We start from the raw sequence: 57,671 nt of genomic DNA, 5'->3' as shown, positions 1-57,671 counted from the left end.
CCCGCCTGGCACACCGACACACTCGCACCGCCGCCGCTGCACGAGCCGGGCGCAAGGCCGCGGTTCCCGGCCAAGGCCGTCGACGCCGCCGGAGGTGGCGAGGCCTTGGAACTCATCCGGCATCTCACCGCGATTCTCAACGTCCTCGGGGCCACCCCCGCCGCCGTGCTGCGTTCGGGCGCGCTCGGCGTGCGCGAGCTCCGCCGGATCGCCAAGCTGACCAAACTCGAGACCGGACGCGTGGCCCTGCTCATCGAGCTCGCCGGTTACCTCCGACTCATCGACGCCGGTTTTCCGGAACCGCCGCCGCCCGACGACACCGGCGAGCAGGCCTTCGCCCCGACGCAGACCGCCGACACCTGGCTCCACCAGCCGCGCGAACGTCAGTGGCTGGCCCTCGCGGATGCGTGGCTGCACATGCCCCGGCGCGCCTGGCAGGTCGGCGAACCCGACCGCGACGGCAACGCGATGGCCACGCTGTCCTCCGAGCTGCACGACTCCTACGCGCCCATCCAGCGTCAGCTGATCCTCTCGACGCTCGCGCAGGCCGACGCGGCCGTCGCGGTCACCCCCGATGCCGTCCTCGCGAGCCTGCACTGGCACCGCCCCCGCCTGATCCGTCGGTTCAGCCGTCAACTGGTTGCCGAGACACTGCGTGAGGCAAGGGAACTCGGACTCGTTGCGCACGACGCGCTGACCAGCGTCGGGCGCGCGTACACCGTCGAACCCGAACCGGACGCCGATCCCGCCGACGCCGACGCGGCGGTTCTCGCGGCCATGCGCGCAGCCCTGCCCGAGCCGGTGGACCACTTCCTGACCCAGGCGGACCTGACCCTCACCGTGCCCGGCCCGATGACCCCGGAGCTCGCCGAGCAGGTCGAACTGGTCGCCGACCTCGAATCCGGCGGCGCCGCTTCGGTGTACCGGATCACCCCGGAGACGGTGCGGCGCGCGCTCGACGCCGGGCGCTCGGCCAACGAGCTGCAGGAGATGTTCACCAGGCACTCGAGAACCCCTGTGCCGCAGTCGCTCACGTATCTCATCGAGGACGTGGCACGCAAGCACGGACAGCTGCGGGTGGGCGTCGCGTCGGCGTTCATCCGCTGCGAGGACCCGACGGTGCTGGCAGCGGTGATGCGCAGTCCGGCGGCCGAGGCCCTCGCACTGCGATCGCTCGCCCCGACCGTGGCGGTCTCGCCGTCCGACGTTCGCGACGTGATCGACCAACTGCGCGCCGCCGGCTTCGCCCCGGCGGGCGAGGACTCCACCGGGGCGCTCGTCGACCTGCGCGAGCGCGGCAGCCGCGTCGCGGTGTCGCGGGCCCGGCGCCAGGCGCAGCCGCGCCGCGGCACGCCGTCGGTTGAGCAGCTGCGCGCGGTGGTCACCCGAATCCGTTCCACCGATCGGGCAGCGGCGGCGACACCCGCGCGCAACCCTTCGTCGGCACCGGTCCGCGCCACCGGCGGCGGCGAGTCGTCGACCGCGCTGATCCAGCTCGCGTTGCGCGCCAACCGCCGCCTGCGCGTCGGATACGTCGACGCACAGGGCTCGGCGAGCCGCCACGTCGTGACGCCGAAGATCCTCGGCGCCGGCCAGCTCGTGGCGGTCGAGGACGGCACCGACACCGAGCAGCGGTTCTCGCTGCACCGGATCACGAGCGTGGAGCTGCTCGACGACTGAGTTCCGGCCCCGGACGAGACACCCTGTGACCCACGTCTCACTTTCTTGCTACGCTCGGCATCACTCGGCGTTGAGGAAAGTGGGCCGCGATGATCGGGTTGCACAGCTTCGGGACGTACCCCTCGTCTCCGCGAGGTCCGCTCGCAGAGGGACTCGGCGGCACCCGGCCATGACCAGCACACGCCACCTCACCGAGATCGCGGGCAACGGCGTCCCCGACACCTACCAGCACGACCTCGTCGCGCGCATCCGGCCGCGACGCCGTCGCCGCCACGTCCGCCGCGCCGCCGACCTGGTGACCGTCGTCGGCCCCACCCTGTCGGTCGCGAACGTCATCATGCAGCTGTCCAACCCGAAGGTCGGCCACGGAGTCCACGAGAGCCGCGTGCCGTCGGGCAACGCCATCAAGCGACCGATCAAGCGTGCCCGCACCACCGGCACCTATCTCGCCGTCGCGCTCATGGGCAGCGACGCCGACAGGGCCTACGTCCACGAACACGTCGGCCGCGTCCACGACCGGGTCTATTCCACCGAGACCAGCCCGGTGCGCTACAGCGCCAACGACTCGCGGCTGCAGCTGTGGGTCGCGGTGTGTCTGCTCAAGTACTTCATCGACCAGTACGAACTGCTGTACGGCCCGCTCACCGACACCGAGAAGCAGACGGTCCTCACCGAGGCGCACCCCCTCGGCACCGCGCTGAACGTGCCGCGCGAGAAGTGGCCCCGGACCTACGCCGAACTCCTCGTCTACTGGAACTCCCAGCTCGCCGAACTCCGCATCGACGAGCCGGTGCGCGAGGAGCTGCGCAGCCTGGCCGACCTGTCGTTCCTCGAGTTCCGCGCGGGTGTGGTCGGCACGATCGCGCACAAGACGCTCGGCGGCTTCCTCACCTACGCCGTCAACGCCGGCCTCCCACCGGAGTTCCGCAAGATGATGGGCTGGTCCTTCTCGGCCGCCGACGCCCGTCGCTACGAGGCGGTCCTCGCCGGGTTCCGCCTGGTGGACCCGCTGATGGCACCGATGCTGCGCGGCATCTTCCGGCTCAACATCCTCGATCTGCGGCTGCGCCGAAAGCTGGGAATCCCCGTCTTCTGAAGCGCCCCGGAACCAGACGCACGAGGGTCACGCGAATGCCAGATCGTCGCCGGGGCTCCTGTCCAGCGCGGCGTGCAGGGGCGGTTCTCAGCAGGTCGGCGGAGCCGTCGCTGACAACTGTCCCCCGCATCTGGACAATGGAGCGGGTGACCGATGGACCCCTGATCGTGCAATCCGACAAGACCCTGCTGCTCGAGGTCGACCACCCCGACGCGCAGGCGGCTCGTCAGGCGATCGCACCCTTCGCCGAACTCGAACGCGCCCCCGAGCACGTCCACACCTACCGGGTCACGCCGCTCGCGCTGTGGAACGCGCGCGCCGCCGGTCACGACGCCGAACAGGTCGTCGACGCGCTCGTCACCTATTCGCGGTACGCCGTGCCGCAGCCGCTGCTGATGGACGTCGTCGACACCATGGGCCGCTTCGGCCGGCTGCAACTGGTCAAGAGCCCCGTGCACGGCCTGACACTGGTCAGCCTCGACCGCGCGGTCCTCGAAGAGGTCATGCGCAACAAGAAGGTCGCCCCGATGCTGGGCGCGCGGATCGACGACGACACCGTCGTCGTGCACCCGTCGGAGCGCGGACGCCTCAAGCAGGTGCTGCTGAAGGTCGGGTGGCCGGCCGAGGACCTCGCGGGATACGTCGACGGCGAGGCGCACCCGATCACCCTCGAACAGACCGACTGGCATCTGCGCGACTACCAGGAGATGGCCGCCGACTCGTTCTGGGCCGGCGGTTCGGGTGTCGTCGTGCTGCCATGTGGTGCCGGCAAGACGATGGTGGGTGCCGCGGCGATGGCCAAGGCCCAGGCGACCACGCTCATCCTGGTGACCAACACCGTCGCCGGACGCCAGTGGAAGCGTGAACTCGTCGCCCGCACCTCGCTGACCGAGGAGGAGATCGGCGAGTACTCCGGCGAACGCAAGGAGATCCGCCCGGTCACGATCGCGACCTACCAGGTGATGACCCGCAAGTCGAAGGGGCAGTACAAGAACCTCGACCTGTTCGACTCGCGCGACTGGGGCCTGATCATCTACGACGAGGTGCACCTGCTGCCCGCGCCCGTGTTCCGCATGACCGCCGACCTGCAGTCGCGCCGCCGACTCGGACTCACCGCGACCCTCGTCCGCGAGGACGGCCGCGAGGGCGACGTCTTCTCCCTCATCGGCCCCAAGCGGTACGACGCCCCGTGGAAGGACATCGAGGCGCAGGGCTGGATCGCGCCCGCCGAGTGCATCGAGGTTCGCGTCACCCTCACCGACGAGGAGCGCCTGCAGTACGCGGTCGCCGAGCCGGAGGAGAAGTACAAGCTCTGCTCCACCGCGCACACCAAGGTCAACGTGGTCAAGGCGATCCTGGACAAGCACCAGCACCAGCAGACGCTGGTCATCGGCGCCTACATCGACCAGCTCGAGGAGCTCGGCCGCGAACTCGACTGCCCGGTCATCCAGGGATCGACCAAGAACAAGGAGCGCGAGGCGCTGTTCGACCGCTTCCGGTCGGGCGAGCTGCAGACCCTGGTGGTGTCGAAGGTCGCGAACTTCTCCATCGACCTGCCCGAGGCCTCGGTCGCCGTCCAGGTGTCGGGCACCTTCGGGTCACGCCAGGAGGAGGCCCAGCGTCTCGGACGTCTGCTGCGACCGAAACACGATGGCGGACAAGCCCACTTCTACTCGGTGGTGTCGCGCGACACCCTCGATGCCGACTACGCGGCCCACCGGCAGCGCTTCCTCGCCGAGCAGGGTTACGCCTACCGGATCACCGACGCCGACGACCTGCTGGGCCCGACGATCGGCGACACCGCGCCGACGGACCCGCCGGTCATCGACTGAGGGCCGCCTACACCTCGACCAGGCAGTATCCGATCGACACCGGTTGGTAGAACGTCCAGCGGGTCTCCCCCGCGCTGCACGAGACCGCCGACGTCGACCTGGTGTTCACCCGCGCCAGCACGGTCCGCGCCGCGGGCGCGCTGCTGCACGGAACCTCTCGGTAGTCCGCGAGCGACCCGCCCGTCAGCGGCACCTGGTAGCACAGGCCTTCGTAGAAATTCGGTGTGAGACAGAGCTTCTCACTGCTGCCGGGGAAGGTCAGCGTCGAATTCTGTTCGCTGGCGCAGGAAGCCGCGTTGTCGACCTTCGCCGCGGTGTAGAAGTTCAGCCCGGCCGACCCGCAGTCGACGCGCGAGGCCAGCACGGTCGTCGCCGAACCCGGCTGCATCGTGACGCTGATGCACTCACCGACGCTGACGGCGCCGGGACCGGTGACCGCCCTCGGCGAGGTGTCCGGGGTGCGGTCCGCCGGGTCCTGGGTCGTGGTGGTGGTCGCCGTCGTCGGATCGTCGCTGGTCGTCGTGCCCGGCGTCGAGCGGGCGGCGGCGCGGCCGGATTCGTCGGACACCGAGATCGCCACGAAGATCGCCACACCGGCGATCGCGAGGACCAGGACCAGCGCCAGCGCACCCAGCCCGATGAGCAGCCCCGAACTCTTCTTCTTCGGCGGCGGCACGTGAGCGCCCCCATACGGCGGCGGGTACCCGCCGGGTGGGGTGAGACCGGGTTGAGGTGAGTGGCCCGACGGGTATCCCGGCCCGGCGCCTCCGGGTTGTCCGGCGTACGGATTCGCCGGCCCGACGTTCTGGGCGACCGGGGCCGGGGCGCCGGACACCGCGGGGTGAGGCGGCTGCGACGGGCCGTGCCCGGGATTCACACCCGGGTACGCCTGGGCGTGACGGATCTGCGGTGCACCCGCCGGCTCGCCCGGGACCGGGGCGCCGGGACGCACGGTCGGGGTCTTCGACGGATTCGGGCCCGTCTGCAGATCCTGGACTTTTCGGGTCTTCGCCAGGTCCGGGGCGTTCAGCGCCCGCTCGAGCTCCTCGGCGAACTCCCGGCACGACCCGTAGCGACGTCCGGGTTCCTTGGCGAGTGCGCGTTCGAACACCGCGTCGACGGCCGGGGAGATCCCCGGCCGCAGGGTGGACGGGCGGGGCGGCATCTTCTGCAGGTGCTGGCCGATGATCGACGCCGTGCTCTCCCCCTGGAACGGCGGGCGGCCCGTGAGGAGCTCGAAGACGGTCGCGGCGAGCGCGTACTGGTCGGCGCGCGCGTCGACGGTCTCACCCAGCAACTGTTCCGGCGACGCATAGGCAACGGTGCCGACGAAGACATTGGTCGAGGTCAGGTGGCCGGCGTCCTGCTGCGACTTCGCGATGCCGAAGTCCGCCAGCAGCACGCGCGGCTCCGGCTCCCCGACTCCCTGGAGCAGGATGTTGGCCGGCTTGACGTCGCGGTGCAGCAGTCCGGTGGCGTGCGCCCGGTCCAGGGCGGCGCCGATCGCCCGGACGATCGCGATCACTGTTCCCGCGTCGAGACCATGGGGATTCTGGCGGAGCAGCTTGAGGGCGTCGATGCCGTCGATGTACTCCATCGCGATCCACAGGTGGCCGTCGTATTCGCCGGAGTTGAAGACCGTGACGATCGACGGGTGCACGACGCTGGAGGCGTGCTCGGCCTCCTTGACGAATCGCTGCCGGTACATGGGGTCGCAGCTGAGATTCGCCGGGAGCACCTTCAGCGCCTCGTCGCGCGGGAGATGCGGGTGTCGGGCCAGGTAGATCTCACCCATCCCGCCACGGCCGATGAGTCGGATGATCGTGTAACCGGCGAAGTGCTCGCCGGGGTTACGCGGCATCGCTCCTCCTCATCGGTCGTCGGGTCGCCTGTAGTCTTTCATCCCCTCGGCCCAAACGGCGAGGATGAGGTGACGTGGCGTCCGTCGACCGGACCACTCCCGTACACCACGCCTCGGGATCGCCCCAGGGCCTCGCGGCCGGGCACCTGCGGTCCGGGCGCCTCGCCCGTGATGTGCCACCCTGGTTCCATGTCCTCGGAGAGCCGGACCACGACCCGCCTGCGGCCGTTCATGACGACGATCTTCGCCGAGATGTCGGCGCTGGCCGTCGAACACGACGCCATCAACCTGGGCCAGGGGTTCCCCGACACCGACGGCCCGGAGTCGATGCTCGAGGCGGCCCGCCGCGCGATCACCGACGGCCACAACCAGTACCCGCCCGGGATCGGGGTGCCGGAGTTGCGACACGCGGTCGCACGTCACCAGCGCGAGCACTACGACCTCGACTACGACCCCGACCGGGAGGTCCTCGTCACGGTCGGCGCGACCGAGGCGATCGCCGGAGCCATCGTCGGCCTGATCGAACCCGGCGACGAGGTCATCATGATCGAGCCGTATTACGACTCGTATGCGGCGACGGTCGCGATGGCCGGCGGGGTCCGCCGCGTCGTGCCGCTGATCCCCGACGGCGACGGCTTCCGGCTCGACCGCGACCGCCTCGCCGATGCCTTCGGCCCCAAGAGCGCGGTGCTCATGCTGAACACCCCGCACAACCCGACCGGCACCGTCCTGTCCGACGACGATCTCGCCGAGATCGCCCGGCTCTGCCTCGAGTTCGACGTCATCGCGGTGACCGACGAGGTGTACGAGCATCTGCTGTTCGACGGTCGCACCCACACTCCCCTGGCGACGCTGCCGGGTATGCGGGAACGCACGCTGCGGATCTCGAGCGCGGCCAAGACGTTCAACTGCACCGGCTGGAAGGTCGGGTGGATCAGCGGCCCGCCCGAGCTGATCGCGGCGACCCGCACCGCCAAGCAGTACATGTCGTATGTGGGGTCGGGGCCGTTCCAGCCGGCGGTCGCACACGCCCTCGACAACGAGATGGGCTGGGTCCACCACTCGGCCGCCGCGCTGCAGTCCAAGCGCGACATGATCACCGCCGCCCTCCTCGACGCCGGTTTCGACGTGCACCGCAGCGAGGCAACCTATTTCGTGTGCGCCGACCCGCGACCGCTGGGCATCGACGACGGCATCGAGTTCTGCCGGTCGTTGCCCGGGCGCATCGGCGTCGCCGCGGTCCCGGTGAGCGTGTTCGCCGACGACAAGGCCCCCTGGAACCACATGGTGCGCTTCGCCTTCGCCAAGCGCGACGACGTCATCGCCGAGGCCGCCGAGCGGTTGCGGAGGCTGTAGACCTCACCGTAGCGCCGGCGCCACCTGCTGCTCGAAGAGCTCCAGGTCCTCGAGGTCGTGCGCGATGTTCGGGAAGTAGAAGATGCCGTAGGCCATCCCGGCGTCCTTCAGGGCGCGCAGGTTCGTGGCGACCTTTTCCGGGGTCCCGACCGCCGGCATCCCGCGGAAGGCGCCCATGGTTCCCGACGCCGCGTCGGCTCCGACGATCTTCGCGATCCGCGACTCGAGGTCGTCGAGTTTGCGCTCCACGTCGGCATCGGTCTCACCGAGGATCACGTTGTAGTTGGCCGACCTGACGATCGAATCGAAGTCGCGTCCGAGGTCGGCGCAATGCTGCTGCAGCACAGCCGATTTGTGGGCGAAGCGGGCGGGCGTGCCGTCGAAGTTGGTGTAGTCGGCGTACTTGGCGGCGATGCGCAGCGTCTTCTTCTCGCCGCCGCCGGCGATCCACAGCGGCAGCTTCCCGGCGGTCGGCTGCGGCCGGCAGATGGCGCCGTCGACGCTGTAGTGCTTGCCGGCGAAGGTGGCGCGGCCGGTCTCCCACGCCTGCCTCATGATCTGCACGCCTTCGTCGAGGCGGGCGAGACGCTCTCCGGCCGAAGGGAATCCGTAACCGTACGCGCGCCACTCGTGCTCGTACCAGCCGGCTCCGATGCCCATCTGGACCCGGCCGCCGGAGATGAGGTCGGCGGTGGCGGCGACCTTGGCGAGGTACATGGGGTTTCGATAGCTCATCGCGGTGCACATCTGGCCGATGTCGACGCGCCGGGTGGTCGCGGCGAACGCCGTCACCAGCGTCCAGGCCTCGTGGGTCGCCTCGTCGGTCGGCAGCGGCACGGTGTGGAAGTGGTCGTAGACCCAGATGGAGTCCCAGCCGCCGGATTCGGCGCGGTCGGCCAGCGACGACATCACCTCCCACTGGTCGGCGGGGTCGATGCCCACGAGATCGAGTCGCCAGCCCTGGGGGATGAAGAGTCCGAAACGCATGCGTCGAACCTACTCCGCGGCCCGTCGATCGCGTCGGCGTCGGACGTCGACGTCCGCAGAGTCCCGAGTTCGCATCCCAGGCGCTAGCTGCAGCTAGCGGACCGTCGCCTCGGAAGCCCCCACGTCGGATCACCCCAGCGGCCCCGAACTGCACTTTTGCCGAAATCGGCACAACTTACAAACAGTCCGGACTGTTTCTGTGTTACGCTGCTCACCGTGACCGAGCAAACCACCACCCCGCGTCGGCGCACCCAGGCCGAACGCACCGCCGCGACCCGGGCACAGGTTCTCGACGCGGCGATCGAGGCGTTGGTCGAGGTCGGATACGCCGGCACCACCACCCAGGAGGTCAACCGGCGGGCTGGCGTCTCGCGCGGCGCACTGCTCCATCACTTCCCCACCCGGGAGTCGTTGGTGGTCGCGGCCGTCGACCATCTCGTGGAGCGACGCCTCGCCGAGGTGCTGTCCCGGCCGCGCACCGGCGAGGAAGGCCTCGAGGTCCTCGTCGAGGCGTTCAGCGGGCCGCTGTTCGACGCCGCGCTCGAGCTGTGGGTCGCCGCCCGCACCGACGTCAACCTGCGCACGGCGATGATCCCCCTCGAGAAGAAGGTCTCCGATGCCCTGGCCGTCGGAGGCGCCGAACTGTTCGGCGACCGCTACACCCCCGAAGAACTCGAACTCTCCATCGAACTCGCCCGCGGACTCGCGGTGTCGCGCATCCTGCGCTCGCCCGAGGCCGACCGGGAATACATCGACCGCCTCCTGCCCATCTGGAAGGACCTGTTGAACCATGACTGACACCAGCACGCGAGCACTGCCCGAGCGCGTCGACGTCCTCGTCGTCGGCGTCGGATTCGGCGGCCTCGCCGCACTCCACCGCCTGCGCAAGGACCATCCGGAGCTGCGGGCCCTCGCCATCGAGCGCGCCGCCGGGGCCGGCGGCGTGTGGCGCGAGAACGACTACCCGGGCGCGGCATGCGACGTCCCGACGTCGCTGTACTCGCTGTCGTTCGCCCCGAACCCGAACTGGTCGCACACCTACGGGCGCCGCGGCGAGATCCACGAGTACCTTCGCTCGGTCGCCGCCGATTACGAGGATCAGATCCGCTACAACACCTCCCTGACCGCCGCCCGTTGGGACGGCGCCGCACAGGAGTGGGTCGTCGACACCACTAGCGGTCAGATCCGCACCCGGTTCCTGGTGGCCGCCCCCGGCGCTCTCTCGGAGCCGGGCGTCCCGGAGGTGCCCGGCATGGAGAAGTTCTCGGGCAAGGTCTTCCACTCCGCGCAGTGGGATCACAGCCACGACCTGCGCGGCCGCAAGGTCGCGATCATCGGCACCGGCGCGTCGGCGATCCAGATCGTGCCCGAGATCGTCGACACCGTCGACCAGCTCACCGTCTTCCAGCGCACCCCGGCGTGGGTCGTGCCCCGCATCGACCGCACCATCAGCCCGCTCGAGCGCGCGGTCTACCGCCGCGTCCCGGGCGTGCACCGCCTCGTCCGCAAGATGGTGTGGGCCTACCGCGAGTTCTACGTCGCGATGATGGCCCGCAACCCCAAGCTGCTCCCCATCGCGAAGACGGTCGCGCTGGCCCAGCTCCGCGTGCAGGTGAAGGACAAGGATCTGCGTCGTCGGCTCACCCCCGACTACCAGATCGGCTGCAAGCGGATGCTGCTGACCAACAAGTGGTTCCCGGCGCTGCAGCGCCCGAACGTCACCGTGACCGGCGCGCTGTCGCGGCTCACCGAGAACGGCGCGGTCGACGCCGACGGTCGTGAGCACGAGGTCGACACCGTCATCTTCGCCACCGGCTTCACCCCGACCGAGCCGCCCATCGCCAAGGCCGTGACCGGCCGCGACGGCCGCACCCTGGCCGAGACGTGGCAGGGTTCGCCGCGCGCGTACCGCGGCGTCGAGGTGCACGGCTTCCCCAACCTGTTCTTCCTGTACGGCCCCAACACCAACCTCGGCCACAGCTCGATCGTGCTGATGCTGGAGCCGCAGGCGTACTACATGTCGAAGACGATCGGCGAGCTCAAGCGCAACGGCCGCAGCGTCTTCGAGGTCACCCAGGACGCGCAGGACCGCTACAACGCCGAGCTCGACCCCGAACTCGAACGGACCGTGTGGAACTCGGGCGGCTGCTCGAGCTGGTACCTCGACTCCACCGGCCGCAACTCGGTCATGTGGCCGAAGTACACCAGCGACTTCCGCCGCATGATGTCGACGTTCGTGACCGCCGACCACCGCTTCGACGACGCCATCCCGGCCACCGCGCCGGCCGTCGAGGCCGCCACCGACAGCGCCGATGCTGTCGAGACCGAATCCGACTCCGTCGAAAGGACTCTCACCAAGTGACCAGAACCGATCGTCATGACGCCGATCATTACGACGCCATAGTCATCGGCTCCGGCTTCGGCGGCTCGGTCGCCGCACTCCGCCTGACCGAAAAGGGTTACCGCGTCGCGGTTCTCGAATCGGGACGGCGGTTCGCCGACGAGGATCTGCCCAAGACCAGCTGGCGCCTGCGCGATTACGTGTGGGCGCCGGCCCTCGGGCTGTTCGGCGTGCAGCGCATGCATCCCCTCCGCGACGTGCTCGTCATGGCGGGCGCCGGCGTCGGCGGCGGGTCGCTGAACTACGCGAACACGCTCTACCGGCCGCTGCCCGCGTTCTTCGACGACCCGCACTGGGGCCGGATCACCGACTGGGCCTCGGAGCTCGACCCCTACTACGACCAGGCATCGCGCATGCTCGGCGTCACCACCTACCCGCGGGAGACCCCGGCCGACAAGGTGATCCGCAAGATCGCGCAGGACATGGGCGCCGGCGACACCTTCGTGCACACGCCGGTCGGCGTGTACTTCGGCGAGCCCGGCAAGACCGTCGAGGACCCGTTCTTCGGCGGCGTCGGCCCGGCACGCACCGGGTGCACCGACTGCGGGTCCTGCATGACGGGCTGCCGCGTCGGCGCCAAGAACACCCTGGTGAAGAACTACCTGTACCTGGCCGAACAGGCCGGGGCGACGATCATCCCGATGACCACCGTCGACACGGTCTACCCGCGGTCGGAGGGCGGGTATGTCGTGGAGTCGCACCGGACGGGACGTCGCTGGTCACGCCGCGGACGGCGGGTGTTCACCGCCGATCACGTGGTGTTCGCCGCCGGCACCTACGGCACCAACAAGCTGCTGCTCGACATGCAGCAGAAGGGCCACCTGCCGGGCCTGTCGAAGCGTCTCGGCAAGGTGGTCCGCACCAACTCCGAGGCGGTTCTTGCCGCGACGGCCCGCAACCGCAAGGTCGACTACACCGAGGGCGTCGCGATCACCTCGTCGTTCCACCCCAACGACCACACCCACATCGAGCCGGTGCGATATGGCAAGGGCTCCAATCTGATCGGCCTGCTCCAGGCGATGCTCATCGACGGCGACGGCCCGTTGCCGCGGCCGCTGATGGCGATCGTCGAGGCGATCCGGCATCCGATCGTGACGGCGCGGAGCCTCTGGGTGCGCAACTGGTCGGAGCGCACCATCATCGCGCTGGTGATGCAGACCGCCGACAACTCGCTCGAGTTGTTCTCCGGCCGTGGTCGTTTCGGTCCGATGCTGCGCAGCCGGAAGGGCGCCGGCGACCCGCCGCCGACCTGGATTCCGGAGGGCCACGAGGCCGTTCGCCGCGTCGCCGACGAGATCGACGGCGATCCGGGCGGTTCGTTCGTCGACTGGCTGAACATCCCGATGACCGCGCACTTCCTGGGCGGTTGCTCGATCGGGAACTCGGCCGAGGACGGTGTGATCGACCCATACCACCGGGTGTTCAACCATCCGGGTCTGCACGTCGTCGACGGTTCGGCGGTCTCTGCGAACCTCGGCGTGAACCCGTCCCTGACGATCACGGCCCAGGCCGAGCGTGCACTCGCCATGTGGCCGAACGCAGGTGAGGCCGACCCGCGTCCGGCTCTCGGTGAGCCGTACCGTCCGGTCGCACCGGTTCCGCCGGTCCGCCCGACGGTCCCGGCCCACGCGCCGGCCGCGCTGCGGTTGCCGATCGAGCCGATCTCGAACGCCGGCTAGACGCGTGGGGGAGCATGCGCCAGCGGCGCATGCTCCCCCACGCCCCAACACATCCGTGCTCCAACGGATTTCGTAGAACTCAGCGGGTCATGGCGTCCACGACTTCGACATCCTGACGCCGGCCGTCACCACACACCCGGCGGCCGCAGCTGGATGCTGATCCGCGCCCCGGCTCCGCGCACCTTCGGCACGGCGTGCTCCCACGTCCGCTGGCAACTGCCGCCCATCACGAGCAGGTCGCCCGACGACAACGTGAACCTCAACGACCTCCCGCCACCACGGGGCCGGAGCAAGAGCGGCCGCGGGGCGCCGAGGGAGATGATCGCAACCATCGTGTCGTGGGTCGCCGACCGGCCGATACGGTCGCCGTGCCAGGCCACCGAGTCGTTGCCGTCGCGATACAGGCTGATCCCCGCTGTCGCGAAACCCTCCGGCAGCTCCTCGCGATAGTGCTGTGACAGTGCAGACCGCATCTCGGTGATCAGCGGGTCCGGGAACGGGTCGTCGGCCTGATAGATCGACACCAGCCGAGGGACGTCGACCACCCGGTCGTACATCTGCCTGCGTTCCGCCCGCCACGGCACGTCGCGCCGGAGTCGCTCGAACAGCTCGTCCGGGCCACCGATCCAGCCGGGACACAGGTCCACCCATGCGCCGTCGGCAAGCGGCCGGCGCGTCGTCGCCGCGAGGTCGCCGAGGGTCGGTTCGATGTCGGCCTCGGCGAACAACGAGCCCTGGATGCCGATGGACATGCCGGTCACAATACACCCATATCGAACACATTTTCGATATCACGGCCCGGAAGGACCGGGTTCGCACCTTCACTAGTATCGGTGTCGATCCATACGCCGAAACCGCCAAGGCCGACCCCGTGCAACGATGAGCGACGCAGACCACTCCACCGACCACGCCGATGCCGGCACCCCAGGCGTCGGAACCTGGTGCCTGGTTCTCCCGCTCATGATCTTTCCCGTCCGGGAGATCGCGAGCGGCAGCTCCGACGTGCTGGTCTACATCCCGGTGATCGCCGCGGTCGTGGCCGCGATCATCCAGCTCACGATGGTGATCCGGCGACGCCGCGACGCCGCGTGACAACCGATCAGGAGTCGGTACGGCCCGGGACGCCTCGCAGACGTTCGCATTCCGCCGACACTCCCGCTGGTCGCCCCTGCACCACCGCAGCAAGGTGTGAAACAGCCCACAGCCGACGGCGCGCTACTTTGCTTTAATCATTTCGTTATAAACCGTACGAGGGGAACCCACTTCGATGAAGCGCACCGGTGTCGCCGGCCTGTTGGCCGCAGCCGCCATCCTGATCCCGATCGCTCCGGCGACCGCCGATCCCGTCGGCGACATGTTCGGCAGCGCGAGCGGAAGCCTGGATTCCGGCAGCGCTGCGCTGGGGTCGTCGGGCGACAAGGTCACCCATTACGGCAAGCTCGGCCGCAAGGACGCACCGAACGGCGTCCGCTCGATCAACGTCTGGGTCTACAACCCGAAGAACGCCCGCGAGCTCTCGCCGGGCACCTTCCCGCGGAACTCACGCCTGGGCGTGCGCTGGAACTCGATCATCGAGGCCGGCCCGATCGTCGACGGCGACGAGTGCCGCATGGAGGTCCGCCTGTCCGGCCCGAAGGTGCCCAAGGAGGCAGCGCTCTTCAAGACCCGCGACTGCACCGCGGTGAAGTCGTACTTCTTCAAGGGCGCCGGCGATTTCACGATCCGCGTCACCGACACCATCTCCGGGGCGTCGAACAGCATCGCGTTCTCGGTGCGATAGCCGGCTTTCCCGGCCGATCCGAAAGGTGCGGGCCGAGTGTCGCTTTCCGACGCTCGGCCCGCACTCTGCGTTGGTGGCCTCAGCCAGCCGATGCCACGTCGAATGTCACGCCCGTCAGCTTCTCCGACTCCTCCCAGAGCCGTGCGCGCACTGACGCGTCGTCGGCGATCTTCTTGTATCGGTTCCGCCCCGGTGCACCGTGCAGCCCGAAGAATTGCGTTGGTCCGTAGTAGGTTCCGGACTCGAGACCGGGCATCGTCGCGGCATACAGTTCCGGCCAGGCGCCTGCAGCGGCCGACTGCACCATCGGCGTCTTGTTGGTCAGCTTCATGAGGAAGTCCATGACCGTCTCGGTGCGCCCCTGGAGTTCCGTCGCGGCATAGCCGGGATGCGCGACGAACGACTGCTTCGACGATCCGGCGTCCCGCAACCGATGCGCCAGCTCCAGCCCGAACATGAGATTCGCGAGCTTCGAGTCGCCGTAGGCACGCCAACGGTTGTAGCGACGCTTCTCCCAGTTCAGGTCGTCGAGTTGCAGATTGCCGAGCTGGTGGAGCCCCGACGACACGGTCACCACCCGGTCGGAGATCTTCGGCAGCAGCAGTGCGGTGAGTGCGAAGTGGCCGAGATGATTGGTGCCGATCTGCATCTCGAAACCGTCGGCGGTACGTTGCAGCGGTACCGCCATCAGGCCGGCATTGTTGATGAGAACGTCTGCCCCGGTAACGGATTCGGCGAAGCTGCGCACCGATGCGAGGTCGGCGAGGTCGAGTTTCGCCACCGTCGCCTTGGGTCCGAGCCGCTGGGCGACGGCATCCGCCTTGACGGTGTTCCGACAGGCCAGGATGACCTCTGCCCCGGCCCCGACGAGCGCGGTGGCCGCTTCGGCACCGAGGCCGCTGTTGGCGCCGGTCACCACGAAGGTGCGTCCGGTCTGGTCGGGAATGTTCGCCGAGGTCCAACCACTCATGTCCGAGCCCCCTGTGCTGGTCGTGCGGCCGGGCACCTGCGCCGCGGCCCTGCGCCCCCACGCTATTGACGGCCGAGTGCGGCGTCAACGGTTCGCCACCGGTTGCGAACGCACGGCCACGACCCGGCGCTCACCCGCCGAACAGCCCCGTTTTCAGGTTGGCCCCGACGATCTTGCGCGCCGGGCGTAACAGTTCGGCGATCACGTTCGTCGACGATCCGAGTCGGTTCACGAGTTCCCGAGGGGCGTAGAACTCGGTCGGCACCGACCGCCCGCGCATGATGCGGCTGCCGAGCAGTTCCCATTCCTGCGCCTCGGTACCGGCCACCTCGATCGCGGCCCCGCCGGCGAGCGCCGGAACGCGGCCCGTCTTGGCCATGTCCGACAGCCTCGAACACTCGTTGACCGGGTCCCCGATGACGGTGTACTCGTAGCGGCGTTCGTGGCCGATGTTGCCGGCGAACACCTCCCCGTAGGAGACGCCGATCCCCCAGCGGATGTCGAGGCTGTTGGCGAGGCGGTCGGCGAGCTCGCGGGCGGCGGCGAGGGCGTGGCCGGCGGGGTCCTCGATCTCGACGGGCGCGCCGAAGATGGCGAGTGCCGCATCACCCTCGAACTTGTTGACGAAGCCCTGGTTGTGGTCGACGACGTCGAACACGATGCTGAAGAAGGCGTTGAGCAGTTCGGCGACGTCGTCGGGGCTGCGGTCCTGGGAGAGCTTGGTCGAGCCGACGATGTCGACGAACAGCACCCCGACCCGGGTGTTGGTGCCGTGCATGCCGATCCCATCGGAGATGGCGAGATCGGCGACGGTGTCTCCGACGTGACGGGCGAAGATCTCGCGCATCCGCTCGCGCTCGGCGAGGCCCTTCACCATCTCGTTGAATCCGTGCTGCAGCACACCGAGTTCTGACGAGTCGTAGACCGGGACGCGTGCGTTGTAGTCGCCGTGCTCTACGCGGTGGACGGCGAGGTGCATCTCGGTGAGAGGGTCGGCGAGGGCCTGACCCACGAGCGCGATGACGCGGGCGCCGGCGGCGAGCGCGACGAGGGTGAGCACCACCGTGGTCCAGTCCACGGCACCGGCGACGTCGGGCAGCAGTCCGGTGAACCGTCCGGCGTTGACGGTCAAGAGACCGATCATCGGGATCGCCGAACAGACCACCCACACCACCATCAACCGGATGCGGACACCGTGCATCACGTGGGTGGCCGGGAAGTCCTCGAGGACCACGATCGACAGGGGCCGGGACGCCCGTTCGACGAACAGGTAGGTCAGGCACGCGCTCGACGCGCCGGCAAGGGTGAACGCGACCGCGACACCGGCGACCGTGGCAAGGGTGAGGTCGTCGGCGACCGCGACATAGAACAGGGCGGCCGAGACCCATGCCGCGACCGAGACGAGCAGTTGCATGCCGGGAACGCGCTGCACCGCCCGTCGGCGTGCGTGATCGGCGGGCCGGCAACTGACGAACCACTCCAGCTGCGGGCGGAAGACCAGGAGTCCGAACACGACGTTGACGACGATGCCGGTGACGATCGCACCGACGACCGCCGGGAAGTTGGGGGCGCCGAGAGTCTCGGCGAAGGTGAGCTGTCCGCCGTTGAAGGACAATTGCACCAGCAGGAACGTCTCGAGACCGATCAGCGCATAGCTGAGCACGACAGCCGACACCGCGGTGAAGACGGAGTGCCGGGCGATCCGCGCGCGCATCTCCGGACCGACACGTGCCCATCCGCGCGGGCTGGGCACCGTCGGGAGTCCCCACAGCAGCCCGGAGGTGCGGCGTCGCAACCGCGTCCACGGCACGCCACGAGAACTGTGGCGCCTGCGCTTCATCGGTGTCTCCTGCCTGTGGCGATATAGAAAAGCGTACCGAAGCCCCTGTTACCGGGGACACATCGAATGTTCCCGCCGGGTTGCGACCACGGACCTACCACCGGGCCCGTCGGCATGCTCGTACCCGGCGCCGGCGGGCGCCACACCATCAGGCAGGACGACAACGACTGCGAGTGCGCCCGGGCGCCCACGCCCCGTGGACGCCTCGCCGAACAGCCCGCTCCACGCGGCCTGACGGCCCGCCCGGGACGGGACCGGACAACACGAACCGGCACCCGCGCGGGGGATGCGCGGGTGCCGGCGGGATACCGGCCCGGCCGATGGGGGGGAGGGGCCGAGCCGGAGTGCGTGCTGGATCAGGCCTGCAGAGCGGCCTCGATCTCGAGGGTGATGGTGATCTTGTCGCCGACGACGACTCCGCCGCCTTCGAGCGGCATGTCGATGTCGATGCCGAAGTCCTTGCGGTTGATGACGGTCTTGGCCTCGAAGCCGGCGACCTGGCCCTGGCCCATGCCCGGGTTGGTGCCGTTGAACTCGAGGTCGAGGTCGACCTTCTTGGTGACCCCCTTGAGGGTGAAGTCGCCCTCGAGCACGTAGTCGTCGCCGTTCTCGCGGACCGCGGTCGACACGAAGGTCGCGGTCGGGAACTTCTCGGCGTCGAAGAAGTCGGCGGAGCGGATGTGCGCATCGCGCTGGTCGTTGCGGGTGTTGATCGAGTTCACGTCGATCTCGGCGCGCACCGACGGGACACCGTTCTCGTCGACGGTGATGGTTCCCGAGAACGTGTCGAAGGTGCCGCGGACCTTGCTGACCATGAGGTGCTTGACGGAGAACCCGATGGTCGAGTGGACGGGGTCGATGGTCCAGGTACCTGCGGGAATAGGTGCCTTGACAGTGGTGGCGGAGGTCATGTTGCGTCCTTCCAGACGAGTCGGGCCGGTCACGGTTCGCATGGGTCTTCGCGACCCATCGACAGATTAAACGGACCGCGGTCCGATTGTATTCCCGATGCCGCCCCCGCCTCTGTGATCCCGGTCACACGACGATGGCCGTCGGCATGCGACGAATCCTCCCGCCTCACTGTTCCCCAGACCGCCCTCCGGTCGATCCACATATCGACAAAGCAGCCACATGCCATTCTCTGCCGCACACACTGGAAACAATGGACCGGAGAATTCCATATAGGAGGTAATGGCCATGCGAATCCGTTTCCGGAGCGCGCTCGCGATGATCGTGGGCCTACTGGCGACAGCGGCGACGATCGTCGCGGTGGAATCACCCGCATCGGCCGGACGGGACAGCGTGCTGGCATATCCACCCCAGGTTCGGGGCCATAACGTGACGGTCACCTTCGCCAACACCACACCGAATCCGAAACTGTGCACCATCGAGGCACTGCCGGTCCCTCGGCAGCCACGGCAAGGAGACCCGACGTTCGACCAGAACCCCGACGACTCCTTCGAGGCCGGAGTCGGCAGGACAACGAGAAACCTCGTGCTCGACCGCGGTCGATACAACATCTACTGGGTGTGCACAGGTTACGAGAGCCTCGATGACGAGTACCTCGGCCGGGGTTGGACGGTGTGGGGCACCAGGCCCCCGGTGCCGATCTCGAGCTACGGGCAGTCGTTCAAGCGGCAGTACACCAGCGACCCGCTACCGGTCACGGTGACCGCGCCGAACTGCTTCCTGGGGGGTATCTGCTGACCGATAGGCCACCAGAAGAAGCCTGAACCGGCGTCGAGCCGATACACGTACGCCGTCCCGGCCACATGCCTCCTATTTCCAGGCGAACACCGGCTGTTCGAACTCGTCGACTCGCGTCGGCCTGTCGCGCAACACGACCTCGGCGAACTGATAGATGACCGCGGCGGTCGGCGCATGCACGAGAGACCCGACGATCGGCAACTGGATCACCGGGCGGTCCGATTGCGGAATGGTCAGGAATCGCGGGGCGACGGCCAATTCCTCGAAGGTGACGAAGAACAACTGCGCGACCTCGGCGGGATTGGGCGTCGGCTCCTGGAATTCTTCCGCCCAGCAGACGATGGGGGTGATGACGAACCCCGAGCGGGTCGGATAGTCGTCGAGGGCGCCCAGCACCGAGTCCGGACCGAGCCGAACGCCGAGCTCCTCGTCGAGCTCGCGCAGCCCCGCGGCGACATGATCCTCCCCCGGGTCGAGTCGACCGCCGGGGAGAGCGAACTGCGCGGCGTGGCGCCGCATGGTGGGCGGTCGTTTGCACAACCAGATGCCCTGCTTTCCGCCCTTCTCGGCGATCACCAGCGCGACCGCCGCCGCCGCGGCGCCCGCGACCTCGACGGGCCGGCGTTCGAATCGCTCGATCCGCTCGGCCGCCACGATCCGATCCAGGTGAGTCACCCCTCCAGTTGACCACGCCCGTGACGCATCACGGGACCCGGCGGACATCCGCCCACGCGCGATGCTGGCCAAGCCAACCCACCTACCCGTAGTATTCGTTTTCGTAATTCGGGGGTTCACGGAAGGCAATTTGCATAGGGTGGGGAGTCACGGGGGACATTCGCCGATCGGGGGTTCGGACGATCCGGGCGCCGACGGCCGTTGCGGTCGCGGCAGGCCCGGTAACCGGCAGTGGGGACCACATACTCGCTGCTGACCTACGACCACGGGGGCGCCCCCATGGTGTTCGGCGCCGAGCCTCAGATCGATGTCGCGGCCACCGACCAGATGGTGGACAGCCTGTTCACCGGCGCCCGGTTCGTCGAGGAGTCCGACCTGGGCGGGCACGCGTGTCCCGACCCGTGGATGGTCGGCGCGGCGGTGTTCGCTGCCGGGACACCCGACGAGGTCGCAGTGCTGGCCTCGGAAGAGGTGGCGCTGGACCGCCCGTCGGAACTCGACCAGACGTTCCTCGTCGCGGCACGAGGCCGCACGACGCGACTGTTCACCATGAGCAGCAGAGCAGCCTTCGGCGCGTTTGCGGCATGGGACGCCACGGGCACCCTGCAACGAGCCGTCAGCGCGTGTGGTGCGGACGGGATCCTCGAAGACCTCGGCGCTCCACTGGCGTTCGAGGACACGGGACCCGACAAGGGGGAGGAATCCGCGACGAGACGCGATTTTCTCGACCCTGTCGGCCTCGTCGAGCGGGCGCTCGCCACCACCGTCGGGTTCGCATACGGGCGTGAGAACAACTGCAGCGCAGTGTCTCCCGGCGACATCCCGATTCGCCTCTACCGTGTCGGCGAGCTCCGCACCGGCATGCGCGGGTGACGCCGGCGTTCGCCGGCCGTCAGCGCTCGACCACAGTTCGGGGGACATTTCGATGTGTGACGAGCAGCAACCCGCGAAAAGGATCATCGACTTCTTCGATCCACGGGGCAACACATCCTACGTGGAGACCGACACGGTCGGGATCATCAACGTCACCGCACAGAAGCGGCGGATCCGCGAGTTCCTGGAGCGGGTGCACCTGCAACCCGAGCTGACCTTCGCGACGGTGGATCTGGTGCCGGTCGAAGAGATCGCCGCGATCCTTCGCACCGGGCGCACCGCCTCGGTGCTGCTGGAGATGGCCGGCGCCGGCCAGGGGATCCTCGTGCGCAACTGGCCCGACGACTGGGTGCGGACCCCGTTGGAACCGGATTTCGACGTGCGGGAGTTCACCGACACCGGTGTGACGATCTCGACCGAGGCCAACGCCGCGGTCGTCGCAGCCATGAACTCCGCCATCGACGGTCCCGCGACGCTGTGTGACCTCGAGCGCCGACTCACCGACGACGACCTCGTGGAGGCCTACATGGGCTATCTCGTGGCGTTCCGGGTACGGGTGCTCATGTTCCGCAGGGCCCGCGGGGAATCAGGCGACGATCGCTGAGAAACCGTCACACCCGGACCTGGTCGGCCACCGGCTCTGCCCCCTCCCCCGACGCCGAAACCGCCCGCCCGAGGTGGTAACTCACGACGCTGAGCGCAAACAGGCCGATGCCCAGATTGACGAGCCCACCGAATCCCTCGAGCGCGAAGTCGACGAGTGCATTGCTGAGCAGGAAGACCAGTGCGGCGATCCGGAGGGCCCGCAGCGGCCACACCCCGGCGAGACCGCGACTGCGGGCCAGCATCGCGGGGGCCGACACCGCAAGCGTGGCGACGCCGCTGAGGAAGAGAATCCACGTGGCGACGGCGTTGTCGGCGAGTTCGATGTAAATGTCGATGTCGTCGAACCTGTCCTCGGTGAAGACGAAGCTCAGCGAACCGACGACGACGGTGACCGCCGAGAACACGACCAGGCTCCACCCCACGATCGACACCCACCGGGGGCTGCGGAAGAAGTCGGGGATCAGCGCGACCGCCCGGGCACGCAGCGCGATGAGCCGGTCGGGGGTGTCGCGGCTGGATTCGAGGACCGCCCGTATGTGGCCGATGGTGTCCGCGTCGAGACCTTGCTCGCCGGCGGCGGCCAGGTACTCCTCGGCCAGGCGTCGACGACGCTCGGGCAGTCCGTGCGCGACGCCCTCCGCAGCGATCGAGGCAGCGTTGGCGAGAGACTCTGCGGCCGTGGGGCGACGGAAATCGCGGACGATACGGCTGATGAGCAGGATCAGCACCACGAGCACGTACATGATCTCTGCGGACGGGCCGTAGAAGTAGTCGTTGTCGCGGGTGACGAACTTGCCGACCTCGTCGAGGAAGAGCCCGAAACCGATACCGCCCATGATGACTGCGGTCACGCGCGCACCGGCGCCCAGGAAGAGCCAGCCGGTGATCAGCGCCAGCATCATCAGCGCACCGCCCCACAGCGCGTGGGCGATGTGGAGGGTGCCGCCGCCGACCTGCGGATAGCCCGTGGCGGCCAGGTAGGCGCGGGTGACCAGGATGGTGGCGATCGCGAGGATGAGGAACCACTCGACCGCCGCCGTGCCGTGGGCGCTGCGGATGATCACCGAGGTCGTGCGAGCTCTCATGGGAAGAGTATGGCGGGGCGAGGGGCCGACCGCGCCGACAATCCGTCTGCGGGATCTCGGTTCTCGGACCGGAAACGACGAACACCGCACCACGCCAGCCGGATCGACCGGGGCTGTCGTGGTGCGGTGCCGGGTGTCTGTCGCCTGTCTCAGGCCTCGAGGAGATCGGGGTCGAGGTCCCGCCCGCCGGCCGGGCTGCAGATGCCGCGAATACCGAAACCGCTGTCGGCCCAGAGGCATTCACCGGTCACCACCCGTGCCGCGTCGGAGGCCAGGTACACGAAGCCCTCGGCGTAGTCGCGCGGTTCCGGGATGAAACCGAGCGGGATGACCTCCTCGGCGCCGGGCAGCACCGCGTCGAGCGGTTTCTGGCCCAGGGCCGCCAGGCCCTCCATCTTGGTCCGCGCCACGCCGATGGCGACGCCGTTGACCCGGACCTTCGGAGCGAACTCGAAGGCCAGGCCGCGCACGATGCCCAGGTTGGCGTGCTTGGTGGACACGTAGAGGGTGCCGTCGTCGACCGCGCGGTAGCTCGCGATCGAGCAGGAGAAGATCATGTTGCCGCCGGTGCGCAGAAGCGCGGGCAGCGCCGCGCGGGCACCGAGCAGGTATCCCTTCACGTTGATCGCGTAGATCTCGTCGATCGCCGCCTCGAGCTTGTCGAGCGGGACCTCGGCGAGCGAGAGATTGCCCGCCCCGACACCGGCGTTGCCGACGAACACGTCGAGCTTGCCGAAGGCCTCGACGGTGTCGGCCACGGCGCGCTGGTTGTCGGCGAGGTTCTCCACGGAACCGAGGGTGGTGACGACGTCGTCACCGAAGGTCTCCGCGACCTCGCGCAGGCGCTCCTCGTCGCGATCGAGCACCGCGACCTTCGCACCCGCCTCGACGTATCCTTCGACGACCGCGCGCCCGATCCCACCGGCGCCGCCGGTGACGAGTGCGACCTTTCCGTCCAGTGTTGCCATTCGATGACTCCTCTCAGGCACTGACCGCGCCTCCGTTGATGTCGATGACCGCGCCGGTCGTGAAGGCCCCCTGTTCGGAGGCCAGGAAGAGACGGCTCGATTCTCACCCGTCCGTCATGCCGACTTTTTGTTACTTTGGGGACAATGTTGGATACAACCTGTGCTGGAGCATAGGGAGGAGGCTCTGTGGCCACGAGTGCCAAGACGCGGTCCGGAACCACCGTCGATGAGCTCTGCACGGCACTTCGGGAGCGCATCGTGTCCGGGGAGTACTTCCCCGGACAGCGCATGTCGCAGGAGCAGCTCGCCGCCGAGTTCAAGGTCAGCCGGACCCCGCTCCGCGAGGCGTTCAAGCGCCTCGAGGCCGACGGACTCCTGGTCGCCACCGCCAACCGCGGTGTGCACGTCGCACCGATCAGCAACTCCGACACCGAGCAGAACTATGCCCTCCGCATCCTGATCGAGCCGCCGATCGTCGCCACGCTGACCGAACAGCTCACCGACACCGAGATCGAGCAGATGCAGACCGCGCTGGCCGACATGCGCAAGTACCGCGGCCACCGCAAGAACTTCCAGAAGGCACACAAGGCCTTCCACGACGTGATCCGCGCCCGGTACCCGAAGTCCTTCGCCGACCTCACGCACAACCTGTACACCATGATCCACCGGCATCAGAGCGTGTACCTCTCCCACCAGCGGACCCCGGAGGACTTCATCGATCTGGACCAGGATCTGATCGACGCGATCGTCGAGGGACGGCCGGACTCGGCCCGTCGGATCCTGGAGTTCCACCTCATCGACGCCGCGCTCGGCCTGGTGCTCGACGCCGACCCCGACCACGAATTCGACTCGTTGCTGGTCACGCTCCGCGGCCGCGACATCGTCATCGAACACGATGAGACGGGCCACATCCCGCGCCCGGCACGCATCTACTGGCGCCAGCACGACGACGTCCTGCCGGCACGGACCACGTCGAACCTCATCCTCACCTACGCACCGAAGTAGAACCCAGCCCGAGATGCGCCGCGGTCCCCGGTTCGACCGGGGACCGCGGTTCACACGTGTCAGGGTGCGAGCAACGCACCGGCACGCGGGACGACCGGATCGAGACCGAGCCGGTTGAGGATCCGCCAGGTGGTGGCGGCGGAGGCGGTGACCACCGGGATGTCGAACTGCTGCTGCACGGTGTCGAGCACCGGCAGCGACGGCATCTGCACGCAGGCGCTGAGCACCAGCGCGTCCGCGTCGGAGGTATCCACCTTCTTGACGTGCTCGAGCAGGTTCTGCGGGTCCAGTCGACCGACCTCGAGGTTGTCCGGGACCTCCAGGCTCAGCGAGTCGACGACGCTGAATCCCTCGTGCTCGATGTAGTTGCACACCGTCTCGGTGAGCGGCTTCATGTACGGGGTGACGACGGCGATCTTCTTGACCCCCAGGTGCGCCAGGGCCTCGGTGAGCGCACCGGCCGAGGACAACACCGGGATGTCCTCGCCGCTCTCCTCTTTGGCGACCTGTGCGAGCTTCGGCTCGGAGGTGGCGTGGTAGCGCAGGCCCTGCGACATGATCGCGACCAGGCAGGCGTAGTCCATCACGTCGACGCGCGCGTCGGCCAGCTCCGCCGCGCAGCGCAGGGAGTCGTTGTCCATCGCGGTCAGTTCTTCGGGCGTCACCTTCTGCATGCGCATACGCGAGGAGTGGAAGGTGAAGCGCTCGGGCCGGATCTCCTCGCGGGCGCGGAGCATGGCCGGGATCTCGGTCTCCATCGTGGTGTTGGAGCTCGGAACGATCATCCCGATGCGGAAATTGTTCGTCATTGTGCCTGCCTAACAGAAACTTTCATTACGGACCGACCCTTTTCGGGCCAGCATGGACTTGCGTTGCCCACACCCTCAGACGACCTGCAGGTGCGTGGTCTGGAGTTCTCGGACGACGTCTGCCGGGGACCCGCACCAGGAGATCTGCGCACGCTGCCCCTCCCCCAGTTCGTCCAGCCCCTCCAGCCCGATCGCCTGTCCTCGGACCGCGATCGGCAGCGTGCAGAAACGGTGGCCCGGGTCCTGGGTCGCGATGACGCCCAGCGCGATGTCGAGCAGGTGGAAGGTGAGGATGTCGCGGGCGGCGTCGGCGTCGCCCGCCTCCACGGCGTCGAGGAACTTGGCGTCGGTGGCCGTCATGTCCGAGACCGCGACCGCACGCGAGAAGTAGAGTCGCTGGTGCCGATCGATCTGCGTGAGCTGGGATTCGATCATCGTCTGGAACCCCGTCGGGCACCGCCGCAGGATCACCCGGTGGAAGTCCCAGTGCGCCAACTGGAACTCGCGTGAGCTCTGGTCGCTGGCACGCATGGCCGCCAGCGCCTCGCGCATCTCGCCGACATCGGCGGAATCCACCCGGTCGACGACGGCCGCCACCACCGCGGGTTCAGCGACTACCCGGAGTCCCTGGAGCGCGCGGTCGCACTGGCCGAGGGCAAGAACACCACCTCGACCGACCGGGTGCGTCGCGGCATCGGCTACTCGTCGTCCGCCCGCGCGGTCACGTGTACGACCTCCGACCTGATGCCGGTGGCGGCCTCCGCCGCCGCGAAGTAGTGCACCTCGACCGCTTTCGTGCCCTCAACCACCGATGGCTCCCATACTCCGTTGCGGGGGAACGAAATCCGCTGCCGCGACTCCGTGCCCCGCCCACTTGTTCCACATCGCCGCACGCCACAGGTCGGCGATCTCGTCGTCGCCGGCGCCCGAGCGCAGCGCCTCGCGCAGGTCCGTCTCGTCGTCGCTGAACAGGCACGAACGCACGGTTCCCTCAGCGGTGAGGCGGGTCCGGTCGCAGTCACCGCAGAACGAGCGGGTCACCGACGCGATGATGCCCACCGTCGCCGGTCCGCCGTCGACGAACCATCGCTCGGCGGGAGCCGACGGGTCCTCACGCCCGGCTTCGGTGAGCGCGAACCGCGTACCCAGTACATCCAGTAGTTCCTGTGCCGGAACCATCTGCTCGCGGGTCCACGCCTGGTCGGCGTCGGGGGGGGCATCTCCTCGATGAACCGCAGTTCGACACCCTCGTCGAGGCACCACCGGAGCAGGTCCGCGGCACCGTCGAGGTTCTCGCGCATGAGGACCGCGTTGACCTTCACCCGCCCGATGTGCCGCTTGGCGGCACGGATGCCCGCGAGGACCGAGTCGAGGCGGTCACGCCGCGTGAGCGCGGCGAAGTGCGCGCGATCGACGGTGTCGAGGGAGATGTTGATTCGGGTCAGCCCGGCCCGCGCGAGGCCCTGCGCGCGGTGCTCGAGACCGACCGCATTGCTCGTGATGGCAAGCGGCACATGGGGAGCGACGCGGGTACAACCCTCGATGATGTCCTCGAGGTCGCGACGCATCAACGGTTCCCCGCCGGTGAAGCGCACCTCACATACACCGAGGCGATGCACCGCGATGCCAACCAGGCGGACGAGTTCGTCCGCGGACAACAACCGCTCACGCGGGATCGCGGGCAGCCCCTCTGCCGGCATGCAGTAGGTGCATCGCAACGAGCACTTCTCGGTGATCGAGACCCTCAGGTCGCGCGCGACGCGGCCGAACCGATCGACGAGACCGTCGACCGGGGCCGGCCGGAAACGTCCGGCATGCGCGTCCGCACGGACGGTATGCCCATCACCACCTGTCCCACGAAGCCACCGCCCGGTCCCTCAGTCTGATTACATCCAGAATTGTATTCAGTTGATTCTCACTGGTCGTCCGGTCTTTCGCAACCGGTGTGCGTCGGGCTCACGACGCCGGCCGGCCGCGGATTGCGGAACCGCCCTGTCACCCGTGTTCACCAGGCATGACGTGGGCACACAGTTCCACGAGCAGGCGGCGGTCCCGGCGTTCACGGCGGGCACTTCGAGGATGTTCTCGCCGTGTTCGTTGCGCAGACTCGGGGTCCGCACCGGGCGTCTTTCGGCACCCTGATCATCGGTGGTACGCCTGCCGCGACCGGCCCTCCTGATCGGCTCCCTCAGCGGGGTGTTGTCGTGGTCGTTGCGGGCGTTGACGTCGGCACCGTACTCGGCCAGCAGCCTGGCCACAGCGACGGTGTCGTCCTGTGCGGCGAAGTGCAGCGGAGTCCGGTCGGCGATGGTCGCGCACGTCAGGGTCTGTGTCTGCGTGCAGCAGCTCCGTCACGAGCGGCTAGTTGTACTGACCCGACAGGTTGGGTACGCGGTCGGCGGGTGAGTTGCCTCGGAGTGCGGTGTGGCCGCGTTCGTGATTGTAGATGCGAAGGAACTCGGGGAAGGCCGCGACGCGTTCGGTTTCACTGAGGTAGGGACGGGCGTAGGCCCATTCCTCCTGCAGGGTCCGGTTGAATCGTTCGACCTTGCCGTTGGTTTGCGGCCGGTACGGTCTGGTCCGCTTGTGCTTGATCTTGTTGTCGTGCAACAAGTCCCGAAATATGCGGGACCGGTAACACGACCCGTTGTCGGTCATCACTCGCGCGGTGGTGACACCGATCGAGGCGAAGTGCGCCAACGCCCGAGTCATGAACGCGGTCGCGGTTTCCTTCTTCTCATCAGCGAGGATCTCGGAGTAGGCGTAGCGGGAGTGGTCGTCGACGGCGTGATGCAGATACGCGTACCCCAGGTTGGGGCGGCCAGCAACTTTGCGGGTTCGTCCAGGCTCGCGGTGGGCACTGGAGTTGCGGGTGCCCTGGGCGCGGCCGTGTACGCGATGTCCACCGCCGTCGGGGATTCTGCCGAGCTTTTTGATGTCGACGTGGATCAAGTCTCCGGGCGCTTGGTGTTCGTACCGGCGGACCTCGCGTCTGCGGGCACGTACCGGCGCCCCGGTTGCCGGGTCGATCCACGACAGTCGTAGGCAGCCGTAGCGGGTGAGGATGCGGTGCACCGTGGAGACGTTCAACCCCAGGTGGTATCCGATCCGGGCTGGCCCCCAGCGGCGGGAGACGCGTAACCCGACGACCCGGCGTTCCCGGCGCCGGCTGGTGCGATGCGGACACGATCGGGGCCGGCTGGACCGGTCGACCATTCCGGCCGGCCCGTGGTCGCGGTAGCGATCCGCCCATCGCTTGGCCGTGGTGACTGAGACGTTGAACCGGTCAGCTGCGCGGCGCAGTGGCCACCGGTCGTCCACAACACACCGAGCCAGACGCAACCGGCCAGTCGGGGACAGCGGTGAATTACGGTGGGACATGAAGACCTCCGGGTTGAGGAGCGGTTCTTAGACAGCTCCACACCTCACTCGGAGGTCTTCCCTATGTCACGTCGACTCGCCGAACTCTGTACCTAACGTTCCGGGTCAGTACAGCTAGTCGAGGGCTGCGTAACGGAGGTTGTCCCGGCCCATCGGGCCGCGGGTGGCCGCCAAGTCGTGTTCTCCCCTGCTGTGTCCGCGGAGCCGGTCGCCTGCCGACATCGAGGAGGTCGTCGTCCGCCGCAGGAGATGGCGGACAAATGAAAACAGCCCCGGAAACCGGGGCTGTTTTTCTGGCTGTATCTGGTGGCCAGGGCCGGGATCGAACCGGCGACCTTCCGCTTTTCAGGCGGACGCTCGTACCAACTGAGCTACCTGGCCAGACGGTGCCGGTGCTGATACCGAAACCTTTGCGACCCTGACGGGGCTCGAACCCGCGACCTCCGCCGTGACAGGGCGGCGCGCTAACCAACTGCGCCACAGGGCCTTGATTTAGTTGTGTCCGACCGACCCTCATCACTGAGTGCCGTCCAGGCGTACCCCCTACGGGATTCGAACCCGCGCTACCGCCTTGAAAGGGCGGCGTCCTAGGCCGCTAGACGAAGGGGGCCGGTCTCGCTTCTCCGCTGGGAGCTCGCATAGCTTATGACAGGTCTTGCGCACAACACAAATCGGCTGGTCAGAGCAACAAACCGGTGGTTTCCGCGAGGCAGCCGGCGAGCGCCGCCAAGGCGCGCGTGGGCAGCATTCACCGTCCCGTCGGAGCACGTTCGCCGGCGCCTCTCGGGGCCCGCTCCGAGCGTCGGAAGTGACCGCTCCGAGGGCGCCAACGCGCCGGGCCGACACACCCGCGGGCCCCCGCTCGCAGCTCCTCGGGACGCTGTAAACTCGTCGGCACCCCGACCGGTTCGGGGTACGCCCCTATAGCTCAGTTGGTAGAGCTACGGACTTTTAATCCGCAGGTCCCAGGTTCGAGCCCTGGTGGGGGCACCGCTCCGATCAGGCGATCCGTCGAAGAGATGGGTCGCCTGAAGTGCTTCCATCGCGCTTGGTTGTCGGCGCTGTTTCGGACTCCCGTGGCCATGCCGACGGCTTGACCAACGCCCTCGCACGACCGACGACGCGGTGCGCAACACATACGACCCTGCCTCGCCGAGCGAGTACCGACCCGAGAAGCACGAACTCGATCCGGGCAGGACCGATCAGCCGCCAGGCGTATGTCGGCGACCGAGCGAGCCTCGACCGTGACGACGTTCACGACCTTGCCGGTCACGGCGGATGGCCTCGGCACCGTCGAGGCTGGCCTGCATCTGTTGACGCCGGTGCTCGGCGACGCGGTTGCGACCTGCCGGAGATGCCCCCGTCCCCAACCTCCACCCACCGTGTCGACGCCGGCGAGCAGGAAGGTTCACATGCGCCGGTCGGCGGCCGCCTCGATCGAGGGCGATGACCGGTTCCCAGAGGGTCGGCCGATTCGCCGACATGCCATCCGACCGATCACGAAGATCGCCCGACCGGAGCGGTGCGACCGCAAGACCAATCCAGCTACTCCGCAACCACGAATTCTCCTTGTGGCACAAACGTTCTCAGCCAGGGGAAAACGAGGACCAGGGTGTGACGCTCCGACGTCCCGACCAACTCCCGCCGACCTACAAACGAGGCACGCTGTGCTTGTCAGACGCTGCGGGTACAACCAAAGTCAGCCGATGCCACATCTGTTCGGCCCACCGACGACGACTCCGCACACACGACGCTTCGGCCTCCCTGCCGGCAATCGTCGGCCGAAGTTCTTGTCAGACCCCTCGTGTACAACGGGTGTCACCGAATTGTCGATGACTGTGCAGCCGACGACGCCGCTCCCTTGAACGCCGCGACCCCCTCGTCCCGCCAGCGTGAAAGCAGCAGTCATGACCAATCTTCTCGAGGAGATCCTCGACCTCCTGATCCAGAAGCGGCCACCGGCCGACGACCCCACCGGTCAAGTCACCCTCACCGCCTGGATCGAGGTCCACGACATCGCAGGACGCCAGATCTTCACCCACACAGCCATACTCACCCCTCCTCCAACAGGCCGGCACAAGACCTCCAAACGCTCGACACCCTCGGCTGCCCACCCACAGCCCCCAAGCGATTCGCACACAACGCCACCCGCCTCGACACCCTCCACACCACCACGGATCGACCATCTCCCTCGGCCACGACCGCCACCCCGGCTCACCCCACCGCCGACGACCCACAACAACGCCCACAAACGGCGCACCAAGACACTCGACGCCAACCGCCTGACCCCAACCCACCGCCCATGGTCGAGTAACACCGTCGTGGCGCGGCGAAGGCCCAGAAGTCAGACCTCGAACGCCGCGGTCCACGCCGGACCGCACACGACCTTTGAGAACTCAACAGTGGAAAGCCAGAGCGCGAGGCCCCATCGGTTGCGTTCCCGCCCATCGTCCCGCGAACGTCCGCGTCGCATTTCTGTTGGGCGGGAGCGCAACCGGCGAACGCACCCGGTTGTGCGGTGCGGGTCGCCCGTCGGACGAGACGAAGGTGGAAGAGTGCCGCACCGACGACAATCGAAAGTTGCTGCGCGGGAACGAATGGACAGCGGTGCGGGCGACACCCGCCTGCGACGCGAGAAAAGCCCGCGAAGCCGAGTCCTCAGCCGGCCACCCGCGCGTACCAGCGGGACCGGTGAGGCCGACGCTCAGTTCGCGCGCGGAACCCCCAACGCAGCCGCACGCGCACTCACCGCATCGAGCGCCTCGGTGAACGGCGGGATGAAGTGTTTTGCGCCGAGCACGCAACACGCGTGCCCTCCGTCCACCTCGAACCGTTGCGCGCCGGGAATCCCGTCGACCAGGAGTTGCTGACGCTCCGGCTCGACGACCTTGTCGCAGATGGAGACCACGACGGAGGTCGGGACGTCGATCTCGTGGAGCCAGTCACGGGAATCGAACTCACCCAACCCGGTGCCGAAGTCGCCCAGGTGTGACAGCGGCGTGGAGAAGAACTGTCGTAGCGCCCAGACCGATGTGTGGGACGTCGTCTTCTCCAAGCTCTTCTCCGACACGCGCGGGACGAGGCGGTACACCGGCCGAAGGATGCGGGCGGTGCGTTCGGACGACTGGCGATGCTTCGGGTCGCGCGTACTGAAGTACGGACCCGTCGAGCACAGCACGAGCCCTGCGACTCGATCCCGATGCCGGCGCCACACGAGCTGGGAGATGCCCCCACCCATCGAGAACCCGGCGGCGATGAACCGGTCGATGCCGAGCACATCGGCGGCAGCGGCCACGTCGTCGGCACAATCGCGGAGATCGAAGCGGTCCGACCTGATGCCGCGACCATGCCATCGCGCATCCATGGTGATCACCCGGTAACGATGGTTGATGGCCGGGATCGTCGGATACCAGCACAGCAGTCCGGTGGTGAGCACCGAGTGCAGCAGGAACACGGCCGGCGCATCCTGAGGACCCGAATCGGTCACATACGCGTGGCCTCGGCCCGGGAGCTCGAGCATGTGCCCTTTCGGGATGTCGTTGGCCGGGTAGGGGTCGAAGACGTGCTGCACCGTGCGGGCGGCGGTGTTGACGAACTCGGGTATCACACCATCAAATTTACGTGAGATGCTGATCACATGATCGACATCGCCCGTCCGAAGATCGAGGGGTCGATCGCCGTTGCAGGCGGTGATCGTCGTATCGGGTTCGCCGAATACGGTTCGGCCACCGGCCGAGCCATCGTCTGGCTGCACGGCACGCCCGGAGCACGCCGGCAGATCCCGGTCGAGGCCCGCGGCTACGCGGCCGAGCGGCACGTCCGCCTCATCGGGCTCGACCGTCCGGGAGTCGGCTCGTCGACCCCACACCGCTACGAGAACGTCGCCGCCTTCGCCGGCGACCTCGAGGAAGTCCTCGAGGCACTCGGCATCGAGGACTTCGCGGTCATCGGATTGTCCGGCGGCGGGCCATACACCCTCGGCGTGGCACACGCGATGCCCGACCGTGTGGTCGCCGCGGGGATCCTCGGGGGCGTCGCGCCCACCGTCGGCCCCGACCGCATCCCCGGCGGCGCGATGACGCTGGGCTCGTTCGTGGCACCTGCGGTTGATGGCGCGGGGCCCCAGATCGGTCGAGTCATCAGCGTCGCGCTGCGATTCGCCCGGCCCATTGCCGACCCGGCCATCGGCATCTACGGCCGCTTCTCCCCCGAGGCCGACCGGGAACTGTTGGCGCGCCCCGAGTTCCGGGCCATGTTCCTCAACGACCTGCTGCACGGCGGCCGCCGCGCGATGGAGGCCCCGTTCGCCGACATCGTCGTGTTCGCCCGCGACTGGGGCTTCCGCGTCCACGACGTCCAGGTGCCGGTCCGCTGGTGGCACGGCGACCACGACCACATCATCCCGTACGAGCACGGCGAGCACATGGTGTCGCTCCTCCCGGACGCCAAGCTGTTCTCGCTGCCCGGTGAGAGCCACCTGAGCACGCTGCACATGGCGACCGACATCATCGACGAGTTGCTCGCGATCTGGGATCAGTCCGAGACGCCGAAGTAGTAGCCGCCGGGCGCTCGCACGGGCAGCGAAGCGCTACGGCGCCGTCGCCGACAATCCCGCGGCGAGGCCCAGCACGACTGCCATCAGGACGATCTCGATGACGGCGTTGCGAATGGACGAGTCCTCGGTGGTGCGGTGTCTCTCGACCGCGGGCAGCCAGCGCCGGCGATGCCACATCGCCACCGCGATCAGCACGGCCAGCACCAGCGCCTTGGCGATCAGGATGCGGCCATAGCCCGTCGTCACCAGCGCGGACACGGCGTCGAGCTGGGTGAACGCAGCCGCCACCCCGCTCACCGCGATCACGCCGACCGCCCAGATCGCGTACCGCGAGAACGTCGGCAGGCTGCGCGCCCAGCCGGAACGGCCGCGCACCGAGAGCGCCATCGCGGCGAGCACCCCGCACCACCAGGCGGCCGCGAGTGCGTGGGCGCCCACGAGGACCGGACCGATCGCAGTGTTGCCGGCGTGACCGGCGATCGCCGTGGCGAGCACCCCGATCCCGGCGAGCGCACCGACCACCAGAACCGGGATGTCGACCCCGGTCAGGAGGTCGAGCGCCGCCCACACCACGATGAGCAACCCCACCACCAATGCGACGATCTCCGACGTCCCCGATCCGAGGACCTCGGCGAAATCGCCGGCGGTCACGTCGGGGAGGTCGACACCGGCCCGGTCGGCGGTACGCACCCACGCACTCAACAGCGTCGCCACCACCCACACCCCGGCGAGCGCCCCGATGAGTCGAACCGACGGCTCGGCGTCGACGGTCGGCAGGAACCCGAGACCGAGAACCAGCACGGAGACTCCGAGTGCGAGGGTCGCGGGCAGGGCGACCGGATCGGGACCGTCGGGCCGGGCGAGCAACCAGCTCGCCAGCAACCCGGCGAAGAGCACCGGGAAGCCCGCGACGACCCTCACGTCAGCTGCTCTTGGAGCGACGCGTCAGCCAGAAGACGATGCCGAGACCGATGGCGAGCACCACCACGGCGCCGACGATGTAGTACCAGACGGGAGTTCCGTCGTTCTCGAACGTCGCGGAGTCGTCGGCGAGCGCCCCGGGCCTGCCGTTCCCGGCCACCGTCAGCTCGAAGGTGCGTTGCCCGCTGATGACGTGCCCGTCGGCGGATGTGACGCGGTAGTTGACCGTGTACTCGCCGGTCGGTCCGAGCTCTCCTACGGCGACCCGGACATCCTTGCCGTCGACCACCGGTTCCCCGGACTGCCAGAAGTGATTGTCCGGCCCGACCACGTTGACCACGGCGTATGCGCTCTGAATCGGCTCGTTGAAGGTGAGGGTGACCGCCTGCGGTCCGGCCGAGAGGCTCGCACCGTTCTCGGGATCGGAGGAGACCAACCGGGAATGCGCCGAAGCCGCCGGAGCCGACCAGGTGCCGACCACGCCGAGGCATGCGATCGCGGCCAGGATCAGAAGCAGCGGCCGGCTCACCAGCACCGAACGGCGGGACGTACGTGCGGGCTCACGCATCGAATCGTCCGTTCTTCCGCACGACCCTCAGCGCCGCGACGCTGAAGACGACGCCGAGCACGCCGACGAGGAGTCCGATCCCGCCCAGCCAGCGGGCGGCGGAGTCAGCGGTGCTCGAGGAGTCGTTGGAGGATGACGGTGCCGCCTGGGGAGTGGCGGTCGTCGCGGCCTGATGCGCGTCGCCGTGTGCGCCGCTGCCGGTGGCGAGGGTGAGAACCGGCGCAGGACGGTCGGGTTCGGTGCCGTTGGCCGGGGTCGGCTCGTTCCAGTCGACCTTCTCGCCGTCGGCGAAGACCTGCAGGGTCGGCAGCGTGACGGTCTCCTGCTCCGGGAACGGACCACCGGAGAAGCTGAACTGCGCGAACTGGCCGACCGGGATCCCGGCCGATCCGGGATCGGCGGTCCAGGTGATCTCGGTGACACGGTCGTCCTTCTTGGTGACGACCGCTTTCCAGCCGGGGGTGGTCTCCGGCCGCGCCGACGCCAGGCCGTCGCCGGGCATCGTGACGCGCAGCTGGGTGGTCGCCGCGGCGTCGGACTCGTTGGGGACGGCCAGCGTGACGACGCCGTATCCGCCCTGGGTGACGGTCGGCGCGAAGGCGCTGACGTGGGCGGACGCGGCACCGGCGCCGGTCAAGGAGGCGGCGCCGACAACGGCTGCGGCCGCGGCGGGCAGGACAAGACGTCGGGTGATTCGGGCCCGCGTCGACGAGGAGTTCTTCATGGGGTTCCTTCGTGGTCGGATTCTGGTCGTCGGCGCCACACGGTGCCGCCGAACCCCCTGGGTTCGACGCTCGTGTGGTCAGAAACCGGCCGGAGGCCCGCGAACTCCTGCACCGCCGACAGCGGGTCCGGCGGCGGCCGGCGACTGAGTCCTGAGAAGCAGCACGGACGCGGGAACGCGGGCGATGGTCGGAGACGTCAGCGACCTGACCACCGAGCCGACGACGGCCAGCAGTTGCGCACCGACGACGATCAGCAAGGCGCTCACCGGGATCGCAACGAGGTGCGTGACCAGCATCCCGACCGGAGCGCCACCGTGCGCCACATGGGTCGCGTCCGCGGCGAGCGCCCCGTGGATTGCGACCTGCGCGGAGGTGAGAACCGCGACCGCCGCTGCCGTAGCGGGCCAGAGTCGTCGTCCTCGCGTCAGGATCTCGAGGAGCCCAGCGGCCACCAGGCCGATCGCCGCCGCCAGCACCACCCCACCGGACCCGGGCATCTCGCCCGAGGCCGTTGCGTGCGCGCCGACGGCGACCGCGGGCACCACTCCGCACGCAGCGACACGCGTGAACGCGTCGGGGGTGTGGGAGGTGCGGGACATGCCGCCCATCCTAGGGAGCGGCCCCACGAGACCGGACCTCGCCCACCGAGTGGCACCGCGCTGTCCTCGGCGTATCCCTCGCGCGACGCATCGAGCCGGTCCCCGCCCGCGACCTCATCCGTGCCGGAGGCGGTGCTGCGGGCTCGCCGGAGTCGGCCAAGCCGGACCGCGCTGTCGACGAGCGGTGACAGAATCGGGGCATGTCGCTCTCACCGGGCCCTGTCGCGGTACGCGAGGTCGAGATCCGCGAGTTGTCGTCGCCGGACGAACTCGAGGAGCTGATCCGCATCTTCGACGACGTGTGGCGGCCCGACCCGACAGAACGGCCCGTAGGGGTCGACATGCTCCGGGCGTTGTCGCATTCGGGGAACTACGTGGCGGGCGCCTTCATCGGCGACCACCTCGCCGGGGGCAGCGTGGCGTTCTTCTCGTCTCCGGCCGGTGAGTCCCTCCACAGCCACATCACCGGTGTCACCCGGCGCGGCCGCGGCCGCCATGTCGGGTACCTGCTGAAGATGCATCAGCGACGCTGGGCCCTCGAGCGCGGACTGTCGACGATCACGTGGACGTTCGATCCGCTGGTCGCCCGTAACGCCTACTTCAACATCACCAAGCTCGGCGCGACGCCGACCCACTATTACGAGGACTTCTACGGCGAACTCGGCGACGAGCTCAGCGGCGGGTCGGACTCGGACCGGGTGTTGATGTCGTGGTCGCTGCGCGAGCCGATGCCCGAGAACACCGACGGGGCCGGCAGCGTCGAGGCCCTGCTGGCCGAGGGTGCGGTGTCGGCGATCGACCACTCCGACCGTGCGCGCCCGCTCCCCCACCACGACCGCGTGACACCGGAGGCCTCGGTGGTGGTGCCGGTACCGCGGGACGTCGAGGCGATGCGGGCCGCTCATCCGCTCGAAGCCGCGAGGTGGCGCCTCGCCCTGCGGGACGCGTTGTCGCCGTTGCTTGTCGACGGCGCCTCGCGACGGTCGGTGCGGTTCTTGAGGTCGGGTCATTACGTCTTCGGTCCGGCCGGATCGGGGGTGCGGTGAGCGCCGAGCTGACCCCCGACGAGTGGGCCCGCCACCCACACACGCTGGCCGATGTGTTGCCGTCGGTGTCCGATGCGCTCGGCGCATCCTCCGGACGGTCGACGGATCTTGTTGTGCCACCCGGCGACTCGGTGGTGGTGCTGCTGATCGACGGGTTGGGGGCACTGCTGCTGGAGGAGCACGCCGGGGCCGCGCCGACGCTGCACGAGCTGACGGCCACCACCCTGCGGGTCGGGTTTCCCGCGACCACCGCGACCAGCATCCTGAGTCTGACGTCGGGGACGCCGGGCGGGGTACACGGCATCGTCGGGTACAGCTTCCGGCCCGACGACGACTGCCGCACACGGGGTTCGCGGCGCGTGCTGAACTCACTGCGGTGGAGTCTGGACAATGCACACGGACCGTCGGCGCTCGTCACCTACCCGCCGTCGCTGGTGCGCACCGAGCCGGGAACGCTGGAGGACCTTGCCGACGAGGGCGTGAAGGTGACCTACGTGATGCCCGGCGAATTCCGAGGCACCGGGCTGACACTCGCCGCGTTCCGCGCGCCCGGACGGTACGTGCCCGCCAAGACGCCCGACGAGGTGCGCGACGGCGTCCTCTCCGCGGTGCGCGGCCGGAGTCGCGCGCGCCGCTTCGTGTACGCGTACTTCAGCGAGTTGGACACCGCCGGTCACATCCACGGCCCGGGATCGGAGCAGTGGCTGGACAAGTTGCGCGTCGTCGACCGCCTGGTCACGGAGCTGGTTGCCGAGCTCCCCTCGGGCACAACGTTGCTCGTGACCGGAGATCACGGCATGATCACCACGGACAGATCCGTCGACATCGATTCCGCGCCGGAACTGCTCGACGGCGTCGAGGTCGTGGCCGGTGAGGCGCGAGTACGACACGTGTACACCGAGGCCGGCGCCACTGACGACGTGCTCACGACATGGCGCAGGTTCCTCGGCGACGCCGCCCACGTCGTCTCGCGCGAGCAGACCCTCGACGAGGGATGGTTCGGGCCGGAGGTGACGGACACGATCGCACACCGGATCGGCGACGTGGTCGCCGTGGCCCGCGACTCGGTGACGCTCACCCGTTCGAAGAACGAGGAGTTCGAGTCGAAGATGATCGGCCATCACGGCGCCTGGACGTCCGCCGAGCAGCTCGTGCCGCTCGTGGTCGCGACCGGATAGCAGCCGGCGTCACTCCTCGGTCACCAGATCAGCGTCACTCCTCGGTCACCAGATCCAGTCGCACACCGAGTAGCCGGACCGGGCGATCGACGTCGAACCGCGTGAGCAGGTCGGCGACGACGGCCTCGAGTTCGTCGTGGTCGAGACTCGGCGCCGGCAGTTTCCTCGACTTGGTACGGGTGTAGAAGGTCGCGGTGCGAACGGTGACCGCGACGCGGAACGGGAGCCGTTCCTCGGCGACCACCTGGTCGAGCAGTTCACGCAGCAGTTCCGCTGCGGCCGCGCGCATCTCGTCGGGCTCGGTCAGGTCGGTGGCGAAAGTCCTCGACTTGGAATGGGATCGGGCCAGCCAGGGTTCGGCGGTGATCGTCGGGTCCCCTTTGCCGCGGCAGAGCACGTACAGCCAGTTCCCCTGGTGCGGACCGAAGGTCGCGATGAGGTCGTCGCGCGGGGTGGCGATGAGGTCGTCGACGGTCTCGATGCCCTTGGCGGCGAGTTTGGCCGACGTCTTGGGACCGACGCTCCACAGCTCACGGGTCGGCTTGTCCCCCATCAGTTCCAGCCAGTTCCGGTCGTCGAGCAGGAACACCCGCGGGGAGTCGTCGGCATCGGGTGAGGACCCGGGCGGGCGTTTGGCGAACCCGGTGGCCATCTTGGCGCGCTGCTTGTTGTCGGAGATCCCGACGCAGCAGGTGAGTCCGCACCGGTCGAGGACGTCGTGCCGGATCGTCTCGGCGAACTCGCGGATGGCGGCGTCGTCGAACGGTTCAACCTCCGCCCCGGGTTCGCCGACACCGAGGTACGCCTCGTCCCAGCCCCACACCTCGACGGGGTGACCGGTTGCCCGCAGGACGTCCATCACCTCGGCGGACGCGGCGTCGTACGCACCCATGTCCAGCGGCAGGTACACCGCGTCGGGCAGCTTGCGGTACGCCGCGCGCAACGGCATCCCGGCACGCACACCGTGGTCACGCGCCTCATAGGAGGCGCAGGTCACGACCTTGCGCGCCTCGGTGGGGTCGCCGTTGCCGCCGACGATGACCGGGACGCCGACGAGCTCGGGACTGCGCAGTCGCTCGACCGACACCTGGAACTGGTCGAGGTCGACATGCAGCAGCCACCGATGGCGCCGGGCAGCCGAGGTGGTCACCCTGCCGAGGGTAGTGCGGGCTCAGCCGGGTGAACGCCGACTCAGGAAGCGGAGCGGGCCTCGATGTCGCCGAGACCGATCGTCCGGCAAGCGGTCCGCAGCGAGTGCGGATTGTACCGGACCACCCACAGCTTGGAACCCGGCCCGGGCACGTACGGCTCGAACGACTCACCGGACTCACCGATCGCGGCCAGGAGAACCGATCGCCGCGCGGCGTCGAAGGACTCCACCGCACGGGACAGTACATCCTCCAGCAACGCGCGATCGCGATGCAGCGGCGGCGGGACGAGATTCAGTGAGGGAGAAGAGGTTCCGCAGTTCGTCGGGTCAGTGACGGCGTGCATCGCGACGAGCAGGAAGCCGACCGCGGCGATCACCTTCGACTCTGTGCTCGCCTGGGCACCCTGCCGGGTCTGCATGGATCGGTAGGCCTGCACCGGCTGCGGCCATGCGCCGGCGAAGGGCGCCTGCCCGCTCCGGCCCACCGCCCCGGGCGCGGCCACTGCCTCCCGCCTCGGCGTCGCGGAGAGTTCTGCGGCGACGGCGTCGGAGTACATGCGACGCAACCGCTCCACGATGGCCCGGTGACGCCGCCATGCCTCGCCGACCTGGTGAAAGTCGTGATTGGTCAGACCGAAGACGGCCGGATTGGTGCCGAGTGCCCGATAACCGGGCAACACGATGGCTTCCTCGATCGCGACCGCCTCGGCGATCGCTGCCGGTTCGGGGAACTTGCGGACGCTTCGCCGCGAGGCGCGCGTCGAGAGAGCGCTGGTCAACTCGAGTCCTCCACACAAACTGCTGGTGCTTCGGAACGGAAATCCCGCCCCTGATGTGTTGACCCCCTACGCCTCGAGCACCCCCTGCGATGCCGTTAACGAAGCGCACGACAAATATAGCGTAGATCACACGATTTGCAGGCAAACGAACGAACAACGCCGCCTGCGCATTTGCCCACTCCTCTTCGGGACGAATGACCCAGTCCTACCCTGGTATCGGGTACATCGGCCCCACCGAGAACCACCTAAGACCCTTGTCGACGCCACCACAGACCGATTGACTGGCATCGAAGGTGATCCGAAAGGAGTCGGGACGTCATGTTGCGGTTCCTCGCCCGCGAATTGCACATGTGGCGCCTCATGCACGCGTCGTCCAACGGCCTCGTGCGCACGACCGATCGGGTCGAGAGCCTCGTCTTGGCGACGGTGTCGCTCGCCGCGTTGGTCGGCCTGATGATCGCGCTGACCGTCGGCGCCGGCACCTACGCCTCCCACAAGGAGCAGGTCGACGCCCAGGAGTCACGGCATTCGGTCAGCACGACGGTCGTGGACATACCGGTGCCGACCACCGACGCCCCGCCGCACGTGGTCGTCGAATGGAAGGGCGCCGACGGCGGGAAGTCCACCGCGCAGATCCCACGAGACCGCTTCGACCGGATCGGCCGGGAACGCGTGGTGTGGCTCGACGACGAGGGCGAAGTGGTGGACCCGCCCTTGACGACCGCCAACGCGGTGGTCGAAGCCTTCCTGGCGGGTCTGGCGATCATCGTGATCACCGTGCTGGGCTGGTGTGGTCTGACCGCGTTCGTCCGGTCACTCGCCGATCGGCGGCGCTACCGCCAGTGGGACCTCGAGTGGCGAGAGCTCGACATCGACAGCCACCGGTGAGTCCCGCGGCGTGCGCGCCCGTCGGCATCCGGGGGTTCCCACCCGGGCCCGGCCGGCCGGATCACCCCGAGTGCGCCCGACCGGATCACCCCGAGTGCGCCCGGGCGGATTCGACGAGCAGCCGACGCTCGGCCCGGGCGACGTGAAGCCGCGTTGCGACCACGGCGTCGGGATTGACCGACACCGAGGTGATCCCCATCCGCACCAGGTGCTCGGCATATTCGGGGTTGACCGAGGGGGCCTGGCCGCACAGTGACGACGTGATGCCGCAGCGGCGGGCGGTGTCGACGATCTGCGAGATGGCGTCGAGTACGGCCGGGTCAGCGCCGTCGAAGAGTTCGGCGCAGGTCTCCGAGTCCCGGTCGACGCCGAGGATCAGCTGGGTGAGGTCGTTGCTCCCGATCGACACCCCGTCGATGCCCGCATCGACGTACGCCGGCAACCAGTACAGCACCGAGGGCACCTCGGCCATGACCCACCTGTGCAGGCCGCGCTGGCGCCCGAGGGGGCTGTCGTCGATGAGTTCGAGGCATCTCTCGAGCTCCCAGCGGGTGCGGACGAACGGCAGCATCACGTGGAGGTTCGGGTGGCGTTCCCGTGCCCGCGCGAGCGCGTTGAGCTCGAGGCGGAAGACGTCGGGCTCCTTGACGTATCGGTAGCAGCCGCGGAACCCGATCATCGGATTGCGTTCCTCCGGCTCGAACTCGCGGCCGCCCTCGAGGTTGCGGAACTCGTTGGTCCGCAGGTCGGTCGTCCGGTACACGACCGGCCGCTTGCCGAAGGGCGCGGCGACCTTGGCCAGGTTGTCGGCGAGAGCGGAGACGAAGGCCTCCGATTCCCCGGCGGCGATGACCGCGCGCGGATGACGTCCGGACAACGCCTCCGACAGCATGAACTCGGCGCGGAGGAGCCCCACACCGTCGACGTCGGTGGCCCCGATCTCGGCGGCGCGCTCCGCCGATCCGAGGTTGACGTAGATCTTGGTGGCGGTGACCGGATCCGAGTGCTGTTGCGCCGGTGCGGCAGTCGCGGGCGAGGCGACCGCCACCTGCGGCGCGGGCGCGCGACCGGCGGTGACCTCGCCCGTCCCGCCGTCGACCGTGACGATCGCACCATCGACGAGATCGGTTGTGCCGGTTCTGGTTCCCACCACGCACGGCACCCCGACCTCGCGGGCCACGATGGCGGCGTGACAGGTGATCCCGCCGCGGTCGGTGACGACGGCGGCGGCGCGGCGGATCGTCGGCAGCCAGTCGGGGTCGGTCATCGGTGCCACCAGGACCTCGCCGTCGACGAGCCGGTGCCCGTCGGCCGGCGAGTGGAGGATGCGCACGGCGCCGCCGGCGATCCCGGGTGCGGCCGCGAGTCCGGTGACGAGCACCTCTCCCTGACCGGGACCCGCCCCGGCGTTCTGATCACCGTCGTGCACTCCGGCAGAGCTCGTTCCGTCGCCGTCGTCCAGCGTGGTGATGGGCCGGGACTGGACGATCCAGATCCGGCCCGCGGAGTCGATCGCCCACTCCATGTCCTGTGGACGCCCGTAGTGCCGTTCGGCATCGAGCGCCATCCGCGCGATCGTCTCCACGGTCTCCGGTGTGACGACGGGCGCGTCCCGGCCCGCCGCCACCGGCTCGCGGTGGTCGTGGCCGTCGCTGCCGCGGACGATCCGGAACTCCTGGTTGCCCAGCGAGGTCGAGAGGATCGAGCAGTCCGCCTTGTCGACGACGAAGGTGTCGGGGGTGACCGCGCCGGACACCACCGCCTCGCCGAGTCCCTCGACGGCCTCGACGACCAGGTGGTCGACGTTGCCGGTGACCGGGTCGGCGGTGAACACGATGCCGGCGACCACCGACTCCACCATCTGCTGGACGACCACGGCCATGAGGGGTTCTGCGGTGAGGCCTTTCTGGGCGCGATAGGTGATGACCCGCGGCGAGTACAGCGACGCCCAGCATCGGACCACCGCGTCGAGGAGCTGATCCTGGTCGCCGATGTTGGTGAAGGAGGCGTTCATCCCGGCGAACGAGGCGTCTTTACCGTCCTCCCCGATCGCCGACGACCGGACCGCGACGTTGGTGCCGTCGGTCCCGCCGGGCAGGCTGCGATAGGCCGTGACGGCGGCGTCGGCGACCCAGGGCGCGATCCCCGCCTTGTGCACCATCTCCGCCATCTTCCGGCTCAGCGCGGACATGCGCGCGTCGTCGCCGATCGCGGCCAGTGCCGCCCGGTGCGTCTCCGCCAGTTCCGAACGGACCCCGCCGTGATCCATCGACGCGGCGAACGCGTCGGCGGTGAGGACGAACCCGTCGGGCACCGGCAGCCCGGCCTTGGTGAGCTCACCGAGGTTGGCCCCTTTGCCACCGACGATGAGCAGCTGATCGAGTCCGACTTCTGCAAACCTCAGTACGTAGGCCATGTGTTCTCCACCGCTCCTGTCGCCGATCGCGCCGTCACCGATTTCGCCGGGCGGGCGCGGTGTGGGTGACCATCACCGGGCACGGCGCGAGTTGGATGACCGCCCGGCTGGTGGAGCCGAGCAGGAGTCCGCGGAAACCGCCGCGGCCGCGGTTTCCGACGATGACGAGTTGTGCCGACTCGGCGGCGTCGATGATCTCGGCGGCCGCCGGCCCGACCTCGATGCGTTGCTCGACCTGCACGTCCGGGTAGTCCTCGGAGTGGCCGGCGAGCAGCTCCCCGACGATCTCCTCGGCGTCGCCGCGCAACCGGTCGACGGCGTCGAGCCCCAGCGTCGACGAGGTCGAGATCCCGACGCCGTGGACCGCGACCAGGGTCGTCCCGAGCAGGTCGGCCTGCTGGAAGGCATGCGCGACGGCGTTCGCCGAGATCGGCGACGGGTCCACTCCCACCACGACCGGGCCCGACGTCGGGGCTGGCCCGCCGACGACGACCACGGGGCACTCCGCGTGCGCGGCTGCGTCACCGCTCACCGATCCGAGAAGGAGTCCGCGGGCCCCGCCGATCCCTCGGCGGCCGACGACGAGCTTTCCCGCCTCGGCGGAGGCATGCCGCAGCGCGAGTTGCGGTGAGCCTCCGAGGACCTTGCCGTCGACCTCGAGCTCCGGCGCGAGTTCGCGGACGAGATCGACGGCGGCCTCGACGGCGCGCCGGGCGTCGGCCTGCATCGCCTCCATGACGATGTCGGTGGTCATGGCCGCGGTCGGCGCGTAGGCGTACGGAACGCTTCCGACCGCAGAGACCACACGAAGCGGTCTCTTCTCGCGGAGGCAGGCACCAACCGCCCACCGGACGGCCATCTCCGAACATTCCGAGCCGTCGACTCCAACGACGACAGGTGCCAGCGGGTCGGTGAGTGGATGTGACATGGCGATCTCCTGTGTTGGCGATCCGCGCGAGACCACCGGTCTCTCGGCGTCGACTCCGGTCGGTGTTCTCTTGTGGGTCCATCGTCGTACTTTTCATCGTCACCGTGTGAGAGATGACGGGACCGGAGGCGAAAGTCGTCGGCGGACTGCGTCGAAAGTCCCGCCCCACGGTGCGCCCGCGACCGGGCACCGTCCGGCGGTGTCCGATTCGTCATACTGTCCGGGTGCGAACTGACCTGAGCGTGCTGGCCGACGACGATCGCGGGACCATCGGTGGGTTGGAATTCGCCGTACCGGTCTGGGCGACCGCCACCGCACTGGTGCTGGTGCTGGCCCTCGCCTGGCTGTTCGGCGCGATCGCCCGGTGGCTGCTGCGTCGCCGTGCGCGCCTCGACGCCACCACGTCGATGGTCCTGTCGATCCTCGGCACCGCGGTCGGCCTCTACATCGCCGGGGCCATCGACCACCGCATGACGATCTGGCACCCGGTCACCATCCTGTTGGGGTTGGTGAGTTCGATCATCGCGGTCGGCGCCTACGGAACCGTCGCGGCCCGCCTGCAGACCCAGACCGACATCTCGGTGCCCGAGCTGATCGCCGCCGGCGAGTCCGAGGCGGTGGAGTTCAAGTCCACCGCCCGGGTCAACCTGCACACCGGACAGCGCGACCCCGCGATCGAGCAGGTCATCGCCAAGACGGTCGCGGCATTCCTCAACTCCGAGGGCGGCAACCTGCTCATCGGCGTCGACGACGACGGCACTCCACTGGGCCTCGACGCCGACTTCACCACGCTGCGCCACCCGGACACCGACCGGTTCGAGCTGTGGCTGCGGGACACCCTGACCTCGATGCTGGGGCAGAGCATCGCCGCCGAGGTCGGGATCTTCTTCGAGATGGTGCCCGTGCCCTCCGATGACAGCGACGAAGAGGCGGACGGCAGCGAAGAGGCGAAGGCCGCGCCCACCGAGGCGCTGGTCTGCCGCGTCGAGTGCACCCCGTCCCCGCGGCCGGTGTACCTGCGTCCCGCGAAGAACAACGCTCAGCCGGAGTTCTGGGTGCGCGCCGGCAACTCGTCGCGGCAGCTGTCGGTCGACCAGGCGGCGGACTACATCATGCATCGCTGGCCCCTCGGCGCCGGGCAGGCGCTGGCCGCCCAGGTGCGCGCCGCGGTGCGATTCTCGGCGGTGTGAGCCCGGCTGCTGCGGGCGCTGCCCGGTGACCCCCGGTCACACCGGATTCCGGAAGCGGACCGAAGCCGTCCTCAATGGTTGGGACAGTGGACCGACATCACCACCGAAGCCACCTGGAGGACCCGTGAACTGGACACTCGAAGTCGTCACCCTGCCCGTCACCGACCCCGACCGCACCAAGGCGTTCTACGAGTCGATCGGCTTCCACGCCGACGAGGACCACACCGTGAGCGAGGAGATCCGGTTCGTCCAGATGACCCCGCCCGGGTCGGACTGCTCGATCGCCTTCGGCAAGGGGATCACCGACCGCGAGCCCGGCACGACCGGCCCGCTCATCATCTGCGTCACCGACATCGAGGCCGCGCGTGAGCAGCTGCTGGCCGCCGGCGTCGACGCGAGCGAGGTCGACATCCAGCCGTGGGGCCACTTCGTCTACTTCACCGACCCCGACGGCAACCAGTGGTCGGCCCAGTATCTGCCGCACCGCGACAACAACTGAGCTACACCGATCTGGGACCGCACAACCGGGACGACGCGGGCCGACACGGTCGTCACCGCTACGGTTGGTTATGCGATCCCCCATCGACGACTATCTCGAACAGGTCCTCAACGACTACCGCGATACCGACGACGGGGCCGTCATGACCGGCAATCGGGAACTCGAGAAGGCCGACCCGTCGTCGTTCGGGATCGCGCTGGCCACCGTCGACGGCACCGTCTACACCGCCGGAGTCGCCGACGTCGAGTTCTCCATGCAGTCGATCGCGAAGCTTCCCGCCTACGCCCTCGCGCTGCGCGACCGGGGACTCGACGCCGTCCTCGACCGCGTCGACACCGAACCCTCCGGGGACGCCTTCAACGAGATCTCCCTCGAGGCCGAGACCGGGCGGCCCCGCAACGCGCTCATCAACGCCGGTGCCATCGCCATCCACGCCATGGTCGACGGCGGGAACGCCACCGAGCGGGTCGAGCGCATCGCAGATCTCGTCGGCACCCTCGCCGGACGCGAGCTCACCATCGACGAGGACATGTGGGACGCCGAGATGGCCTCCGACGACCACAACACCGCACTCGCCTATCTCCTCCGCTCGGCCGGCAAACTCGACTACGAGCCCGAGGAGGTCGTCGACGGATACGCCGCGCAGTGCGCGATCACCGTCACCTGCCGCGACCTCGCGATGATGGGTGCCGTCCTCGCCAACGGCGGGCTGTCGACCACCAGTGAGGACGACCGGCTGCTCGAGGGCTGGATCACCCGCCACCTGCTCTCGGTGATGGCGACCTGCGGCATGTACGACGGCAGCGGCAGCTGGATGACCAAGGTCGGAATCCCGGCGAAAAGCGGTGTGAGCGGCGCGATCCTGGGTGTCCTGCCCGGCCAGATCGGAGTTGCGGTGTGGTCGCCGAAGCTCGACGATCAGGGCAACAGCGCGCGCGGTGTCGCCGTCTTCGAACGCCTCTCGCACGACATGGAACTGCACATGATGCATGTCGCGCCGTCGGGCATGCCGGCTCTGCGCTCGGTGACCGAACACGACGACGAGACCGTCGTCGAGATCCAGGGCGATGTGCGTTTCGCCGGCGCGGAGATCATCGCAAGCCGTGCGTGCCAGGGCTTTTCGACGAAGTCGGTGGTCCTCGACCTCACCCACGTGCGGGTGATGGACGACGCCGCGCGCCGGTTGGTGCGCGAGGTCGCCCGCCGGCTCGAGGATTCCTACGACGCCCGTGTCGAGGATCCCAACGGCCTGATGGACGAGGGCACCGACGACCAGGACACCCCGGACCAGCACGGGACCGGTCAGGGCGACACCGAGAAGCGGTGAGCCCGTCCGCCCTCGACGAACCGCACCCGCGCCGTCCGACTCGGCCATAAACTGTGCGGATGACGGGGAGAAGGTTCCGCGCGCCTGTGATCGCGGTTCTCGCAACGATTGTCGTCTTCTTCGGCCTGGCATCCGCAACGGTCGTGGCCGCGCCGGTCCCCCAACAGGGTGTGGCCGTGTCGACGTCCCACATCACCACCGAATGCGCCGGCAAACCCGTTCGGGTCGCCGCCCGCTGGTACTTCCCACCCGGCCGACCCACAGCCCTGGTGTGGCTCCAGCACGGCTTCTCCCGGACCGCGGCCAACCTCGACGCCCTCGCTCGTTCGTACGCGACCGCAGGCTTCCTCGTCGTCGGCCCGACGCTGGACTCGGTCAATCTTGGTGGGTGCGCCGTCGCGTACAACATCGCCGACAACGCCGCCTTCGCCCGCACGGTCGGCGGGGTGTTCGGCTCGGGCGCCCAGACCGGCAGTCCGCTCGCATCAAGCCTTCGGCGCGCTCGCGAAGCCGCGCACCGGCCCGACGTGGCGATGCCGTACCGGATGGTCTTCGCCGGACATTCTGCGGGAGGCGAGTTCGTGCTGGTGGCGGCCGACGCGCTTCGCCGCTCGGACCCGGCCGCCTATCGGCGCCTGTCCGGACTCATGCTGTTCGATCCGGTCAACTCGTTCTTCGGGACGCACTTCACCTCGGCCGCAGCATCTCTCGGCGTCGACGGGCTTCCGATCCGGGTGATCGCCTCGCAGCCGTCGATCTCCAACTCGTTCGAGTCCGGGGTGGCCGTGCTGCAGCGGACGACGCGACAGGATTTCCTCGGCGTGCGCCTGGTGACCGGCATCCACATCGACGCCGAGGGCACCTCGACCGACCTGATCGGGGAACTGTCGGAACTCGCCGCGCCCCGCCCCCGGAACGGTCGGGTCATCCACGCCCTGGCGACCGGATGGTCGTCGGACATGGTGGCCGGCACGGTGACCCCGACCTACTACCCCGGTGGCCGCTACTACGACCTGTTGCTCGCGACGCGAACCGTCACCACTCTCCCCGTGCGCTGAACCCGAACAGCGAAAAGCCCTCGCACTCAACGAGTGCGAGGGCTTTTCAGCCATCTTGCGGCTTACCGGTAGTCGTTGGAGAAACCGTAGTCGTCCAGCGGCACCGCAGCGCCGGCGGGAGCACCGAAGGTGCCGTCCGGGCTGTAGTAGGTGTCGTCGTACGACGGCACCGCGTAGGCCGCGGCACGCGCCTCCTCGGTCGGCTGGACCTGGATGTTCCGGTAACGGTTGATACCGGTACCGGCCGGGATCAGCTTACCGATGATCACGTTCTCCTTCAGACCGATCAGCTTGTCGCTGCGGCTGTTGATCGCCGCGTCGGTCAGGACACGCGTGGTCTCCTGGAACGACGCCGCAGACAGCCACGACTCGGTCGCCAGCGAGGCCTTGGTGATACCCATCAGGACCGGGCGGCCGGCAGCCGGCTCGCCACCCTCGGCGACGACGCGGCGGTTCTCCGCCTCGAACTCGGCGCGCTCGACGAGCGAACCGGGCAGGAACTCGGTGGAACCGTGATCGATGATCGTCACGCGACGCAGCATCTGACGCACGATCGTCTCGATGTGCTTGTCGTGGATCGACACACCCTGGCTGCGGTAGACCTCCTGGACCTCGTTGACCAGGTGGATCTGCACCTGGCGCGGGCCCATGACGCGCAGGACCTCGTGCGGGTTGGCCGAGCCCTCCATGAGCTGCTGGCCGACCTCGACGTGGTCGCCGTCGGCGAGGAGACGCTCGCTGCCGTCCTCGTGCTTGAACACACGCAGACGCTGACGCTTCGAGATCTTGTCGTAGACGACCTCTTCCGAACCGTCGTCCGGGATGATCGTGATCTTGTAGAAGCGGTCGTCGTCCTCGAGACGCACCCGGCCGGAGACCTCCGCGATCGGCGCGACGCCCTTGGGGACGCGGGCCTCGAAGAGCTCCTGGACACGCGGCAGACCACCGGTGATGTCGTCACCGACGCCACCCTGGTGGAACGTACGCATCGTCAGCTGGGTACCGGGCTCACCGATCGACTGGGCCGCGATGATACCGACGGCCTCGCCGATGTCGACGAGCTTGCCGGTCGCCATCGAACGGCCGTAGCACATGGCGCAGACGCCGGTGCCGGTGCCACAGGTGAGGACCGAACGCACCTTGACCCGCGTGATGCCGGCGGCGAGGCAGGCCTCGATGGCCGGGTCGCCCAGGTCGTGACCGCGCTCGACGATGACGTTGCCGTCCGCGTCGACCGCGTCGGCGGCCAGGGTGCGGGCGTACGCCGAGGTCTCGACGTGCGCGTCGCGGATGATCGAGCCGTCGGGCTGCTTCTCACCCAGCAAGACGGTGATGCCGCGCTCGGTGCCACAGTCGTGCTCGCGCACGATGACGTCCTGCGAGACGTCGACCAGACGACGGGTCAGGTAACCCGAGTCGGCGGTACGGAGAGCCGTGTCCGCCAGACCCTTGCGGGCGCCGTGGGTGTTGATGAAGTACTCGGCCACGGTCAGGCCCTCGCGGAACGAGGACTTGATCGGACGCGGGATGAACTCGCCCTTCGGGTTGGTCACCAGACCCTTCATGCCCGACAGGTTGCGGACCTGGGTCATGTTGCCCGTCGCACCCGACTTCGGGATCATCGTGATCGGGTTGTCGTCGGGGTAGTAGTCCTCCATGGCCTTACCGACTTCCTCGGTGGCCTGCTTCCAGATCTCCACGAGTGCGTCGCGACGCTCGTCCGGCGTGAGGGCGCCGCGCTGGAACTTGCGCTCCAGGCCGTCGGCGCGCTCCTCGTAACGCTCGAGGATCTCCTTCTTCTGCGGCGGCACGAGCACGTCGGCCATGGACACGGTGACGCCCGAACGGGTGGCCCAGTAGAAGCCCACGTCCTTGAGCTTGTCGACGGTCTGCGCGACCACGATCATCGGGTAGCGCTCGGCGAGATCGTTGATGATCGCGGCCTGACGCTTCTTCGGCATCTGCTCGTCGACGTACGGGTACTCGATCGGCAGCAGCTCGTTGAAGAGCACCCGGCCCAGCGTGGTGATGGTGGTCCACGGCTGGCCGTAGCGCCATCCCTCCGGGAACAGCTCGGCCTCGACCTCGGCCGGCGGGCGCAGCTCGGTCAGGCGCACCTTGATGCGCGACTGCACGGTCAGCTGCCCGCGGTCGACGGCCATGATGGCCTCGGCCGGACTCGAGTAGACGCCGCGCTCGACGTCGTCGCCGCTGGCCGGCTGGTACTCGCCCTTCGCGCCCTCCTTGAGGGTGGTCAGGTAGTACAGGCCGGTCACCATGTCCAGACGCGGCATGGCGAGCGGACGGCCCGACGCCGGCGACAGGATGTTGTTGCTCGACAGCATCAGGATGCGGGCCTCGGCCTGCGCCTCCGCCGACAGCGGCAGGTGCACGGCCATCTGGTCGCCGTCGAAGTCGGCGTTGAAGGCCTCACACACCAGCGGGTGCAGCTGGATGGCCTTGCCCTCCACCAGCTGCGGCTCGAAGGCCTGGATGCCCAGACGGTGCAGGGTCGGTGCACGGTTCAGCAGGACCGGGTGCTCGGCGATGACCTCTTCGAGGACGTCCCACACCGCGGGGCGCTGACGCTCGACCATGCGCTTGGCCGACTTGATGTTCTGGGCCTGGTTCAGGTCGACCAGACGCTTCATCACGAACGGCTTGAACAGCTCGAGCGCCATCAGCTTCGGCAGACCGCACTGGTGCAGCTTCAGCTGCGGACCGACGACGATGACCGAACGGCCCGAGTAGTCGACGCGCTTGCCGAGCAGGTTCTGGCGGAAACGACCCTGCTTGCCCTTCAGCAGGTCCGACAGCGACTTCAGCGGGCGGTTGCCCGGTCCGGTGACCGGACGGCCGCGACGGCCGTTGTCGAAGAGGGCGTCCACCGACTCCTGCAGCATCCGCTTCTCGTTGTTGACGATGATCTCGGGAGCACCGAGGTCGATCAGTCGCTTGAGGCGGTTGTTGCGGTTGATGACGCGGCGGTACAGGTCGTTGAGGTCCGAGGTGGCGAAGCGGCCACCGTCGAGCTGGACCATCGGACGCAGCTCCGGCGGGATCACCGGCACGGCGTCGAGGACCATGCCCAGCGGCGAGTTGCCCGACTGCTGGAACGCGGCGACGACCTTCAGGCGCTTGAGAGCACGCAGCTTCTTCTGGCCCTTGCCGTTGCGGATGGTCTCACGCAGGGACTCGGCCTCGGCGTCGATGTCGAAGTTCTCGAGGAGCTTCTTGATCGCCTCGGCACCCATGGCGCCCTGGAAGTACTCGCCGTAGCGCTCGTCGAGCTGGCGGTAGACCTTCTCGTCGATGATCAGGTCGCCCGGGGCGAGCTTGGTGAACTTGTCCCAGATCTCCTCGAGCGCGTCGAGCTCACGCTGGGCGGCGTCGCGCATACGACGCATCTCGCGCTCGGCGCCGTCGCGGACCTTGCGGCGCACGTCGGCCTTGGCGCCCTCGGCCTCGAGCTCGGCGAGATCCTGCTCGAGCTTCTGCTGGCGCTCGGCGAGATCGGCGTCGCGCTGGTCGGCGATCGCCTTCTTCTCGACCTCCATCTCGGCCTCGAGCGTCGACAGCTCGTTGTGGCGGAGCTCGTCGTCGACCGAGGTGATGACGTAGGCGGCGAAGTAGATGATCTTCTCGAGATCCTTCGGCGCCAGGTCGAGCAGGTAGCCGAGGCGGCTCGGCACACCCTTGAAGTACCAGATGTGGGTGACCGGCGCGGCGAGCTCGATGTGGCCCATACGCTCACGGCGCACCTTGGCCTTGGTCACCTCGACGCCGCAGCGCTCGCAGATGATGCCCTTGAAGCGGACGCGCTTGTACTTGCCGCAGTAGCACTCCCAGTCGCGAGTCGGTCCGAAGATCTTCTCGCAGAACAGGCCGTCCTTCTCCGGCTTCAGCGTGCGGTAGTTGATCGTCTCCGGCTTCTTGACCTCACCGTACGACCAGTTGTGAATATCGTCGGCCGTGGCCAGGCCGATCTTGAGTTCGTCGAAAAAGTTGACGTCGAGCACTTGTTACCTTTCCAGAGCTCTGTTGTCAGTGGGTCGGGCTGCCGGCCGTGGCGGACGACCGGCAACCCGGCCCGAGTTGGTGAGGATCAATCAGTTCGCGAGGTCGTCGACCGTGGCCGACTCGTTACGCGACAGGTTGATGCCGAGGTTGGCCGCGGCGCGCTCCAGGTCCTCGTCGTCGGAGTCGTGCATCTCGATGGCCGCACCGTCGGAGCTCAGCACCTCGACGTTCAGGCACAGCGACTGCAGCTCCTTCAGGAGGACCTTGAACGACTCGGGGATGCCGGGCTCGGGGATGTTCTCGCCCTTGACGATCGCCTCGTACACCTTCACGCGGCCCACCACGTCGTCCGACTTGATGGTGAGCAGCTCCTGCAGGGTGTAGGCGGCGCCGTAGGCCTGCATTGCCCAACACTCCATCTCACCGAAGCGCTGACCACCGAACTGCGCCTTACCACCGAGCGGCTGCTGGGTGATCATCGAGTACGGACCGGTCGAGCGGGCGTGGATCTTGTCGTCGACCAGGTGGTGCAGCTTGATGATGTACATGTAGCCGACGGCCACGGGGTACGGGAACGGCTCGCCGGAGCGGCCGTCGTACAGCGTCGCCTTGCCGTCGCCGTTGACCATCACCTCGCCGTCGCGGTTGGGGAGCGTCGAGGACAGCAGTCCGGTCAGCTCCTCCTCGCGCGCACCGTCGAACACCGGGGTGGCGGTCTTGGTGTTCGGCGGCGCCGAGTACATGTCCTCGGGCAGCTTCTCGGCCCACTCGGGGACCCCGCCGGCGACGTCGATGTTCCAGCCCGCCTTGGCGATCCACCCGAGGTGGGTCTCCAGGATCTGGCCGATGTTCATACGACGCGGCACGCCGTGGGTGTTCAGGATGATGTCGACCGGGGTGCCGTCGGGCAGGAACGGCATGTCCTCCTGCGGGAGGATCTTGCCGATGACGCCCTTGTTGCCGTGGCGGCCGGCCAGCTTGTCGCCGTCCTGGATCTTGCGCTTCTGGGCCACGTAGACGCGGACCAGCTCGTTGACGCCCGGGGGCAGATCGTCGTCGTCGTCGCGGCTGAACACGCGGACGCCGATGACCTTGCCGGTCTCGCCGTGGGGCACCTTCAGCGAGGTGTCGCGGACCTCGCGGGCCTTCTCGCCGAAGATGGCGCGCAGCAGGCGCTCCTCCGGGGTCAGCTCGGTCTCGCCCTTCGGGGTGACCTTGCCGACCAGAATGTCGCCGTCGCGGACCTCGGCGCCGATCCGCACGATGCCGCGCTCGTCGAGATCGGCGAGGACCTCGTCGGAGACGTTCGGGATGTCCCGGGTGATCTCCTCGGCACCGAGCTTGGTGTCACGGGCGTCGATCTCGTGCTCCTCGATGTGGATCGAGGTGAGGACATCCTCCTCCACGAGGCGCTGGCTCAGGATGATCGCGTCCTCGTAGTTGTGGCCCTCCCACGGCATGATCGCCACGAGCAGGTTCTTGCCGAGCGCCATCTCACCGTTCTCGGTGCAGGGGCCGTCGGCGAGGACCTGGCCGGACTCCACGCGCTGGCCCTCGTCCACGATCGGACGCTGGTTGGCGCAGGTGCCGTGGTTCGAGCGCGCGAACTTGCGCAGGCGGTAGGTGTCGCGGGTGCCGTCGTCGGCCATGACGGTGATGTAGTCGGCCGAGACCTCCTCCACCACGCCGGTCTTCGCCGAGACGATGACGTCGCCGGCGTCGACGGCGGCACGCAGCTCCATGCCGGTGCCGACCAGCGGGGACTCGCTGCGCAGCAGCGGCACCGCCTGACGCTGCATGTTCGCACCCATGAGGGCGCGGTTCGCGTCGTCGTGCTCGAGGAACGGGATCATCGCGGTCGCGACCGACACCATCTGGCGCGGCGAGACGTCGAGGTACTCGACCTCGGCCGGGCTGACGAACTTGACCTCGGGGCCCTTCTCACGGACGAGCACGCGCTCGTCGGTGATGCGGCCGTCGTCGTCGAAGTTCGTGTTCGCCTGGCCGATGAGGTAGCGGTCCTCCTCGTCGGCGGTCATGTACTCGATCTGGTCGGTGACGACACCGTCGACGACCTTGCGGTACGGGGTCTCGATGAAGCCGAACGGGTTGACCCGCGCGTACACCGACAGCGAACCGATCAGACCGATGTTCGGACCCTCAGGGGTCTCGATCGGGCACATGCGGCCGTAGTGCGACGGGTGGACGTCGCGGACCTCGAGGCCGGCGCGCTCGCGACTCAGACCGCCCGGGCCCAGCGCCGACAGGCGACGCTTGTGGGTCAGACCCGAGAGCGGGTTGTTCTGGTCCATGAACTGCGACAGCTGGCTGGTGCCGAAGAACTCCTTGATCGCCGCCACTACGGGACGGATGTTGATCAGGGTCTGCGGGGTGATCGCCTCGACGTCCTGGGTGGTCATGCGCTCACGCACGACACGCTCCATACGCGACAGGCCGACGCGGATCTGGTTCTGGATCAGCTCGCCGACGGTGCGCAGGCGGCGGTTGCCGAAGTGGTCGATGTCGTCGACCTCGACGGGCACCTCGACCCCACCCGGACCGGTCATGTAGGTCGTGGTGTGCGGGTCGGCCTCGTGCAGACGCACCAGGTACTCGACGGTGGTGACGATGTCCTCGCGGGTCAGGGTCGACTCGCCGGTCATCGGGTTGTCGGTCAGGCCCAGCTTCTTGTTGATCTTGTAGCGGCCCACGCGGGCGAGGTCGTAGCGCTTGTCCTTGAAGAACAGGTTCTCCAGGAGGTTCTCCGCCGACTCCTTGGTCGGGGGCTCGCCCGGACGCAGCTTGCGGTACACCTCGAGCAGCGCCTCGTCCTGGTTGGCGGTGTTGTCCTTCTCCAGGGTCGACATCATGATCTCGGAGAAGCCGAAACGCTCGGTGATCTCCTCGTTGGTGTAGCCGAGGGCCTTGAGCAGGACGGTGACCGGCTGGCGGCGCTTGCGGTCGATGCGGACACCGACGGTGTCGCGCTTGTCGACGTCGAACTCGAGCCAGGCACCGCGACCCGGGATCACCTTGACGGTGTGGAGGGTCTTCTCGGTGGCCTTGTCGATGGCGGCATCGAAGTACACACCCGGGCTGCGGACGAGCTGGCTCACCACGACACGCTCGGTGCCGTTGATGATGAAGCTGCCCTTGTCGGTCATGATCGGGAAGTCGCCCATGAAGACGGTCTGCGACTTGATCTCACCGGTGTTGTTGTTGATGAACTCCGCGGTGACGAACAGCGGCGCCGCGTAGGTCATGTCCTTGTCCTTGCACTCCTCGACGGAGGCCTTGACCTCGTCGAAGTGCGGATCGGAGAAGGACAGCGACATGGAGCCGGAGAAGTCCTCGATCGGGGAGAGCTCCGCGAGGACCTCCTCCAGACCGCCGACCGGGTTCTCCTCGCCGCGAGCGATCGCCTTGGCGCGCCACTCCGGGGACCCGACGAGCCATTCGAAGGAATCGAGTTGGATATCGAGGAGGCCGGGGACCTCCAGCGGCTCGCTGATCTTTGCAAACGACGCGCGATGCGGCGCGCCGGGGATTGTTGAGGTGGACTGGCGGTTGACTGCCAAGATGCGTCCTTCCAACACGACGTTATTCACAACCTAGATGTGTGGTGGCTTGATGGGCCGTTCGCTGGTGACACCCTGAGATCGGCGATCACACCAGCACACACAACAAGGTGGCCGTAGAAGGATCGGTAGATGGACAGGAGGCAGCCAGCGCAACGTCCAACAGTAGCAGAAAATAGACGCACTTTGTCAAGCCCGTCTGAGATCGATCTGGAAGCGATGTGCGCGCGGGTGGCTGCCTGCACGTCGATCGCTGGAGACAGACTGGCCCGCCGACGCCCAAACGTCAAGCGCTACGCGCCAATTTCGCCGATCTGTCCTGCGTCCACACCCTATGACCTGGCGGGTCGGGACGCTCAGAAGACCTCGACGCCCTCGATACGCCAGGTGTCGCCCTGCTTGACCATCGAGAACTGGGCGCGCGGGGCCAGGCTGTTGGTGGCCATGCCGTTGCGCGTCTCGCTGATGATCAGGTTGGCGATCACGGTCGCCCGGGCCCCGTCCCCGACACCGCTCATGTCCTTGACGCCGAGGGCGTCCACCCGGCAGTCGGCACCCGACTTGGTCTGGGTGATCAGCTCGCGCTGGGTCTTCAGCGACTCGTCGAATTCCTTGCGGGCATCGCCGGTGAGCGCGTCGCCGGCGCGTTTCGCCCAGGCGTCGAGGTCGGTGTACTGGTGTCCCCAGACCGCGCAGATGCGTTCCTGCGCCTGACCGGTGAGTTCGGCTGTCGCCTTCTGTTCGACGAACGCCTTGTTCGGGCCGATCTCGGCCCCCGGGTGGAATGCGAGGATCGCCGCGACGATGCCGAGGACCACGGCCGCGACGGCGAAGCCGATCGTCAGCACGGACGACAGACCGGATGTGCGCCGACCCCCGCGCTGCGGTCCCGCCGTGGTCTCTCCCGGACGCCGGGGCGGCACGGGAGTCCCCGCTGCCGGGGTCGTGCCGGCCGTCCGCCCGGTACGGGTCGTGGTCGCGGCGGGGCCGGGACCATCCGTGTCCCGGGTCCCCCGCGGGCGCAGGGTCGGCACCCGCGAGACAGGTCGGCGCGCCGACGACGCGTCGTCGGCGGCGGTGTCCTTGGTCAGCGAGACGCCGGCCCCGTCAGCAGCGGCGTCCTTCTCCAGCGACACTCCGGGCTCATCTGCGGTCTCGTCGGCGGTCGTCTCGCCTGCCGCATCGGTGTCGGTCCCGTCGGCCGGAGACTCCCCCGGTGAGGTCTCCTCATCGGATCGGAGGTCGCCGCCCGTGGCGACGACGGTCTCGTCGGCCGCAGGGCTTTCGCCGACAGCGGACGCCTGCTCGGTCGTGGTCTCGTCGTCGCCGGTCGGCCGCGCCGGGCGGGTGTGTCCGGCGACCTTCGGCCGGCGCGACTTGCGGGGCGAGTTCTTGGGGTTCGGTGCCATCAGTTCTCCCCTTCCGGCGCGGGTGCAGGCGCTTCGCCTGTGTCGGCGTAGGCGATCCCCTCGAGCCCGGTGATGCTCTCCGCCTTCCACACGTCGCCGTCCTTGACCATGCCGACGTCGAAGCCGCGCGTCTCGTCCACGTTGGGCTCGTCGGGTCGCTGCAGGGACGTGAGGACGTAGACGAGCACCTTGGCCTTCCCCTCGTCGGCGTTCACCTCGGTGGGGGCGCTGCGCAGCAGCCGCGCG

Annotated in this window: 46 protein-coding genes, 4 tRNA genes and 2 pseudogenes (2 of these 52 only partly in view); 22 read left to right on the top strand and 30 right to left on the bottom strand. The window is 68.4% G+C overall.

The window, feature by feature from the left end:
* From E1P53_RS17225 to E1P53_RS17215, 3 genes are all read left to right on the top strand, one after another.
* Nucleotides 1-1,680 carry the 3' portion of a helicase-associated domain-containing protein gene (locus tag E1P53_RS17225; RefSeq protein ID WP_131734999.1) on the top strand. Its footprint begins 669 nt before the window's first position, so the window shows 1,680 of its 2,349 coding nt (coding positions 670-2,349); its start codon lies off the left edge, out of view; the stop codon is at nt 1,678-1,680.
* A gap of 169 nt (nt 1,681-1,849) precedes the next feature.
* A complete protein-coding gene (locus E1P53_RS17220) occupies nt 1,850-2,776 on the top strand; it encodes an oxygenase MpaB family protein (protein WP_131734998.1) in 927 nt (308 codons plus the stop codon).
* Nucleotides 2,777-2,922: 146 nt separating this feature from the next.
* Nucleotides 2,923-4,608 (top strand): DNA repair helicase XPB, encoded by a 1,686-nt coding sequence (locus E1P53_RS17215; protein WP_006902015.1) that lies wholly within the window; start codon nt 2,923-2,925, stop codon nt 4,606-4,608.
* A gap of 7 nt (nt 4,609-4,615) precedes the next feature.
* Here the strand turns inward: E1P53_RS17215 and E1P53_RS17210 are convergent, their stop codons facing one another.
* On the bottom strand, nt 4,616-6,469 hold the full coding sequence (locus E1P53_RS17210; RefSeq protein WP_131734997.1) for a serine/threonine-protein kinase: 1,854 nt from the start codon (nt 6,467-6,469) through the stop codon (nt 4,616-4,618).
* Nucleotides 6,470-6,658: 189 nt separating this feature from the next.
* Here E1P53_RS17210 and E1P53_RS17205 point away from each other — a divergent pair, with 189 nt between their 5' ends.
* Complete coding sequence (locus E1P53_RS17205) at nt 6,659-7,825, top strand: pyridoxal phosphate-dependent aminotransferase (protein ID WP_131734996.1); 1,167 nt, start codon at nt 6,659-6,661, stop codon at nt 7,823-7,825.
* Between the two features lie 3 nt (nt 7,826-7,828).
* Here the strand turns inward: E1P53_RS17205 and E1P53_RS17200 are convergent, their stop codons facing one another.
* Nucleotides 7,829-8,812 (bottom strand): LLM class F420-dependent oxidoreductase, encoded by a 984-nt coding sequence (locus E1P53_RS17200; RefSeq protein ID WP_131734995.1) that lies wholly within the window; start codon nt 8,810-8,812, stop codon nt 7,829-7,831.
* 216 nt (nt 8,813-9,028) lie between these two features.
* Between E1P53_RS17200 and E1P53_RS17195 the strand changes: the two genes are divergently transcribed.
* From E1P53_RS17195 to E1P53_RS17185, 3 genes are read left to right on the top strand one after another with little or no spacing between them, the layout of a single operon-like run.
* Nucleotides 9,029-9,610 (top strand): TetR/AcrR family transcriptional regulator, encoded by a 582-nt coding sequence (locus tag E1P53_RS17195; protein ID WP_131734994.1) that lies wholly within the window; start codon nt 9,029-9,031, stop codon nt 9,608-9,610.
* Nucleotides 9,603-11,174, top strand: coding sequence for a flavin-containing monooxygenase (locus E1P53_RS17190; RefSeq protein WP_006902020.1), 1,572 nt, complete (start codon nt 9,603-9,605; stop codon nt 11,172-11,174). The genes E1P53_RS17195 and E1P53_RS17190 overlap by 8 nt, the downstream gene beginning before the upstream one ends.
* Nucleotides 11,171-12,892, top strand: a complete 1,722-nt coding sequence (locus E1P53_RS17185) for a GMC oxidoreductase (RefSeq protein ID WP_006902021.1) — start codon at nt 11,171-11,173, stop codon at nt 12,890-12,892. Before E1P53_RS17190 ends, E1P53_RS17185 begins: the two co-directional genes overlap by 4 nt.
* A 125-nt stretch (nt 12,893-13,017) precedes the next feature.
* Here the strand turns inward: E1P53_RS17185 and E1P53_RS17180 are convergent, their stop codons facing one another.
* Nucleotides 13,018-13,644 carry an alpha-ketoglutarate-dependent dioxygenase AlkB gene (locus E1P53_RS17180; protein WP_109238405.1) on the bottom strand — a complete coding sequence of 209 codons (627 nt, stop codon included), beginning with the start codon at nt 13,642-13,644 and terminating at the stop codon, nt 13,018-13,020.
* Nucleotides 13,645-13,771: 127 nt separating this feature from the next.
* Between E1P53_RS17180 and E1P53_RS17175 the strand changes: the two genes are divergently transcribed.
* Both E1P53_RS17175 and E1P53_RS17170 read left to right on the top strand, forming a co-directional pair.
* Nucleotides 13,772-13,984, top strand: a complete 213-nt coding sequence (locus E1P53_RS17175; RefSeq protein WP_131734993.1) for a hypothetical protein — start codon at nt 13,772-13,774, stop codon at nt 13,982-13,984.
* Nucleotides 13,985-14,159: 175 nt separating this feature from the next.
* Nucleotides 14,160-14,672 carry a hypothetical protein gene (locus E1P53_RS17170; protein ID WP_006902025.1) on the top strand — a complete coding sequence of 171 codons (513 nt, stop codon included), beginning with the start codon at nt 14,160-14,162 and terminating at the stop codon, nt 14,670-14,672.
* A gap of 79 nt (nt 14,673-14,751) precedes the next feature.
* On the opposite strand, the gene E1P53_RS17165 is transcribed toward E1P53_RS17170, so the two are convergent.
* The 3 genes from E1P53_RS17165 to E1P53_RS17155 all read right to left on the bottom strand — a co-directional run bounded on the left by E1P53_RS17165 (nt 14,752) and on the right by E1P53_RS17155 (nt 18,393).
* Nucleotides 14,752-15,642, bottom strand: coding sequence for an oxidoreductase (locus tag E1P53_RS17165; protein WP_006902026.1), 891 nt, complete (start codon nt 15,640-15,642; stop codon nt 14,752-14,754).
* A gap of 130 nt (nt 15,643-15,772) precedes the next feature.
* Nucleotides 15,773-17,482 carry an adenylate/guanylate cyclase domain-containing protein gene (locus E1P53_RS17160; RefSeq protein WP_006902027.1) on the bottom strand — a complete coding sequence of 570 codons (1,710 nt, stop codon included), beginning with the start codon at nt 17,480-17,482 and terminating at the stop codon, nt 15,773-15,775.
* 356 nt (nt 17,483-17,838) lie between these two features.
* On the bottom strand, nt 17,839-18,393 hold the full coding sequence (locus tag E1P53_RS17155; RefSeq protein ID WP_006900809.1) for a YceI family protein: 555 nt from the start codon (nt 18,391-18,393) through the stop codon (nt 17,839-17,841).
* Nucleotides 18,394-18,820: 427 nt separating this feature from the next.
* Here E1P53_RS17155 and E1P53_RS17150 point away from each other — a divergent pair, with 427 nt between their 5' ends.
* Nucleotides 18,821-19,189, top strand: coding sequence for a hypothetical protein (locus tag E1P53_RS17150; protein WP_244941217.1), 369 nt, complete (start codon nt 18,821-18,823; stop codon nt 19,187-19,189).
* 72 nt (nt 19,190-19,261) lie between these two features.
* Here the strand turns inward: E1P53_RS17150 and E1P53_RS17145 are convergent, their stop codons facing one another.
* On the bottom strand, nt 19,262-19,864 hold the full coding sequence (locus tag E1P53_RS17145) for an NUDIX hydrolase (protein WP_006900807.1): 603 nt from the start codon (nt 19,862-19,864) through the stop codon (nt 19,262-19,264).
* Nucleotides 19,865-20,095: 231 nt separating this feature from the next.
* Between E1P53_RS17145 and E1P53_RS17140 the strand changes: the two genes are divergently transcribed.
* Both E1P53_RS17140 and E1P53_RS17135 read left to right on the top strand, forming a co-directional pair.
* Entirely contained in the window at nt 20,096-20,737 is a 642-nt protein-coding gene (locus E1P53_RS17140; RefSeq protein WP_006900806.1) for a DUF6928 family protein, read from the top strand.
* A gap of 52 nt (nt 20,738-20,789) precedes the next feature.
* On the top strand, nt 20,790-21,341 hold the full coding sequence (locus E1P53_RS17135) for a hypothetical protein (protein WP_131734992.1): 552 nt from the start codon (nt 20,790-20,792) through the stop codon (nt 21,339-21,341).
* 7 nt (nt 21,342-21,348) lie between these two features.
* Here the strand turns inward: E1P53_RS17135 and E1P53_RS17130 are convergent, their stop codons facing one another.
* Both E1P53_RS17130 and E1P53_RS17125 read right to left on the bottom strand, forming a co-directional pair.
* Nucleotides 21,349-22,407, bottom strand: coding sequence for a hypothetical protein (locus E1P53_RS17130; RefSeq protein ID WP_006900804.1), 1,059 nt, complete (start codon nt 22,405-22,407; stop codon nt 21,349-21,351).
* Between the two features lie 170 nt (nt 22,408-22,577).
* Nucleotides 22,578-23,396 carry an SDR family oxidoreductase gene (locus E1P53_RS17125; protein WP_131734991.1) on the bottom strand — a complete coding sequence of 273 codons (819 nt, stop codon included), beginning with the start codon at nt 23,394-23,396 and terminating at the stop codon, nt 22,578-22,580.
* A 186-nt stretch (nt 23,397-23,582) separates the two neighbouring features.
* On the opposite strand from E1P53_RS17125, the gene E1P53_RS17120 reads away from it, so the two are divergent.
* Nucleotides 23,583-24,401, top strand: coding sequence for a GntR family transcriptional regulator (locus E1P53_RS17120; RefSeq protein WP_006900802.1), 819 nt, complete (start codon nt 23,583-23,585; stop codon nt 24,399-24,401).
* Between the two features lie 59 nt (nt 24,402-24,460).
* Here E1P53_RS17120 and E1P53_RS17115 read toward each other — a convergent pair whose 3' ends face one another.
* From E1P53_RS17115 to E1P53_RS17075, 8 genes and pseudogenes are all read right to left on the bottom strand, one after another.
* On the bottom strand, nt 24,461-25,210 hold the full coding sequence (locus E1P53_RS17115) for a maleate cis-trans isomerase family protein (RefSeq protein ID WP_006900801.1): 750 nt from the start codon (nt 25,208-25,210) through the stop codon (nt 24,461-24,463).
* A gap of 75 nt (nt 25,211-25,285) precedes the next feature.
* Nucleotides 25,286-25,819: pseudogene (locus E1P53_RS17110) on the bottom strand (FCD domain-containing protein); the annotation flags it as partial.
* A gap of 192 nt (nt 25,820-26,011) precedes the next feature.
* A pseudogene (moaA, locus tag E1P53_RS17100) lies at nt 26,012-27,068 on the bottom strand (GTP 3',8-cyclase MoaA).
* A gap of 46 nt (nt 27,069-27,114) precedes the next feature.
* Nucleotides 27,115-27,501 carry a hypothetical protein gene (locus tag E1P53_RS21065; protein ID WP_368077942.1) on the bottom strand — a complete coding sequence of 129 codons (387 nt, stop codon included), beginning with the start codon at nt 27,499-27,501 and terminating at the stop codon, nt 27,115-27,117.
* Nucleotides 27,502-27,571: 70 nt separating this feature from the next.
* Nucleotides 27,572-28,591 (bottom strand): IS481 family transposase, encoded by a 1,020-nt coding sequence (locus tag E1P53_RS17090; RefSeq protein ID WP_131734990.1) that lies wholly within the window; start codon nt 28,589-28,591, stop codon nt 27,572-27,574.
* 304 nt (nt 28,592-28,895) lie between these two features.
* Nucleotides 28,896-28,972 (bottom strand) — tRNA-Phe (locus E1P53_RS17085).
* Nucleotides 28,973-29,004: 32 nt separating this feature from the next.
* Nucleotides 29,005-29,078: transfer RNA gene (locus E1P53_RS17080), tRNA-Asp, on the bottom strand.
* 50 nt (nt 29,079-29,128) lie between these two features.
* Nucleotides 29,129-29,201, bottom strand: a tRNA-Glu gene (locus tag E1P53_RS17075).
* Between the two features lie 307 nt (nt 29,202-29,508).
* On the opposite strand from E1P53_RS17075, the gene E1P53_RS17070 reads away from it, so the two are divergent.
* Nucleotides 29,509-29,581: transfer RNA gene (locus tag E1P53_RS17070), tRNA-Lys, on the top strand.
* A gap of 1,714 nt (nt 29,582-31,295) precedes the next feature.
* Here E1P53_RS17070 and E1P53_RS17065 read toward each other — a convergent pair.
* Nucleotides 31,296-32,198 (bottom strand): alpha/beta fold hydrolase, encoded by a 903-nt coding sequence (locus E1P53_RS17065; protein ID WP_006900797.1) that lies wholly within the window; start codon nt 32,196-32,198, stop codon nt 31,296-31,298.
* 30 nt (nt 32,199-32,228) lie between these two features.
* Here E1P53_RS17065 and E1P53_RS17060 point away from each other — a divergent pair, with 30 nt between their 5' ends.
* Nucleotides 32,229-33,146: an alpha/beta fold hydrolase gene (locus tag E1P53_RS17060; protein ID WP_131734989.1), complete on the top strand. Its 918-nt coding sequence runs from the start codon at nt 32,229-32,231 to the stop codon at nt 33,144-33,146.
* Nucleotides 33,147-33,179: 33 nt separating this feature from the next.
* Here the strand turns inward: E1P53_RS17060 and E1P53_RS17055 are convergent, their stop codons facing one another.
* From E1P53_RS17055 to E1P53_RS17040, 4 genes are all read right to left on the bottom strand, one after another.
* Nucleotides 33,180-34,067: a CopD family protein gene (locus tag E1P53_RS17055; protein WP_006900795.1), complete on the bottom strand. Its 888-nt coding sequence runs from the start codon at nt 34,065-34,067 to the stop codon at nt 33,180-33,182.
* 1 nt (nt 34,068) lies between these two features.
* The gene (locus tag E1P53_RS17050) at nt 34,069-34,635 is read right to left on the bottom strand and encodes a copper resistance CopC family protein (RefSeq protein WP_006900794.1); all 567 of its coding nucleotides are present in this window, start codon (nt 34,633-34,635) and stop codon (nt 34,069-34,071) included.
* Nucleotides 34,628-35,359, bottom strand: a complete 732-nt coding sequence (locus tag E1P53_RS17045) for a YcnI family copper-binding membrane protein (protein ID WP_131734988.1) — start codon at nt 35,357-35,359, stop codon at nt 34,628-34,630. The genes E1P53_RS17050 and E1P53_RS17045 overlap by 8 nt, the downstream gene beginning before the upstream one ends.
* Before the next feature lie 78 nt (nt 35,360-35,437).
* Nucleotides 35,438-35,959 carry a hypothetical protein gene (locus E1P53_RS17040; RefSeq protein ID WP_109238402.1) on the bottom strand — a complete coding sequence of 174 codons (522 nt, stop codon included), beginning with the start codon at nt 35,957-35,959 and terminating at the stop codon, nt 35,438-35,440.
* Nucleotides 35,960-36,159: 200 nt separating this feature from the next.
* Here E1P53_RS17040 and E1P53_RS17035 point away from each other — a divergent pair, with 200 nt between their 5' ends.
* Nucleotides 36,160-37,005 carry a GNAT family N-acetyltransferase gene (locus tag E1P53_RS17035; RefSeq protein ID WP_131734987.1) on the top strand — a complete coding sequence of 282 codons (846 nt, stop codon included), beginning with the start codon at nt 36,160-36,162 and terminating at the stop codon, nt 37,003-37,005.
* Nucleotides 37,002-38,183 carry an alkaline phosphatase family protein gene (locus E1P53_RS17030; protein WP_006900790.1) on the top strand — a complete coding sequence of 394 codons (1,182 nt, stop codon included), beginning with the start codon at nt 37,002-37,004 and terminating at the stop codon, nt 38,181-38,183. The genes E1P53_RS17035 and E1P53_RS17030 overlap by 4 nt, the downstream gene beginning before the upstream one ends.
* A 34-nt stretch (nt 38,184-38,217) precedes the next feature.
* On the opposite strand, the gene E1P53_RS17025 is transcribed toward E1P53_RS17030, so the two are convergent.
* A complete protein-coding gene (locus E1P53_RS17025) occupies nt 38,218-39,333 on the bottom strand; it encodes a DNA polymerase IV (RefSeq protein WP_006900789.1) in 1,116 nt (371 codons plus the stop codon).
* Between the two features lie 41 nt (nt 39,334-39,374).
* Nucleotides 39,375-40,112, bottom strand: coding sequence for a hypothetical protein (locus tag E1P53_RS17020; RefSeq protein ID WP_131734986.1), 738 nt, complete (start codon nt 40,110-40,112; stop codon nt 39,375-39,377).
* 318 nt (nt 40,113-40,430) lie between these two features.
* Here E1P53_RS17020 and E1P53_RS17015 point away from each other — a divergent pair, with 318 nt between their 5' ends.
* Nucleotides 40,431-41,000, top strand: coding sequence for an Rv1733c family protein (locus tag E1P53_RS17015; RefSeq protein ID WP_131734985.1), 570 nt, complete (start codon nt 40,431-40,433; stop codon nt 40,998-41,000).
* Between the two features lie 85 nt (nt 41,001-41,085).
* Here the strand turns inward: E1P53_RS17015 and ppsA are convergent, their stop codons facing one another.
* Together ppsA and E1P53_RS17005 are read right to left on the bottom strand one after the other, a co-directional pair.
* Nucleotides 41,086-43,416, bottom strand: coding sequence for a phosphoenolpyruvate synthase (gene ppsA, locus E1P53_RS17010; protein ID WP_006900786.1), 2,331 nt, complete (start codon nt 43,414-43,416; stop codon nt 41,086-41,088).
* 34 nt (nt 43,417-43,450) lie between these two features.
* A complete protein-coding gene (locus tag E1P53_RS17005) occupies nt 43,451-44,344 on the bottom strand; it encodes a universal stress protein (RefSeq protein ID WP_131734984.1) in 894 nt (297 codons plus the stop codon).
* Nucleotides 44,345-44,568: 224 nt separating this feature from the next.
* Here E1P53_RS17005 and E1P53_RS17000 point away from each other — a divergent pair, with 224 nt between their 5' ends.
* The 4 genes from E1P53_RS17000 (at nt 44,569) to E1P53_RS16985 (ending at nt 48,418) form a co-directional block, all read left to right on the top strand.
* Complete coding sequence (locus tag E1P53_RS17000) at nt 44,569-45,534, top strand: AlbA family DNA-binding domain-containing protein (protein WP_040526880.1); 966 nt, start codon at nt 44,569-44,571, stop codon at nt 45,532-45,534.
* A gap of 124 nt (nt 45,535-45,658) precedes the next feature.
* On the top strand, nt 45,659-46,033 hold the full coding sequence (locus E1P53_RS16995; protein WP_006900783.1) for a VOC family protein: 375 nt from the start codon (nt 45,659-45,661) through the stop codon (nt 46,031-46,033).
* 70 nt (nt 46,034-46,103) lie between these two features.
* Nucleotides 46,104-47,360, top strand: coding sequence for a glutaminase A (glsA, locus tag E1P53_RS16990; protein WP_131734983.1), 1,257 nt, complete (start codon nt 46,104-46,106; stop codon nt 47,358-47,360).
* A 59-nt stretch (nt 47,361-47,419) separates the two neighbouring features.
* Nucleotides 47,420-48,418, top strand: coding sequence for an alpha/beta fold hydrolase (locus tag E1P53_RS16985; protein ID WP_131734982.1), 999 nt, complete (start codon nt 47,420-47,422; stop codon nt 48,416-48,418).
* Between the two features lie 62 nt (nt 48,419-48,480).
* Here the strand turns inward: E1P53_RS16985 and E1P53_RS16980 are convergent, their stop codons facing one another.
* The 4 genes from E1P53_RS16980 to E1P53_RS16965 form a co-directional block, all read right to left on the bottom strand.
* A complete protein-coding gene (locus E1P53_RS16980) occupies nt 48,481-52,437 on the bottom strand; it encodes a DNA-directed RNA polymerase subunit beta' (RefSeq protein ID WP_131734981.1) in 3,957 nt (1,318 codons plus the stop codon).
* Nucleotides 52,438-52,527: 90 nt separating this feature from the next.
* Complete coding sequence (gene rpoB, locus E1P53_RS16975; RefSeq protein ID WP_006900779.1) at nt 52,528-56,016, bottom strand: DNA-directed RNA polymerase subunit beta; 3,489 nt, start codon at nt 56,014-56,016, stop codon at nt 52,528-52,530.
* Nucleotides 56,017-56,372: 356 nt separating this feature from the next.
* Nucleotides 56,373-57,425 (bottom strand): hypothetical protein, encoded by a 1,053-nt coding sequence (locus E1P53_RS16970; protein ID WP_131734980.1) that lies wholly within the window; start codon nt 57,423-57,425, stop codon nt 56,373-56,375.
* Nucleotides 57,425-57,671 carry the end of a hypothetical protein gene (locus E1P53_RS16965; RefSeq protein ID WP_371831006.1) on the bottom strand. Its footprint extends 401 nt past the window's final position, so only the last 247 of its 648 coding nucleotides appear in the window; the start codon falls outside the window, past its right edge; it ends in the stop codon at nt 57,425-57,427. The genes E1P53_RS16970 and E1P53_RS16965 overlap by 1 nt, the downstream gene beginning before the upstream one ends.

The sequence above is a fragment of the Gordonia paraffinivorans genome (genome assembly GCF_900683595.1).
Taxonomy (GTDB): Bacteria; Actinomycetota; Actinomycetes; order Mycobacteriales; family Mycobacteriaceae; genus Gordonia; species Gordonia paraffinivorans.
Note: the sequence above shows the minus strand (reverse complement) of the source record. Positions and strands in the feature narration are given on the sequence as shown.

What these genes read in the sequence shown, in the direction of transcription:
- E1P53_RS17125 (WP_131734991.1), bottom strand. Translation starts at nt 23,396, where the DNA reads ATGGCAACACTGGACGGAAAGGTCGCACTCGTCACCGGCGGCGCCGGT.
- E1P53_RS17155 (WP_006900809.1), bottom strand. Translation starts at nt 18,393, where the DNA reads ATGACCTCCGCCACCACTGTCAAGGCACCTATTCCCGCAGGTACCTGG.
- E1P53_RS16985 (WP_131734982.1), top strand. Translation starts at nt 47,420, where the DNA reads ATGACGGGGAGAAGGTTCCGCGCGCCTGTGATCGCGGTTCTCGCAACG.
- E1P53_RS17160 (WP_006902027.1), bottom strand. Translation starts at nt 17,482, where the DNA reads ATGAAGCGCAGGCGCCACAGTTCTCGTGGCGTGCCGTGGACGCGGTTG.
- E1P53_RS17175 (WP_131734993.1), top strand. Translation starts at nt 13,772, where the DNA reads ATGAGCGACGCAGACCACTCCACCGACCACGCCGATGCCGGCACCCCA.
- E1P53_RS17170 (WP_006902025.1), top strand. Translation starts at nt 14,160, where the DNA reads ATGAAGCGCACCGGTGTCGCCGGCCTGTTGGCCGCAGCCGCCATCCTG.
- E1P53_RS17210 (WP_131734997.1), bottom strand. Translation starts at nt 6,469, where the DNA reads ATGCCGCGTAACCCCGGCGAGCACTTCGCCGGTTACACGATCATCCGA.
- E1P53_RS17045 (WP_131734988.1), bottom strand. Translation starts at nt 35,359, where the DNA reads ATGAAGAACTCCTCGTCGACGCGGGCCCGAATCACCCGACGTCTTGTC.
- E1P53_RS17060 (WP_131734989.1), top strand. Translation starts at nt 32,229, where the DNA reads ATGATCGACATCGCCCGTCCGAAGATCGAGGGGTCGATCGCCGTTGCA.
- E1P53_RS17200 (WP_131734995.1), bottom strand. Translation starts at nt 8,812, where the DNA reads ATGCGTTTCGGACTCTTCATCCCCCAGGGCTGGCGACTCGATCTCGTG.
- E1P53_RS17220 (WP_131734998.1), top strand. Translation starts at nt 1,850, where the DNA reads ATGACCAGCACACGCCACCTCACCGAGATCGCGGGCAACGGCGTCCCC.
- E1P53_RS17165 (WP_006902026.1), bottom strand. Translation starts at nt 15,642, where the DNA reads ATGAGTGGTTGGACCTCGGCGAACATTCCCGACCAGACCGGACGCACC.
- E1P53_RS17005 (WP_131734984.1), bottom strand. Translation starts at nt 44,344, where the DNA reads ATGTCACATCCACTCACCGACCCGCTGGCACCTGTCGTCGTTGGAGTC.
- E1P53_RS17090 (WP_131734990.1), bottom strand. Translation starts at nt 28,591, where the DNA reads ATGTCCCACCGTAATTCACCGCTGTCCCCGACTGGCCGGTTGCGTCTG.
- E1P53_RS17035 (WP_131734987.1), top strand. Translation starts at nt 36,160, where the DNA reads ATGTCGCTCTCACCGGGCCCTGTCGCGGTACGCGAGGTCGAGATCCGC.
- E1P53_RS17115 (WP_006900801.1), bottom strand. Translation starts at nt 25,210, where the DNA reads ATGACGAACAATTTCCGCATCGGGATGATCGTTCCGAGCTCCAACACC.
- E1P53_RS17190 (WP_006902020.1), top strand. Translation starts at nt 9,603, where the DNA reads ATGACTGACACCAGCACGCGAGCACTGCCCGAGCGCGTCGACGTCCTC.
- E1P53_RS17050 (WP_006900794.1), bottom strand. Translation starts at nt 34,635, where the DNA reads ATGCGTGAGCCCGCACGTACGTCCCGCCGTTCGGTGCTGGTGAGCCGG.
- E1P53_RS16970 (WP_131734980.1), bottom strand. Translation starts at nt 57,425, where the DNA reads ATGGCACCGAACCCCAAGAACTCGCCCCGCAAGTCGCGCCGGCCGAAG.
- ppsA (WP_006900786.1), bottom strand. Translation starts at nt 43,416, where the DNA reads ATGGCCTACGTACTGAGGTTTGCAGAAGTCGGACTCGATCAGCTGCTC.
- E1P53_RS17015 (WP_131734985.1), top strand. Translation starts at nt 40,431, where the DNA reads ATGTTGCGGTTCCTCGCCCGCGAATTGCACATGTGGCGCCTCATGCAC.
- E1P53_RS17180 (WP_109238405.1), bottom strand. Translation starts at nt 13,644, where the DNA reads ATGTCCATCGGCATCCAGGGCTCGTTGTTCGCCGAGGCCGACATCGAA.
- E1P53_RS17205 (WP_131734996.1), top strand. Translation starts at nt 6,659, where the DNA reads ATGTCCTCGGAGAGCCGGACCACGACCCGCCTGCGGCCGTTCATGACG.
- E1P53_RS17135 (WP_131734992.1), top strand. Translation starts at nt 20,790, where the DNA reads ATGTGTGACGAGCAGCAACCCGCGAAAAGGATCATCGACTTCTTCGAT.
- E1P53_RS17040 (WP_109238402.1), bottom strand. Translation starts at nt 35,959, where the DNA reads ATGTCCCGCACCTCCCACACCCCCGACGCGTTCACGCGTGTCGCTGCG.
- glsA (WP_131734983.1), top strand. Translation starts at nt 46,104, where the DNA reads ATGCGATCCCCCATCGACGACTATCTCGAACAGGTCCTCAACGACTAC.